At 70.4% G+C, this 57,671-nt stretch carries 46 protein-coding genes (2 of these 46 cut by a window edge); 17 read left to right on the top strand and 29 right to left on the bottom strand.

The annotated features are described in order from the left end of the window. Positions 1–114 carry the end of a SulP family inorganic anion transporter gene (locus tag J4H92_RS06765; protein ID WP_208097420.1) on the top strand. 1,539 nt of this gene lie to the left of the window's left edge, so the window shows 114 of its 1,653 coding nt (coding positions 1,540–1,653); its start codon lies off the left edge, out of view; its stop codon occupies positions 112–114. A gap of 60 nt (positions 115–174) precedes the next feature. On the opposite strand, the gene J4H92_RS06760 is transcribed toward J4H92_RS06765, so the two are convergent. After that, positions 175–423, bottom strand: a complete 249-nt coding sequence (locus tag J4H92_RS06760) for a hypothetical protein (RefSeq protein ID WP_208097419.1) — start codon at positions 421–423, stop codon at positions 175–177. 217 nt (positions 424–640) lie between these two features. Here J4H92_RS06760 and J4H92_RS06755 point away from each other — a divergent pair, with 217 nt between their 5' ends. Both J4H92_RS06755 and J4H92_RS06750 read left to right on the top strand, forming a co-directional pair. Then, the gene (locus J4H92_RS06755; protein ID WP_341783023.1) at positions 641–1,882 is read left to right on the top strand and encodes a MalY/PatB family protein; all 1,242 of its coding nucleotides are present in this window, start codon (positions 641–643) and stop codon (positions 1,880–1,882) included. Beyond that, positions 1,879–3,342: an O-acetylhomoserine aminocarboxypropyltransferase/cysteine synthase family protein gene (locus J4H92_RS06750; protein WP_208097418.1), complete on the top strand. Its 1,464-nt coding sequence runs from the start codon at positions 1,879–1,881 to the stop codon at positions 3,340–3,342. The genes J4H92_RS06755 and J4H92_RS06750 overlap by 4 nt, the downstream gene beginning before the upstream one ends. A 372-nt stretch (positions 3,343–3,714) precedes the next feature. On the opposite strand, the gene J4H92_RS06745 is transcribed toward J4H92_RS06750, so the two are convergent. The 7 genes from J4H92_RS06745 to J4H92_RS06715 all read right to left on the bottom strand — a co-directional run bounded on the left by J4H92_RS06745 (position 3,715) and on the right by J4H92_RS06715 (position 18,983). Further along, positions 3,715–5,868, bottom strand: a complete 2,154-nt coding sequence (locus J4H92_RS06745; RefSeq protein ID WP_208097417.1) for an Ig-like domain-containing protein — start codon at positions 5,866–5,868, stop codon at positions 3,715–3,717. 4 nt (positions 5,869–5,872) lie between these two features. Next, positions 5,873–9,049, bottom strand: coding sequence for an Ig-like domain repeat protein (locus J4H92_RS06740; RefSeq protein ID WP_208097416.1), 3,177 nt, complete (start codon positions 9,047–9,049; stop codon positions 5,873–5,875). 102 nt (positions 9,050–9,151) lie between these two features. Further along, positions 9,152–11,389, bottom strand: a complete 2,238-nt coding sequence (locus J4H92_RS06735) for a hypothetical protein (protein ID WP_208097415.1) — start codon at positions 11,387–11,389, stop codon at positions 9,152–9,154. Positions 11,390–11,617: 228 nt separating this feature from the next. Then, positions 11,618–12,454 carry a phosphosulfolactate synthase gene (locus J4H92_RS06730; protein ID WP_208097414.1) on the bottom strand — a complete coding sequence of 279 codons (837 nt, stop codon included), beginning with the start codon at positions 12,452–12,454 and terminating at the stop codon, positions 11,618–11,620. Positions 12,455–12,495: 41 nt separating this feature from the next. Next, on the bottom strand, positions 12,496–13,887 hold the full coding sequence (locus J4H92_RS06725; protein ID WP_208097413.1) for an MmgE/PrpD family protein: 1,392 nt from the start codon (positions 13,885–13,887) through the stop codon (positions 12,496–12,498). A 241-nt stretch (positions 13,888–14,128) separates the two neighbouring features. Further along, positions 14,129–15,628, bottom strand: a complete 1,500-nt coding sequence (locus J4H92_RS06720) for a DEAD/DEAH box helicase (protein WP_341783022.1) — start codon at positions 15,626–15,628, stop codon at positions 14,129–14,131. A gap of 4 nt (positions 15,629–15,632) precedes the next feature. After that, positions 15,633–18,983 (bottom strand): efflux RND transporter permease subunit, encoded by a 3,351-nt coding sequence (locus J4H92_RS06715; protein WP_208097412.1) that lies wholly within the window; start codon positions 18,981–18,983, stop codon positions 15,633–15,635. A gap of 55 nt (positions 18,984–19,038) precedes the next feature. Here J4H92_RS06715 and J4H92_RS06710 point away from each other — a divergent pair, with 55 nt between their 5' ends. Further along, positions 19,039–20,343: a DUF445 domain-containing protein gene (locus J4H92_RS06710; protein WP_208097411.1), complete on the top strand. Its 1,305-nt coding sequence runs from the start codon at positions 19,039–19,041 to the stop codon at positions 20,341–20,343. 15 nt (positions 20,344–20,358) lie between these two features. Here J4H92_RS06710 and J4H92_RS06705 read toward each other — a convergent pair whose 3' ends face one another. Continuing rightward, positions 20,359–21,012 (bottom strand): hypothetical protein, encoded by a 654-nt coding sequence (locus J4H92_RS06705; RefSeq protein WP_208097410.1) that lies wholly within the window; start codon positions 21,010–21,012, stop codon positions 20,359–20,361. Positions 21,013–21,152: 140 nt separating this feature from the next. Here J4H92_RS06705 and J4H92_RS06700 point away from each other — a divergent pair, with 140 nt between their 5' ends. After that, the gene (locus J4H92_RS06700) at positions 21,153–21,326 is read left to right on the top strand and encodes a DUF3073 domain-containing protein (RefSeq protein ID WP_208097409.1); all 174 of its coding nucleotides are present in this window, start codon (positions 21,153–21,155) and stop codon (positions 21,324–21,326) included. A 25-nt stretch (positions 21,327–21,351) separates the two neighbouring features. Here J4H92_RS06700 and purM read toward each other — a convergent pair whose 3' ends face one another. Continuing rightward, positions 21,352–22,464 carry a phosphoribosylformylglycinamidine cyclo-ligase gene (gene purM / locus J4H92_RS06695; RefSeq protein ID WP_208097408.1) on the bottom strand — a complete coding sequence of 371 codons (1,113 nt, stop codon included), beginning with the start codon at positions 22,462–22,464 and terminating at the stop codon, positions 21,352–21,354. Positions 22,465–22,547: 83 nt separating this feature from the next. Between purM and purF the strand changes: the two genes are divergently transcribed. Continuing rightward, positions 22,548–24,011 (top strand): amidophosphoribosyltransferase, encoded by a 1,464-nt coding sequence (purF, locus tag J4H92_RS06690; protein WP_208097407.1) that lies wholly within the window; start codon positions 22,548–22,550, stop codon positions 24,009–24,011. A gap of 160 nt (positions 24,012–24,171) precedes the next feature. On the opposite strand, the gene J4H92_RS06685 is transcribed toward purF, so the two are convergent. Genes J4H92_RS06685 through J4H92_RS06675 form a run of 3 tightly spaced genes read right to left on the bottom strand, consistent with a single transcriptional unit; the run spans position 24,172 to position 25,247 of the window. Further along, the gene (locus J4H92_RS06685) at positions 24,172–24,411 is read right to left on the bottom strand and encodes a twin-arginine translocase TatA/TatE family subunit (protein WP_208097406.1); all 240 of its coding nucleotides are present in this window, start codon (positions 24,409–24,411) and stop codon (positions 24,172–24,174) included. 25 nt (positions 24,412–24,436) lie between these two features. Next, the gene (locus tag J4H92_RS06680; protein WP_208097405.1) at positions 24,437–24,820 is read right to left on the bottom strand and encodes a hypothetical protein; all 384 of its coding nucleotides are present in this window, start codon (positions 24,818–24,820) and stop codon (positions 24,437–24,439) included. Between the two features lie 55 nt (positions 24,821–24,875). Then, the gene (locus J4H92_RS06675) at positions 24,876–25,247 is read right to left on the bottom strand and encodes a sterol carrier family protein (RefSeq protein ID WP_208097404.1); all 372 of its coding nucleotides are present in this window, start codon (positions 25,245–25,247) and stop codon (positions 24,876–24,878) included. A 212-nt stretch (positions 25,248–25,459) separates the two neighbouring features. On the opposite strand from J4H92_RS06675, the gene purD reads away from it, so the two are divergent. The 5 genes from purD to purQ all read left to right on the top strand — a co-directional run bounded on the left by purD (position 25,460) and on the right by purQ (position 29,804). Then, the gene (gene purD, locus J4H92_RS06670) at positions 25,460–26,758 is read left to right on the top strand and encodes a phosphoribosylamine--glycine ligase (protein ID WP_208097403.1); all 1,299 of its coding nucleotides are present in this window, start codon (positions 25,460–25,462) and stop codon (positions 26,756–26,758) included. Further along, positions 26,755–27,645: a phosphoribosylaminoimidazolesuccinocarboxamide synthase gene (locus J4H92_RS06665; RefSeq protein WP_208097402.1), complete on the top strand. Its 891-nt coding sequence runs from the start codon at positions 26,755–26,757 to the stop codon at positions 27,643–27,645. The genes purD and J4H92_RS06665 overlap by 4 nt, the downstream gene beginning before the upstream one ends. A 223-nt stretch (positions 27,646–27,868) precedes the next feature. After that, positions 27,869–28,705, top strand: a complete 837-nt coding sequence (locus J4H92_RS06660) for a VOC family protein (RefSeq protein WP_208097556.1) — start codon at positions 27,869–27,871, stop codon at positions 28,703–28,705. Between the two features lie 92 nt (positions 28,706–28,797). After that, positions 28,798–29,097, top strand: coding sequence for a phosphoribosylformylglycinamidine synthase subunit PurS (purS, locus tag J4H92_RS06655; protein WP_208097401.1), 300 nt, complete (start codon positions 28,798–28,800; stop codon positions 29,095–29,097). Further along, positions 29,097–29,804 (top strand): phosphoribosylformylglycinamidine synthase subunit PurQ, encoded by a 708-nt coding sequence (purQ, locus tag J4H92_RS06650; protein WP_208097400.1) that lies wholly within the window; start codon positions 29,097–29,099, stop codon positions 29,802–29,804. The genes purS and purQ overlap by 1 nt, the downstream gene beginning before the upstream one ends. A 114-nt stretch (positions 29,805–29,918) precedes the next feature. Here purQ and J4H92_RS06645 read toward each other — a convergent pair whose 3' ends face one another. Further along, positions 29,919–30,869, bottom strand: a complete 951-nt coding sequence (locus tag J4H92_RS06645) for a hypothetical protein (RefSeq protein WP_208097399.1) — start codon at positions 30,867–30,869, stop codon at positions 29,919–29,921. A 93-nt stretch (positions 30,870–30,962) separates the two neighbouring features. Here J4H92_RS06645 and purL point away from each other — a divergent pair, with 93 nt between their 5' ends. The 3 genes from purL (at position 30,963) to J4H92_RS06630 (ending at position 34,674) form a co-directional block, all read left to right on the top strand. Then, on the top strand, positions 30,963–33,278 hold the full coding sequence (purL, locus tag J4H92_RS06640; RefSeq protein WP_208097398.1) for a phosphoribosylformylglycinamidine synthase subunit PurL: 2,316 nt from the start codon (positions 30,963–30,965) through the stop codon (positions 33,276–33,278). Between the two features lie 126 nt (positions 33,279–33,404). After that, positions 33,405–33,734: a DMT family transporter gene (locus tag J4H92_RS06635; RefSeq protein WP_208097397.1), complete on the top strand. Its 330-nt coding sequence runs from the start codon at positions 33,405–33,407 to the stop codon at positions 33,732–33,734. A 127-nt stretch (positions 33,735–33,861) separates the two neighbouring features. Further along, positions 33,862–34,674 carry a hypothetical protein gene (locus J4H92_RS06630; RefSeq protein WP_208097396.1) on the top strand — a complete coding sequence of 271 codons (813 nt, stop codon included), beginning with the start codon at positions 33,862–33,864 and terminating at the stop codon, positions 34,672–34,674. Positions 34,675–34,819: 145 nt separating this feature from the next. Here J4H92_RS06630 and tmk read toward each other — a convergent pair whose 3' ends face one another. The 7 genes from tmk to J4H92_RS06595 all read right to left on the bottom strand — a co-directional run bounded on the left by tmk (position 34,820) and on the right by J4H92_RS06595 (position 42,089). Continuing rightward, positions 34,820–35,488 (bottom strand): dTMP kinase, encoded by a 669-nt coding sequence (gene tmk, locus J4H92_RS06625; protein WP_208097395.1) that lies wholly within the window; start codon positions 35,486–35,488, stop codon positions 34,820–34,822. A 6-nt stretch (positions 35,489–35,494) separates the two neighbouring features. Beyond that, positions 35,495–38,287, bottom strand: coding sequence for a type I DNA topoisomerase (gene topA / locus J4H92_RS06620; protein WP_208097394.1), 2,793 nt, complete (start codon positions 38,285–38,287; stop codon positions 35,495–35,497). A 120-nt stretch (positions 38,288–38,407) separates the two neighbouring features. Beyond that, the gene (locus J4H92_RS15710) at positions 38,408–39,187 is read right to left on the bottom strand and encodes a peptidoglycan DD-metalloendopeptidase family protein (protein WP_208097393.1); all 780 of its coding nucleotides are present in this window, start codon (positions 39,185–39,187) and stop codon (positions 38,408–38,410) included. A gap of 16 nt (positions 39,188–39,203) precedes the next feature. Further along, positions 39,204–39,521 carry a TadE family type IV pilus minor pilin gene (locus J4H92_RS06610; protein WP_341783021.1) on the bottom strand — a complete coding sequence of 106 codons (318 nt, stop codon included), beginning with the start codon at positions 39,519–39,521 and terminating at the stop codon, positions 39,204–39,206. 10 nt (positions 39,522–39,531) lie between these two features. Further along, positions 39,532–39,690 (bottom strand): DUF4244 domain-containing protein, encoded by a 159-nt coding sequence (locus tag J4H92_RS06605; protein WP_243752104.1) that lies wholly within the window; start codon positions 39,688–39,690, stop codon positions 39,532–39,534. Between the two features lie 426 nt (positions 39,691–40,116). Next, complete coding sequence (locus tag J4H92_RS06600) at positions 40,117–41,100, bottom strand: type II secretion system F family protein (protein WP_208097391.1); 984 nt, start codon at positions 41,098–41,100, stop codon at positions 40,117–40,119. Beyond that, a complete protein-coding gene (locus J4H92_RS06595) occupies positions 41,097–42,089 on the bottom strand; it encodes an ATPase, T2SS/T4P/T4SS family (protein WP_208097390.1) in 993 nt (330 codons plus the stop codon). Before J4H92_RS06595 ends, J4H92_RS06600 begins: the two co-directional genes overlap by 4 nt. Positions 42,090–42,313: 224 nt before the next feature. Here J4H92_RS06595 and acs point away from each other — a divergent pair, with 224 nt between their 5' ends. Continuing rightward, a complete protein-coding gene (gene acs, locus J4H92_RS06590) occupies positions 42,314–44,305 on the top strand; it encodes an acetate--CoA ligase (protein ID WP_208097389.1) in 1,992 nt (663 codons plus the stop codon). Positions 44,306–44,642: 337 nt separating this feature from the next. Here acs and J4H92_RS06585 read toward each other — a convergent pair whose 3' ends face one another. Together J4H92_RS06585 and sp36 are read right to left on the bottom strand one after the other, a co-directional pair. Next, a complete protein-coding gene (locus tag J4H92_RS06585) occupies positions 44,643–45,107 on the bottom strand; it encodes a RidA family protein (RefSeq protein WP_208097388.1) in 465 nt (154 codons plus the stop codon). 2 nt (positions 45,108–45,109) lie between these two features. After that, complete coding sequence (sp36, locus tag J4H92_RS06580; protein ID WP_208097387.1) at positions 45,110–45,283, bottom strand: Sp36 family protein; 174 nt, start codon at positions 45,281–45,283, stop codon at positions 45,110–45,112. A 125-nt stretch (positions 45,284–45,408) separates the two neighbouring features. Here sp36 and J4H92_RS06575 point away from each other — a divergent pair, with 125 nt between their 5' ends. Continuing rightward, positions 45,409–48,039, top strand: coding sequence for a transglycosylase domain-containing protein (locus tag J4H92_RS06575; protein ID WP_243752088.1), 2,631 nt, complete (start codon positions 45,409–45,411; stop codon positions 48,037–48,039). Then, entirely contained in the window at positions 48,036–48,947 is a 912-nt protein-coding gene (locus J4H92_RS06570) for a metallophosphoesterase (protein WP_208097386.1), read from the top strand. The genes J4H92_RS06575 and J4H92_RS06570 overlap by 4 nt, the downstream gene beginning before the upstream one ends. Before the next feature lie 251 nt (positions 48,948–49,198). Here J4H92_RS06570 and J4H92_RS06565 read toward each other — a convergent pair whose 3' ends face one another. The 6 genes from J4H92_RS06565 to pgm all read right to left on the bottom strand — a co-directional run. After that, positions 49,199–50,266, bottom strand: coding sequence for an aspartate-semialdehyde dehydrogenase (locus tag J4H92_RS06565; RefSeq protein WP_208097385.1), 1,068 nt, complete (start codon positions 50,264–50,266; stop codon positions 49,199–49,201). 106 nt (positions 50,267–50,372) lie between these two features. Then, the gene (locus tag J4H92_RS06560) at positions 50,373–51,650 is read right to left on the bottom strand and encodes an aspartate kinase (RefSeq protein ID WP_208097384.1); all 1,278 of its coding nucleotides are present in this window, start codon (positions 51,648–51,650) and stop codon (positions 50,373–50,375) included. Positions 51,651–51,718: 68 nt separating this feature from the next. Continuing rightward, positions 51,719–52,315, bottom strand: coding sequence for a recombination mediator RecR (gene recR, locus J4H92_RS06555; protein ID WP_208097383.1), 597 nt, complete (start codon positions 52,313–52,315; stop codon positions 51,719–51,721). 2 nt (positions 52,316–52,317) lie between these two features. Then, positions 52,318–54,708, bottom strand: a complete 2,391-nt coding sequence (locus J4H92_RS06550) for a DNA polymerase III subunit gamma and tau (protein WP_243752101.1) — start codon at positions 54,706–54,708, stop codon at positions 52,318–52,320. Positions 54,709–54,946: 238 nt separating this feature from the next. Beyond that, positions 54,947–55,900 (bottom strand): prephenate dehydratase, encoded by a 954-nt coding sequence (gene pheA / locus J4H92_RS06545; RefSeq protein WP_208097380.1) that lies wholly within the window; start codon positions 55,898–55,900, stop codon positions 54,947–54,949. A gap of 210 nt (positions 55,901–56,110) precedes the next feature. Continuing rightward, positions 56,111–57,671 carry the 3' portion of a phosphoglucomutase (alpha-D-glucose-1,6-bisphosphate-dependent) gene (gene pgm, locus J4H92_RS06540; protein WP_208097378.1) on the bottom strand. It continues 89 nt past the right edge of the window, so the window shows 1,561 of its 1,650 coding nt (coding positions 90–1,650); its start codon lies off the right edge, out of view — the gene reads right to left on this strand; the stop codon is at positions 56,111–56,113.

Here is a 57,671-nt window from a genome sequence, read left to right as displayed (position 1 = left end):
GATCAGCTCGGCGTGATCGGCGCGCTGCGCCACCCGAACCATCTCTTCGCGGAGCTCGAGCCGGCGGTCGCGCACGCCCGCAGCCACATTCGCCGGGCAACAGCATCGGCGTAGGAGGCCGCGAGGCCGTCCGCGAGCGGATCTCCGCAGGAAGACCCGCGCCCTACCGGTTCATCACCCCCCGAAACGGGTGACGGTCTCGATCGGAGTCCCGTTGGCCGTGCACTCCTCCTGCAATCCGCGCACGGCGGTCTCGAAGGCGCTGCCGTTCAAGGTGTCGCCCTCCGCAGCGAAACCCCCGAGCACGATGAAGAGGTCGCCCCACGGGTTTCCTTCGTACTCGCCGAGCTCTCTCCACTGTTCGGCTCGCTCCTGCTCACGGCGTTCGAATACCTCCTGGGAGATGTCACCGATCTCCACCATAGCGAAACGACCTCTGGTTCCTCCTCGAACGAGGCCGCGAGGATCCGACGCTCCGAGTGGGCGAGCCGCGAATGCGAGGGATCACCGGCATCCTGCGGCGAGCGATCGCGCCGCGTCGTCGACAGAAAGTTATCGCTCGCATTCGCAGAGCTGAGGCGATGTAATACCGCGTCACAGCGACGCCCCTTCCGGCGGGAAATGGGTGCAGAATGGTCCGGTGAGCGAAGACGACTGTTACCGGGCGGCGATCGGCACCGGCGCCGATCCCGCCGGCGTCCCCTGGGCGGAGCTGGACCCCGACATGCTCCGCACGCAGCGCAGCAGCCTCAAATGGACCCGGTTCCCGGCCGACGTCCTGCCCATGTTCGTCGCCGAGATGGACTTCGCCGTGGCGTCCGAGGTGCGCGACGCCCTCGTCGAGCGCGTGCGGCTGAGCGACACCGGCTACCTCGATGGCCCCGGGCCGCTGGCGCCCGCCTTCGCCGAGTTCGCCGCGGATCGCTGGGGCTGGGAGATCGACCACCGCTTCATCCACCTCGCCACCGACGTGGCGACCGGAGTGGTCGAGTCGCTGCGAGCCGCCCGCCCCGGCGGCGGGCGGCTCGCGATCCCGACCCCCACCTACCCCGGCTTCTTCGAGATGCTGCAGGAGCTCCCCTTCGAGACGGCGCAGATCCCGCTGCGCGCGGAGCCCGACGGCCTCGGAGCGCACGGCTTCGGCCTCGATCTCGACGCCATCGAGGCCGAGTTCGAGCGCGGGATCGACGCGTTCATCCTCTGCAACCCGCACAACCCGCACGGAGTGGCGTTCACCCGGGAGGAACTGACGCGACTGGCGCGACTGGCCGCCGCCCACGACGTGTTCGTGGTGTCGGACGAGATCCACGCCCCGCTGCTGCACCGGGGGGCCGAGTTCGTCCCCTTCGCCCCGATCGCCGCCGAGGCCGGGGCGATCGCGGCGATCGCGACCTCGGCGAGCAAGGGCTGGAACCTGGCCGGCGCGAAGTGCTCGGTGCTGGTCGCGGCCGACGAGCGGGCGAACCGCGTGCTCGCCGGTCTGCCGCCCGAGGCCGTGACGAGGACCAGCATCCTCGGCCTGCACGCCGGCGTCGCCGCCTTCCGGGACGGACGGGACTGGCTCGACCGGGCGGTCGCGCAGATCGAGGCGAATGTGGAGCTCTTCGGCTCGCTCGCCGCGGAGCGCCTGCCGGGCGTCACCCTGATCCGGCCGCGCGCCGGCTATCTGGCCTGGCTCGATCTGCGGGAGGCGGGCCTCGGGGAGCACCCGGCCCGCGAGCTCCGCGTGAAGGCCCGGCTGGCACTGAACAACGGCTCCTCGTTCGGCGCGGGGGGCGCGGGGCACGCACGGATCAATCTCGCCTGCGCACCGGACACCATCGTTCGCGCGGTGGACCGGATCGCCTCCCTGCAGAACGGCACCCGAGGAGGGAACGCATGAGCACCGAAGAACCGAACGCCGCAGCATCCGGCGCCGCGGAGATCGACGCCGGACGGAGCGGCTCGGCGGCGCGCACGGACGCGGCGCCGCCGCACCTCGACTGGGAGGGCTTCGGCTTCGACACCCGCCAGGTCCACGCCGGCGAGTACGCGGACCGCAACTCCGGTCTGCGCGTGCCGCCGATCGCGCTCTCGGCCGGCTACGTCTTCGACGACTTCGAGGACGGGGTCGCGCGCTTCGGCGGACGCTCGGACTGGCGGGGCGCGGCCAGCACCTCGCGGGGCGAGGTCGACGCGTTCACGGAGAGCGAGCCGGCCCCGGTCTACTCCCGGCAGGGCAACCCCACCAACAACGTGGCCGAGCAGCGCCTCGCCTCGCTCGAGGGCGGCACCGTGTCGGTGGCCGTGTCGAGCGGCCAGGCGGCGATCAGCGCCGCGCTCTTCGCACTGGCCGGCCAGGGCGACCACATCGTCTCGACGGCCTCGATCTACGGCGGCACCCGGATCCTCTTCGGCCGCAGCTTCAAGCGCTTCGGGATCGCCTTCGACTATGTGTGGGACGCGGCCGACGACGCCGAGTGGGAGCGCGCGATCCGGCCCGAGACGAAGGCGATCTACACCGAGACGATCCCGAACCCGCGCAACGACATCACCGACCTGCGGCGCATCGCCGCGGTGGCGGCGCGCTACAACCTGCCGCTCGTCGTCGACAACACCGTCGGCACCCCGGCGCTCATCCGCCCCGTCGAGCACGGCGCCAACATCGTCGTCCACTCGACCACCAAGTTCCTCACCGGGCACGGCGCGGCGGTCGGCGGAGCGGTGGTGGACGGCGGCAACTTCGACTGGGCCGCCGCTGAGCGGGCCGGCCGATCCTACCCGCTCATCACGGCCGCGCCCCGGCCCGGGCTCGCCTCGATGCTGGATCGCTTCGGCGACGGAGCCTACGCCCGCGCCGTGCGCGAAGCCGTGGTCAACGACATCGGGCCGACCCTCTCCCCGTTCCACGGCTTCCTGCTGCATCAGGGCATGGAGACGCTGTCGCTGCGCATGCGGCAGCACGTCGACTCCTCGCTCGAGATCGCGGCCTGGCTCGAACAGCAGCCCGAGGTGGAATCGGTGGACTACGCGGGACTGCCGTCGAGCCCGCTCCACGAACTGGCCGCGCGCGACTATGCGGGCCGCACCGGCTCGGTGTTCGGCGTGACGGTGCGCGGCGGCGTCGACGGCGCCCGCGCCTTCTTCGACGGCCTGCGCGTGTTCTCGCGCATGACCGGCATCGGCGACACGCGCTCGATGGTGCTGCACCCGCTCACCTCGACGCACTCGACCTTCCCCGACGAGCTCAACGCCCGGCTCGGGATCACCCCGGGCCTGCTGCGCCTCTCGGTGGGTCTCGAGACGCCGGAGGATCTGATCGCGGATCTGCGCGGCGGGCTCGCCGCGGTGGCTCGGCGCTGACCGCATCGCTTCGGCACGCTCGCGGTCGATTCCGCCGGCCGGCCCGAATCGGGGACGCGAATGCACGCTACATGCCTGGATGAGCATGCATATGCGTCCCCAACCCGCCGATGTCGCACCGACGGCCGACGGGTCAGGGCGCCGGGTTGATCACCCGGCCCCAGATGTTCTGCCGCAGTCACTCAGGGCTTCGCGGACGGGTGCGCCTCCCCTTCGTGGGGTGCGTCGATCGTGAACCCGGTGAACTCTCCGGTTTTGGGATCGTAGAGCGTGACCTCCCAGACCGGCTCACAGGCACTGGCACCGAGCACGAGTTCGACGAGCCGGGGAGTGCTGCAGCGCCAGCTTAACCTCTGCCCCGTCCCGCGCGAGCTACCTCCTGACCTTCAGCCGCACCGTCTTGGTCGACGCCCCGGCGACGTTCCTCGCGTCGCTCGACACGAAGACGACGCGCGCCGAGACCGTCCGGTCGAACTTCCTGCCGAGCGTGACCGTGACCGTGCCCTTGGCCGACGCGCGGAGGACGACGGTCTTGGTGTACGAACCGACTTTCACCCGAACACGACCCGTCGGGCTACTTCCGTTCGAGAGTGCCCCGACTTTGACGGTCACTCTTGGCTTGGTGCCCTTCTTGAACCGATGACCGCTCGCCTGGATCGCCGTGGGCTTGGCCCGCTGCACAGTCAGCGCGCGCGGGGCAGACGAGTCCCCCAAGACGCCGGTGCTCAGAACATGCCGCGCCTGGAGGGTGTAGCGGCCCGCCTCGAGTCGCGCAGGCAGGCTCCAGCTGACCTTGCCGTCTTTCACCGCGCCCGTGCCGAGATCCCGGGTGCCCGAGAGCAGTCGGATGCGGACTCCATCGGGAGCGGAGACCTCGACCGTGGCGGTCACGCGATCGGCGGAGCCATAGACCGCACGGACCCTCGAGAGCGAGAGTGAGCGGATATCGACCTCCGCCTCGGAGACGGTGAGCGTGCGTGTTCCGCTCTCGGAGGGCAGATGCGTCTCCGACCCGATATAGCGGGCCGTCAGCCCGTGCGCACCGACACCGATCCCGGCGAGTTCGAACCGGGCCTCGCCGTCGACGGCGAGCGAGCGAGCGACGATGACGCCATCGAGGTAGAGCTCCATCGCGCCGATCGCGCCGCCGAGCACCCGGGCGGTGACCTCCACCGACGCGCCGAAGGCCACCCGCTCGGAGGCGAGCTCGATCGAGGTGCTCGTGCTGCGTGGCGACACGCTGACCTCGATCGACGCCGAGCCAGAGGGCTCATGGCGCCGATCGCCCAGGTAGCGGGCCTCAACCCGCTCGGCTCCGACCGGGGGCACGATGCTGCGCTGCGCGACGCCGCCGATCACACGCGCGTGGCCGAGAATCCGCCCATCCGCGCTGAACTGCACCGATCCCGTGGCGTCGGCTGGAGTGACTCGCGCGCTCACCGTAACCTCGTCTCCCGCCGAGAGCTCGGTGCGCGCGATCTCGAACTCCGTCGAGGTGGGCTCCCGATCCACCTGCACCACGACCTCGGACGTGCGAGAGTCGATATAGGTGCCCTCCCCATCAGTGTACTCGGCCGAGATCTTCTGTCGGCCGACGTCGACGCCCTCGAGTTCGAGCACCGCTTCGCCGTCGACGATCTCCACGCTCCCGGCCGACTCGCCGGCGACGAAGAACTCGACGGACCCCTCGTTCACGACGCTGTTCACCGCGCTCACGCGCGCGGTGGCGCGCACCGGCTCGCTCGCACCGACCTGCTCGGCGTCGAGGAACAGTTCGGCGGTGGTCGGGGCGAGATCGACGTTGAATGCGCGTCCCGCATTACCCTCTAGGTAGTTGTCGTTACCGGAGTAGTAGCCGTACACCGTGTAGCGACCCGCCTTCAGCCGGATCGGATCCGGCAGATCGGCGACACCGGTCGTCAGATTGACCTCGGTCGATCCGACCGGAACTCCGTCGACCTCGAAGCGGACCGTTCCGGTGCGTAGGACGCCCAGGCTGTCGAGCCGCACATTGATCGGCCGATCAGCGCTGAACCGCGTATTCGTCGCGAAGGTCGTGGTGTGACTCCCGACCAGTCGCGGATAGGTCGGGTTCTTGTCGACCCGCAGTGAGAACGAGGCATCCGCAGGAGCGTGCCCCTGGTCACCGAGGTACCTGAGCGTCACCACATGCTCTCCCACGACGAGCGGTGCCGCAGGCACAGCGATCGCCGCCGTTCCGTTCGCACCCAGCTGCCCCGACGCGATCACCGTGCCGTCGAGCACCAGGTCGACCTGACCGCGTGCGGTCGTGGGGACGATTGCCGCAGTCACCACCCAGTCGGGTCGTAGCGCCGTGATCACGTGGTTCGGTCCGGACTGCACCGCTGCCGACCCCAGCTTGCTGGTCGCCGTCAGCGTCGTCTGCACCGGATCCGAGTCGTCCGCGTAGGCCGGCTGGATTCCGGCGAACGCCAGTGCCAGCACCAGGAGGCCAAGGATCGTGGCACGAATCCGCTTCTTCGTTTCGATCGTCGCCTGCTTCATGGGTCTACCTCGCCTTGATCGTCTTCTTCGCGCTGGTCTTCGCGACCGTCGCCGTGCTCTTCGGCGTGAACGTCGCCCGAACGCTCACCGAGGTCTTCCGCTTCGGAAGGATCACGGTGAGCCTTCCCCTATGGGCGGCCTTCAGCGCGACCCTCCTGGTGGCGCTCCCCGCCTTCACGACGACCGTTCCCGTCGGATAGGCGCCGCTCTCCAGACGCCCGAACGAGACCCTCACCTCCGGACGCTTCCCCTTCTTGAAGGTCGAACTCGCGATCCTGATCTTGGAGGCGTCCTTCCTCACGGTGAATGCGGTCTTCGCCGACTTCGCTGCCGCGTGGGTCGCGCTGCCCGCGAAACTCGCCCGGAGCGCGGTGCCGCCGACGCGGAGATCGGCGGGGAGCCGCCAGGACGCGCTCCCGTCGACGACGCGCGCGGATCCGATCAGCCGAGACCCCGCGTGCAGTTCGACCGTACCGGAGGAGAGCCCCCGAACCTCGGCGCGCACGATGACCGGCGATTTCGTGTGGTACGCCTGACTCGGCTTCGTCACCCGTGGAAGCGAAATGGCGACCTCGGCCGGATCCACCCGCACGGTCTCGCCCTCGGCCTTCGACGCCCCGAACCTGGCATCACCCGAGTAGCTCGCGGTGACCGCGTGCGTGCCGACCGACAGGTCGACGAGAGTGGCGGTGCCGCGGCCCGAGTTCAGCTCGACGCGGTCCACGGCCTCGCCGTCCACCAGAACGTCGACGGCCCCGGTCGCCCCGGCGCCGGTGGCAACACTCACGCGCACGGTGTCCCCATAGGAGACGGCGGTGCGCGACAGCGCCAGGCTCAGATCGGCGCGCTCCCGGACGTCGATCTCGGCGTCGGCACTCATCGAGGAGCGCAACACTCGCACCGTGTCGTCCTGGTCGTCGCCCCGCGGCTCCTCGAGACCGGTGTACACGGCTCGGACCACGATGTCCTCGGTCTCCTGCGGAACGAGACCGCACACCGCGGAACCGCTCTCGACGGGCACGTTCTGGCACTCGGGGATCGGCGACGTCGCGCCGTCGTGGACGGTGAAGAAATCGGCGCGACCGCCCTCCACCACCTTGTCGGAGGACACCGCCGATACTTCGGCTATCACGTCGATCGGCCGGTCCACCACTCCGTTCCCCGCCAACACCGAGATGCGTGTGTCGTCGGTCACGAATACCTCGAGCGGCGCGGATTCACTCGACCCGAAGCTCCCTTCGGCGCCGGCGTAAGCGATGCCCAGGCGGTGCCTACCGTACTCGACGACGGAGGCGCCGTCGCAGTAACCGTAGCCCGCGATGGTCAGTGCCCGGTCGGCCTGCGTCGTCGGGGTTCCGCACGACTCGAGCACCGATTCGTCGACGGTGAAGCGGATCGGCTGACTGATGCCGTCGAGCGTGCGCGCCCGAAGATTGCCGCGCAGTCGAAGCGTCTCGCTCGTCGCGTCGACCACGTTCTCGCGGCCGTTGAGGTTCACCGCGTTGACCCCGACGACGCGGGCGGCGCTGATCTCGGCGAAGGTCGGTATCTCCCCGCGCAACGCGACGTGGATCTGGCCAGGCGGGTAATAGGGGTAATTGCCCTCGTGGTAGCGCCCCTTCGCATTGATCGCGAAATCGGTCGCACCGTTGCCGTCGACATCGCCCACGTCGGCGACCGCGACGCCGAGTCGCACCGGCGCGTCCGAAAGATCGAAGGTCGGCCCCCAGTAGCCTTCGTCGCGGGGTTCGCCGTCGATACGGTACCCCTGCTGCTCGGTCAGCTCGGCCAAAGACAGCTTCCCGGTCGCGGGGATGCCGTGCAGCACGTATGCCGCCCCGCCGTTCACGAGGCCTTCGACCCCGCCGACGTCGTAGCCCGGCGCACCGACGATCAGGGCGTGCTTGCCCTGACCGCCGAAATCTTCGAGCACGTCGACCGAGTAGCCCAGCCCGTCGTCGACCTGTTCCGCACCGATCCAGAGCCCGCGCGAGCCCGAGGCGCCGACCGTGCCTGCGATGGGGTCGATGTCCACCCGCTCGGGTTTGATCGGACCGTTGAGCACCGCAACGCCGCCGCGACCGTCGATGCTCGGCGCGATCCCGATCACGAGGTCGGCATTGCCGTCGCCGGTGAGGTCCTTCGCCGCGACGATCGCCGAACCGAGCGGCGAACCGTCGGTGGATCGGGCGATCTCGACTCCGTCGGCGGCGTCGAGATCGGAGAGATCGATGTGGTGCGCGTCTTCGCCGGACGGCTTGCCGTAGACCGCCCAGATCGAGGACGAACTCGACGAGCCGACGAGCAGGTCGACCCTGCCGTCGCCGTTCACATCGGAGACGGCTCTGGCTACGTCGAGCTTCGCACCCGGAGGGCCGATGATGGTACCCCAGACCGATGCGCCCGGCAACTCCCCGGTGAGGTCTCGCGTGTAGGTACTCGCTGGGAGCGCGTCGAGGTTCTCTCCGCGAAGCACCCAGATCCTCCCGGCATCGTCGTGTCCGGCTGTGGAGTAGGCCCGCTCCGCCACCATGAACTCGTTCAGGCCGTCGCCGTCGAGGTCGCCAACGCCGTTCGCCGGAGTCTCGTTGTCGAGCGCGACCTCGGGCCCCCACTGATATCGCAGGGTGCTGGGCTTCAGGCCGACTACTCCGCGGGTGTTGACCGTACCGTTTCCTTGACGGAGCGCCGCCCGTTTATAGGTGAGATCCAGAGTGACCACGCCGTCGAGCCCGTCTCCATCGGTGTCGGCTATGCAGCGGGCGGTAAGGCCCCTCGTATCCCATGACCGCGTGAAAGAGCTGCCGTACCCGATCCACTTGCTGGATGTCGCGGGATCGAGGCCGCGGTTGACGTAACTCTGCTCCATGAGCGCATTGTCGCCGGCATAATAGTCGGTGATCGCGTTCGTCACGCCCTGATAGGCGCCGGCGGTGAATAGCCCCGGCCGCTCACCGCTCTCGAGTTGGCACACGCCGATGTCGCGATTCACGACGGCCGAGTTGTAGTGGCCGTTCTGGCTGGTGACCACGGTCGGACCCTGAGCGTTCCCTCCCGTCGATCCTTCGAGCTCCATCGCTTGCGCCGTCGCCGCGCCGACTGCTGTGAGCAGCCCGGCGGCGAGCGCCGCTGCCGTTCCCGCGGCGAGTAGGCGCAGCGTTTGTGTGCGGCTGTCTCTCATCGGGTGTTCCCTGTCTTTCTGTCTCTGATGCGTTGCGTCGAGCTGCGGAGCGCGTCGTCCTGGGAGTGGATTGCACGACCCGCTCGTTCCCGGCTCGCCGCACTAGTTCGGGGCGTGGATGCCGAGATCGTCGCCCTGCGCGTCGATCCCGTAGTTGAAGAAGAAGCGGTTGTTCGTCAGCGATCCGTCGAGGTGCCGGATCTTGCGGGGCGCAGTGGGCCCGCTCCGCTCGGCGCCTTCCCGCGTGTATCCGGCGAGTCCGCCTCGATTCGCCGTGACCGGGCGGGTCGTCGGCACGAGGGCGCTGTTGTCGCGTTCGGAGATATGGATCCTGATGGCGCCGGTGAAGGGAGTCGCCTGCGCGTTCCTCCCCCACGGATCGATGTAGAGCGTACTGTGCCCGCTCTCGTTCTTCACGAGCGCCTTCGCCAGCCAGGCGTCGCGTTGGGCGCCGTTGAAGTAGGCGCGCGGATCCTTGCGATCGATCGGCGCCGCAGGGCTGAGCGATCGCTGCTCCTTCCAGATACTGCTCGGGATGAGCTGATGGTTGCCGTCCGCCCAGGCCAGGTCGTTCAGGTAAGCGATCTGACCGGTGGTCTCGTCCCAGTAGCGGCTGGGATTCTGGATGCCGAACCAGGGTTCGTATTGGGCCAGCAGGGTGCCGTCCACGGCGCGGATCGTGTTGAACGACTGCCATTGCTCGTACCCGGCCCACCACCAGCCCGGGTCGACGGAGTCGGGCGAGGCCATGAAGTCGTTGCGGTCGTTGAAGAGCGGACCGTCCGGGTAGCGGGAGTCGACCCCCACGCTGCCGTTGAACATGTGCTGGGCCAGGCAGCCCGTGGTGGGGAGGTGACGCTCGCCCCCCTCTCCCTGGGGCAGGTCTGATCCCGAGGTCTCGAGATGCAGGGGAGCGCCGCTGAACGCGGCCAGGGAGTTCGAGAACTCCCTGCTGCACGACGTGGCGAGCTCGTTCGGGTCGCCGAAGTTGGTGAGCTTGTTGGTGACCAGTTCCGATCCGTCGTTGCACTTCATCGCATAGAACAGTTCATGCGTGTTGTTCCGCGTCGCATCGGGCGAATGGCTGCCCTGGTGGATCTTGATGAGGAAGTCACAACGCAGGTTCTTGCTCTGGCCGAACTCGTCGACGAACGAGGTCTGGTCCGCCGGATAGGGGCCGCGGAGCATCGCCTGGTTGTTCGAGATCACGACTTTGTGGCCGGGATCGTCCTCGTGCCGGTGCACTCCGCCGCCATTGGCCTCCGCGTATTCCATGAGCCGCTCGGAGGTGTATCCGAAGGGGATGCCGTCGACCTCAGGGTTCTCCTCACGCAGCTTCTGCAGCACCCAGGTGTAGATGGACGATCTCCTCGGATCGTCGCCGTGCTCGTGCCCGAAGGTGCAGGTGGTGCCGTCGGCGCGCTCGTGCACCGACGGATGCCAGCCCGGGTAGAGCTTGCCGTCGGGGCCGGTCACCGCGTAGCCGTCGTGCTCCTCCTGCGTGCAGGTGTCGTACTCGCTCGGCCTCCAGGAGTTCTGGTAGGCGTGCGAGTAGACCGGGTCCTCGCCGTGTTCGTGCCCGCCGCCGGGATCGGTCGGATCGATCGGGTCCGGGGGATCTACCGGGTCGGGGGGCGTCGGCGCCGATCGCACCGAGCCGCTTCCGACTACGGTCAGCTTGATCGGAGCGGAGAGCGCTACCGATACCCGCGCACCGAGTGCACCGCCCGCGGCCGCCGAGAGCGTGGCCCGCTGCTTCGCGTTCAGCACGGCGGTGTAGCTTCGCGACTTCTTCGCCGGCACGCTTACGGCGACGCGGCCTCCGGCAGTTCCGCCGAGGGTGAGCGAGGCGCTCCCCTTGCAGGCGCGCACCTCTACGCACGCGACGGTGAAGCCCACACGCCCGGCGCTCGAAACCCGAGTGTCCAGGGAGGTCACACGTAACGGCGCGATCATCCGCACCGACCGGGACTTCCGCACCGTCTTCTTCACTGGTTTCTTCGTCTGCACGCGCACCTCGACGGAGCGACGGCCGCCGGTGGCGTCATGGATGGACTGCAGTTGCTTCGCCGATAGCGCGATCCTGACGATCTTCGCTTTCCTGCCGCCGACAGAGAACCGGGCCTTGGAACTGTTCACTCCCGAGACGCGCACCGTCGCGGTGCCCGAGCAGGTCTTCTTGGAGGAGCAGTTGAGCTTCACGCCCAGTCGGCCCACGGGGTCGACGGACGAGGCGATCGACACGATCCCGACCGGCGGCGACGCCGCCGCCGCCGGTGTGGCGCCGTCGGTGAACACGAGCCCCCCGAGAGCGAGAGCCGCGGCCGCCACGACGGCCATGATCCTGCGCCTCCCCCCGAGTCGCCACGTTCGAACCCCTTCGCGAATCGGTGTCACGGCGCTCCCCATCGTTCAACGCAACAAGATACTGCCCCTCATCCATTCATCGGATGAAGGGCAGCTTCAGTTTATTAGCATATGACGAAGAAAGACAAATCACATCTACGGAGGCGTGACGCTCTTGGCGGGGAATGTCGCACGCCGCTCCCCGCCAAGAGCGCATCCGGGTCAGGGCGCCGGGTTGATCACCCGGCCCCAGGTGCTCTTGTTGCCCCAGATGTTCTGCCGCAGCCCCTCGAGCTGCAGGATCTGGCTGTGGTCGACGAAGAGGTTCACCTCGTTGCCATAGTTCTTGACGTACCACTCGAACACCGGTCCGTCGGCCGCCTCGAACATCACGTTCTCGAGGCCGAGTCCGTTGATGATGGAGGCCGCGGCCCCGGTGTCCCACTCGGTCACGTTCTCGGTGATGCCCTCGGACTCGATCATGATGATCGAGGCGCCGGCGTCGAGCGCTTTCTTGCCCCGGTCGACCAGGTCGCCGATGTCCTTCTTGCTCTCGGCGGCCAGCTCGGCCTCGCTCGAGTCGCCACCGGATCCGATCTGGAGGCCCAGCTCCGGCTTCGCCTTCAACCCGGCCTTCACGACCTTCTCCACCAGCCGCAGCAGGCCGGAGGTGTTCAGCATGATGAAGCCGGTGGAGATCTCGATCACATCGAAGCCGACCTCCTTGGCCTCCCTGAGGTAGTGGTCGACGGCCTCGTCCCCGTAGCGGAGCACGGTCTCGATCCACCCGCCCGAGGAGACGTACGATCCGTGCTCGTGCGCGATGTCGCTGAAGGCGCGCACCTGCTCGGTGGGCGCCAGGGCGAAGGATCCGCCCGCCCACTTGATGCCGTCGACCCACTGACCGGCGACGTCGAAGACGTCCTGCAGATGCCGGGTGCCGAAGGTGGCGTAGTAGGGGGCGCGGATCTCGGTGACGCCGAAGCCGCGCGGCTTGGCAGGCCGGTAGGCCCGGGGGACGAAGTTGAACGAGACGTCGTGGGGGACCGCATGGCTCATGATGAGTTCCTTTCTTCGCGGGTGGGGGTGGGTATCGCCGCTCAGCGGCGCGTGACGGGGACGCGGGCGAGCGCCGCGGTCAGTTCCGCCACGCTGCGGTGCTCGAGATCGTGGACGAGCTCGGCGATCTCGTCGCGGAGGGCCGGCCCGGCGAACGGGGTCACGAGCGCGTCGAACTTCTCGCGGGCGGCCGCCCAGTCGAGCGGATCGTCGTGGAAGCCGCGGTAACTGTCCTGCGACGAGCGGAAGACGGTGCCGTCGGCGAGGACGATCTCGAGGTCGGCCGGCATGTGCTCGGGGAAGCGATCGGAGAACTCCTGGCTGGGGATGATCTCGACCCGCGTCAGCAGGCTCTGCACGTCGTCGGCGACAATGCGCCCGGGCTCGTACTGCGCGGGAGTCAGCTCCCCGTCGAGCAGCACCACGGCGAGCATCCAGAGCAGCGAGTGGTCGGCCTCCTCCTTGGTGCGGATGAGGCGCTTGTCGCCCTCCTCGCCGCCGCCGATGATGGAGTGCGCCACGTCGAAGGTGGTCAGCCGCACCTTTTCGACCGCGCGCACGTTGAAGCCGTCCTGGGCGCGGATGTCGAGCGCGGTGTCGAGCGCGGACTGCGAGTGGATCTCGGCGTTGTGCTTCTTGATGATGGTGCGCCGCACGCTCTCGAGATCCTCGGCGCTCCAGTCGATGTCGAAGGGGCCGGCGATCGACTCCTTGAAGCCCTTGTTCCCCTCGAACACCGCCTCGGGTCCGGTGATCCCGCGCCTGGCGAGCAGCGCCGCGAAGACGCCCTCCTTCGCGACGTGCGGGTAGGCGAGCCCCTTCCAGTGGCTGAGATTGCCGGTGCGCGTGACGCGCAGGGCGGCGTTCGCGGTGCCCGCGATGGCCGTCGCGTGGGCGATCTGCTCGGCCGGGAGGCCCAGCGCCTTCGCGGCCGAGGCCGCCGCGGCGAAGGCGCCCTGGGTGGTGTGGTCGAAGCCCTTCGCCCGGACGGGCGCGACGTCGGAGAGCCGCGTGTGCACCTGGTAGGCGACGGCGAGCGCGGTGAGCAGCTCGGCCCCCGACGCGTCGACGCTCTCGGCGGCGGCGAGCACCGCGCCCAGGTTGTCCGAGGGGTGGTTGGTCTCGCCCTTCGCCAGGTAGGAGTCCATGAAGTCGAGATAGCGGCTGAGCGCACTGTTGGTGAAGGCGGCGAGCTGCGGGCTGGTCCGGCCGCCGCCGATGAGCGTCGAGGAGGGAGCGCCGCCGAGCTCCTCGACCAGCTGACGGATCGCGACGATCGGCTCGGCATCGAGCGCGCCGATGGCGACGCCGAGGGTGTCGAGCACGCGGATCTTCAGCTGCTCCAACGCCTCCGGGCTGATGTCGTCGAACTCTGCGCCCGCCGCGAACGCCGCGAGCCGCTGCACCTCTGTGGTTTCGAGCGATCCAGACACGCGATCCTCCTCAGATGATAATTAGGGTTGCCTGCCCTAACAGTAAACGCCGAAAATATCTTGACGTCAAGATACTTTTTCCCGATACGGAGCCGACTCCCAGACTCGTCGCCGAAACCTCTGCCGATCCGGCCCCTCCCGGAGCATCGTGGAGGACACCGCGGAGCGGGGCGGGCGCGCGAGGAGCGCGGGCACGCCGGAGCAGCAGGCCCTGGGGTGCAGGGGCGCGGCGGGGCGAGGATCAGGGCGCGAAGTCGGCGAACGACGCGGGCTCGATGCCGAGCTCGGCGAAGAGCTCGCGCGTGCGCTTCTGGCGGGTGCGCGGGATCACCGTGAGCACCGTGCCGCCGCGCACCTCCCCGTCGCCGCCGACGCGGCCCGTGCGGCCGGCACGGTGCAGGTAGGCCTTGGGATCGTCGGGGGGATCGGCCTGCAGCACCAGTTCGACGCCGTCGACGTGGATGCCCCGCGCGGCCACATCGGTCGCAACGAGCACCCGGGCTCGGCCCGCGGCGAAGCTCTCGAGGTTGCGCTCCCGCCGCGGCTGCGAGAGATCGCCGTGCAGCGCGACGGCGCGCAGACCCGCGCCCGCGAGCAGCTCGACCACGTGCTCGGCGTAGGCCCGGGTGCGGCAGAACACGATCGTGCGCACCGGACCCGCCCGTCGTCCGTCCCGGCCGGCGCCGTCGGCGACGCCTCCGTCCCCGACCAGCCGCACCAGCGCGTCGTCCTTGTGCTCGCGCAGCACGATCAGCACCCGGTGCTCGACGCCGCCCGCCGCATCGGATCGACCCTCCGGTCCGACCGTCCGGCTCCCCTCGACGACCTCGTGGATCGCGGGGCTCGGCAGGAACTCGCGCACGAGCTCGTCGACGCCGCGGTCGAGGGTGGCCGAGAAGAGCAGCCGCTGACCGCCGCGGCGCGTGCGACGCAGGATCCTCCGCACGGACTCGACGAAGCCCAGCTCGGCCATGTGATCCGCCTCGTCCAGCACCGTGACGGCGATCCGGCCGAGATCCAGGTGCCCGCGACCGGCGAGATCTTCGACCCGGCCCGGGGTGCCGATGGCGATGTCGACGCCGCGGCGCAGGGCGTGCAGCTGCGGTTCGAGGGGCTGGCCGCCCACGAACTGGCCGGTGTAGAGGCCGACCGACCGCGCGATCGGCTGCACCGTGCGGTCGATCTGCAGCGCGAGCTCGCGGGTCGGGGCGAGGATCAGCGCCCGGGGCGCGCGTCCGCCGCCCCGTTCGGACCGTTCCCGTCGTTCACCGCGGCGCGGCTTCTCTCGGGCGGATTCGTCGGGGAACGCGCCCTCCGCGCGGAGGCGCAGCAGTCGCTCCACCAGGGCCGCGCCGAACGCGATGGTCTTGCCCGAGCCGGTGCGCCCCCGCCCGAGGACGTGGTGCCCCGCGAGGGCGTCCGGGATCGTCGCCACCTGGATCGGGAGCGGTTTCGTCGCGCCCAGCTCGGCGAGCGCCCGCACGATGTTGCCCCCGACCCCCAGCTCGGCGAAGCTCGCACCGGCGACGTCCTCCGCCCGGGTCAGCACGGCGTCGAGGGGCGCAGGCGGGGTCCGCAGCGGAGGCTGCGCAGGAACAGGAGCCGGAGCCGGGCCGGCGGGACGGCTGCTGCCGCCCTCCGCCTCCCGCTGCTCCGACGCGCGGCCGCCGGGCCGCGCCCGCTTCGGGCCGCGCCTCGGATCGTAGTCGCCCGGCGGCCGGTAGCCGCGTCGCCGCGCCACCCGGTTACTCCGGCGCCGCAGCGGAGGCCGCGTCGGTCGCGGCGCGGCGGCCTGCCTTCTCCGAGCGCCGCGCTGCGCGACGACCGTCCTGTTCCGAGCGCCGCGCTGCGCGACGCTCGCGCGACCGCTCCCGGCGGCGCTCGACCGCGTAGTAGAGCGTGGGCAGCACCACCAGGGTGAGCACCGTCGACGAGAGCAGCCCGCCGATCACCACCACGGCGAGCGGCTGCGAGATGAAGCCGCCGCTGCCGGTGATGCCCAGGCCCATCGGCGTGAGCGCGAGGATCGTCGCCAGCGCGGTCATCACGATGGGCCGCAGACGCAGCAGCGATCCCTGCATCACCGCCTCGCGCAGGCTCTCGCCGCGCTCTCTCAGCTGGTTCACGAGATCGATCAGCACGATCGCGTTCGTGACCACGATGCCGATCAGCATGAGGAGGCCGATCAGCGAGGCGACGCCCAGGGGGATGCCCGTGGCGATGAGCAGCAGCAGCGCGCCGGTCGCCGCGAACGGCACCGAGACGAGCAGCAGCAGCGGCTGCAGCAGGCTCTTGAAGGTGGCCACCATCACCACGTAGACGATCAGGATCGCGATCAGCAGCGCCAGCCCGAGCTGCTCGAAGGCGTCGCTCTGCTGCGACATGACTCCCCCGATGCTCGCGGTGGCCCCGGCGGGCAGTTCGACCGCGGCGATCGCCGCATCGACGGCGATGCCGGCCGTTCCCAGGTCGTCCCCCTCCGGGAGCGCCGACACGGTCACGACGCGGTTGCCGTCCTGAGTGCCGATGCTCACGGGACCGTCGAGCACCTCGATCGTCGCGAGATCCTCGAGCCGCTCCTCGCCGTTCGCGGTGGGGATCTCGAGCGCCCCGATCTCCTCCTCGTCGACCGGGGCCTCTCCCTGCGAGAGGTAGATGCCCGTCCCGGTGTTCTCGAGCACGATCTGCCCGATCTGCGAGGGCTGCATCCGCGCCGAGAGGATCCCGGCGACCGCCGCCTCGCTGAGCCCGGCCTCGGCGGCCGCGACGCGGTCCACCGTGACGGAGAGGTAGGGGCGGGCGGCGGCGAGGTCGCTCTCGACCTGCACCAGGCCGTCCTGAGCGCGGAGCTCGGCCACGAGCGCGTCGCTCGCCTCGGCCAGCGTCTCCTGGTCGGGCGCCGAGACGATGACCTCGATGGCGCTCGACATGGTCACGCCGCCGTCCGAGACGCCGATCGAGAACTCGCCCGCATCGTCGAGCGCGTCGACCGCGGAGCGGATCTCGTCCTGCACCTCGCTCTGCTCGGCGTTCTCGTCGGTCGTGATCGAATAGCTGATCACCCCGTCGCCGCCGGCCCCGAACATGGCGCTCATGCCCTCGCCCCCGCCGATGCTCGCCTGCACCATCCGCACGTCCTCGACCCCGGCGAGTGCGTCCTCGACGCGTTCGGCCTGCTCGAGCTGGGCGTCGATGCTGGTCCCCGGGGCGAGGGTCTGGGTGAGGCCGACGGAGTTCTGCTCGTCGCTGCCCATGAAGTTGGTCTTCATGAGCGGAGTCGCGGCCAGCGTTCCCGCGAACACCAGCACGGAGGCGAGCAGGGTGACGGCCGGCCGCTTCAGCGTCCAGTCGATGATCGGCCGGTATCCCCGCTGGAACCCGTTCAACCGCGCGGGGGCGGCCGGCGCCGCGTGCTCTCCGGCGGCCGGCGGCGCGTGCTCCGCGGGCGCTCCGGCGGGTGCCGTCCGCCGGCCATCACGCAGGAACCAGAAGGCGAGCACCGGCACGATGGTCAGCGCCACCAGCAGCGAGGCGGCGAGCGCGAAGGTGGCCGTGAAGGCGAAGGGCCGGAACAGCTCGCCCACCATCCCGGACACGAAGGCCATCGGCAGGAAGACCGCGGCCGAGGTGACGGTCGACGCCGTGATCGCGCCGCCGACCTCGCGCACGGCGCCGACGATGGTCGCGGCCCGATCGGCGCCCGGCGGCGCCTCCGCGAGGTGCCGCTTGATGTTCTCGATCACCACGATGGAGTCGTCCACGACCCGGCCGATGGAGATGGTCAGCGCGCCGAGCGTCAGCATGTTGAGCGAGTAGTCCGCGAAGTTCAGCGCGACGAAGGTCAGCAGCACGGAGACCGGGATGGAGATCGCCGTGACGAGCGTGGCACGCACCGACAGCAGGAAGACGAGAATCACGAGCACCGCGAAGGCGAGGCCCAGCAGCCCCTCCGTGGTGAGCGTCTCGATCGACCGCTCCACATAGGGGGCCTGATCGAAGATGACCTCGAGCTGGGCGCCGCCGAGCGAGCGCTCCAGCTCGGGCAGGAGATCCTGGACCGCGTGGGAGACGTCCACCGTGTTCGCGGAGGAGAGCTTGGTGATGGCGATCGTGAGCGCCGGCGCGCCGTTCACCCGCGAGAGGCTCTGCTCGGGGTTGGGCTCGAGGGCCACCTCGGCCACCTCGCCGATGGTGATCACCGGCGGCGTCCCCGAGCTCTGCTGCTCGGAGCCCTCCTGCGTCGTCGGCTGCTCGGTCTGCGGGATCGCGGCGCCCCCCGCGGCGGCCTGCTCGGCGGACTGCTGGGCCGCGGCCGCTTCGGCCTCCGCCTGCGCCTGGAGCAGAGCCGGATCCCGGGTGAGCGGCAGATCTTCGATCTGCTCGACCGAGTCGAGCGCCTCGCCGGCCTGCACGGCGAGCGTGCGCCCGTCCTCGGTGATGCTGCCGGCAGCCATCAGCAGGCCGCTCTGCTGCAGCGCATCGGTGATCGATTGCGAGGTGAGCGACTCCTCCGCGAGCTCGTCCGCGTCGATCGTGATGGTGACGCGATCGCCGCGGGCGCCCAGCACCTGGGCCTCTCGCACGCCGTCGAGGTCGCTCAGCTCCGGGCGCGCGATCCGCTCGATCAGCCGCGCCGTCTCCTCGGCGTCGACGCCGTCCGGGGGCGTCACCGCGATCTGGATCACGGGGAAGTCGTCGAGCGATCCCGACATCACCGCCGGCTCCACGTCCTGCGGCAGCAGCGCCGAGATGCGGGAGATCGCGCGCTCGACCCGCTGCTCGGTGACGGTCAGGTCCACCCCGTACTCGAACTCGGCGAGCACCATCGCCGCCCCGGTCGACGAGGTCGACGTCGTCTGCTCCAGCCCGGGGACGCCGCGCAGCGCCGTCTCGATCGGATCCGTCACGTCGTTCAGCACCACCTCGGGCGAGGCCCCCGAGTAGGACGCGGTGACCACGACCGCGGGGAACTGCACCGAGGGCATGAGCTCCTGCTTGAGCGATCCGACGCCGAAGAACCCGAAGACGGAGGCGACGATGGTGACGAGTGCGATCAGGGCCCGGTTCTTCAGACTCAGCTCGGCAAGCACATGCATAGGCGGAATCATCCCATGCCCGCCTGGCAATCCCCCCGCGCGCGATAATGGGAGGATGCGCACCAGCCACCCCAGACGAACGGCCTCACGCTCCCTGGGAGCCGTCACCCCGGCCGATTTCGAGCGTCTCGCGCAGCTGCGCCGGATGCAGCGCCTCGCGCTCGCCCTGCTCGGGATCATGGCGCTCCTTTTCGTCGTCTCCTTCGCGCTGCAGGAGCGGTATCCCTGGCTGGCCTTCGTGCGCGCGGCGAGCGAGGGGGGCATGGTCGGCGCGCTCGCGGACTGGTTCGCCGTCACGGCGCTGTTCCGCCACCCGCTCGGCCTGCCCATCCCCCACACCAACCTGATCTCGAACAAGAAGGACGAGATCGGCGAGGGCCTCGGCTCGTTCATCGAGGAGAACTTCCTCGCCGACGAGGTGGTCCACGAGAAGCTGGCGGGCATCAGCGGCGCGCGCCTCGCGGGCGCCTGGCTGCAGACCCCAGGGAACGCGGCGCACGTGGGCGAGCTCGTCGCCAGCGCGGGGCTGGGCGCGCTGACGGTGCTCGACGACGCCGACGTGCAGGAGCTCATCGAGTCCCTCGCCCGCACGCACATCCTCGAGCCCGAGTGGGGGCCGCTGCTCGGCCGGGCCCTCGACTCGTTCGTCACCGGCGGGCACCAGGAGCCGCTGATGGACATCGCCGCCGAGCGGATGGAGGACTGGCTGATCACCCATCCCGAGGCCTTCGAGCGCATGGTGTCGTCGCAGCTGCCCACGTGGCTGCCGAGCTTCGCCCAGCGATTCGTCGACGGGCGGATGCACGCCGAGGCCGTGCGCTTCACCCGCGCGGTGCGGCAGGATCCGGACCACCCGCTGCGCGTCGCCGCCCGCGATTTCCTGCACGATTTCGCCCGCGACCTCGAGGCCAAGCCCGAGCTGCGGGCGCAGTTGGAGGCGTTCAAGCTCGAGGTGTTCGACAGCCCCCGCGTGCGCGCCCTGGCCGCGAGCACGTGGGAGACGGCCCGCACGGCGCTGGTCGGGATGCTCGAGGATCCGTCGAGCGAGCTGCGGGGCCGTCTCGTCGTCGCGCTGCAGGACTTCGGCGCGCAGCTGCTCGCCGACCGCACGCTCCAGTACAAGATCGACGTGTGGGTGATGCGGGTGGTGGAGCACCTCGTGCGCACCTACCGCCACAACATCGCCAGCGTGGTCGTCGAGACCGTCCAGCGCTGGGACGCCCGGGAGGCCGCAGAGAAGATCGAGCTGCAGATCGGCCGAGATCTGCAGTTCATCCGCATCAACGGCACCGTCGTGGGCGCCCTGGCCGGCCTGACGATCTACACCGCGGCGATCCTGCTCGTCCCGACGGCGGGCTGAGCGCCCAGCGCACGCTCACCGGTCGAACGAAACGGGGAGCTGCATGTCCTGCACCCGGTCGGCCGAGGCGGTGTGATCCGCCCGCGTCGTCACCGCGCAGGCGGACCTGGAGCAGTCGAGACCGTCCTGCGCGGACTCGGGGACCAGCAGTCGCGCGGTGAAGGATCCGGTCGCGGCATCGTCCCAGCCCTGGGTGGCGAAAGCCCGCCAGGCCCAGGCGTCGGTGATCCAGACGCTGCTCGACGGCTCGGCGTCGGCTCCGCCCGGCCCGTCCTCCTCCATCGCTCCCTCCGGCACGCCGCCGAGGCACGGCGAGGGCTTCTCGCCGGGAATCGAGGGGATGAGGCAGACGGCGACGTAGATGCCGATGTCGGCGTCGAAGCCGCTCCCGTGCACCACCAGAAGATCTCCGGGGCGGATCCGGGCGAGATCGGCCGGTCGACCGTCGGCGGTCTCCACCGACAGCTCGCGCGTGCGGCCGTCCGCCCCGAGCGCCTCCGTCTCCGACACGAACCCGTCCGGCACCTCCTGGCCCGAGCCGCCGGCGCTCTGGTGCGTGAGGATCGGCACGATCATCGCCACGGCCCCGGCGACCACGAGGACGGCGAGGATCAGCGCCACGATCAGCACGCGGCGCACGATCCGTCGTCTCGCGGGTTGGGCGGCCACCCGACGATCCTATCGCGGCGCCCGCCGTATCCGCCCGTGGAGCGACTCGCATGGTAGGCTTGCGCCCATACGTCTATTTGGAGCAGAGCTGCCTCGCGGAACGTGATTCCGCGAGGCCCGAATGTGTAAGGGGGTCACGCATGGGGCGCGGCCGTCAGAAAGCAAAACACACCAAAGTCGCTCGGGAGCTGAAGTATTTCAGCCCGAGCACGGACCTCTCGGAACTCGAGCGGGAACTCGCCTCCAAGCAGTCGGGCGAGGATCCGTGGGCCGAGTACGCCGACAAGTACAACGACGACGAGGACGAGGACTGAGGCCGGTCCGCGATCCCGGGCCGGCCTACGATCCCGCGTAGGATCCCACCAGCCTGACCGCTCCCCCGTCGACGCCCTTGGCGCCCTGCTCGAAGCCCTCGAGCTCGCGCGGCGCCGTGGAGATCGCACCGGCGGTCCAGGTGGCGACGCCCAGCGCGCTCAGCCGCGCAGCGACGGCGGCGGCGCGATCCGCCTCGACCACCGCGAACATGCCGATGCCCAGGTTCCAGGCGCTCTCCACCCCCTCGAGGGTGTGGCCGCCCAGCTGCGCCAGATGGCGGAAGACCGGCAGCGGCGACCAGGCGGAGCGATCCAGCTCGACCCAGGCGCCCGCGGGCAGCACGCGCGCCAGGTTCGCCGCGATGCCCCCGCCCGTGACATGGCTGAGGGAGTGGATCGCCCCGCTCAGCTCGGGATCGTCGAGCACCGCGAGCAGCGGAGCCGTGTAGAGCGCGGTCGGTTCGAGCAGCGCCTCGCCGTAGGCGGCGCCGAGCTCCTCCGAGTGATCGCCGTACCCGATGCCCCGATCCCGCAGGATCCGGCGCACCAGGGAGAAACCGTTCGAGTGCAGGCCGGAGGCGGCCATGGCGAGCACGACGTCGCCGTCGCCGACCCGCTCGGGGCCCAGCAGCGCGTCCGCCTCGACCACGCCCACGGCCGCGCCGGCCACATCGTATTCGTCGGCCCCGAGCAGCCCGGGATGCTCGGCGGTCTCGCCGCCGACGAGCGCGGTGCCGGTCGCCTCGCACGCCCGCGCGATCCCCGCGACGATCGCGGCGATCCGCTCCGGCACCAGCCGGCCGCAGGCGATGTAGTCGGTCATGAAGAGCGGCCTCGCGCCGACCACCACGATGTCGTCGACGACCATGGCGACCAGATCCTGCCCGATGGTGTCGTGCGTGTCGATCGCCTGGGCGATCGCGACCTTCGTGCCGACGCCGTCGGTGGAGCTCGCCAGCAGCGGGCGCCGGTAGCCGAGCAGCGCCGACGCGTCGAAGAGCCCGGCGAAGCCGCCGACGCCGCCCACCACCTCCGGTCCGTGGGTGCGCGCCACCGCGGCCCTCATCAGATCGACGGCCAGATCGCCGGCCGCCGTGTCCACGCCGGCACGGGCATATGCGTTGCTCTGTTCGCTCACGCCTTCCAGCCTACCCGCCGGGGGTAGACTTATCTGGTCGCGGAGCGCGGCACCCCTCTCACCCGCAGGAGCAGATCCCCAGCATGTGCGGCATCGTCGGCATCGTCTCGTCCGAACCCGTCAACCAGCAGATCTACGACAGCCTGTTGCTGCTCCAGCACCGCGGCCAGGACTCGACGGGCATCGCCACCTCCGAGGACAACCAGTTCCACATGGTGAAGGCGAAGGGGCAGGTGCGCGAGGCCTACCGCACCCGAGACATGCGCCAGCTGCTCGGCAACGTGGGCCTCGGGCACGTGCGGTACGCGACCCACGGCTCGGCCGGCAGCGAGGAGGAGGCCCAGCCGTTCTACGTGAACGCGCCCTACGGGATCATCCTCGTGCACAACGGCAACCTGACCAATACGCGCGAGCTCACCGCCGAGCTCTACAACGTGGATCGGCGGCACCTCAACACCCACTCCGACACGGAGCTCCTGCTCAACGTGCTCGCGAACGAGCTGCAGTCCGGGATCAGCGGGCTCTCCCTCGACGCGGATCAGGTCTTCGACGCGGTCGGCCGGCTGCACGAGCGGGTCGAGGGATCCTACGCCGCCATCGCGCTCATCGCCGGCCACGGGCTGCTCGCCTTCCGCGACCCGTTCGGGATCCGGCCGCTGGTGCTCGGGCGCCGGGAGCTTCCCGGCGGCTCGGGCGAGGAGTGGATCGTCGCCAGCGAGTCGCTCGTGCTCGAGTCGGGAGGCTACGAGGTCGTGCGCGACGTCGAGCCGGGCGAGGCGGTGCTCATCTCGCCCGACGGCTGGATGTACTCGCGGCAGTGCGCCGCCGAGCCGCGCCTCGTCCCCTGCGCCTTCGAGTACATCTATCTCGCCCGGCCCGACTCGGTGATGAACGGCATCTCCGTGTACGACGCGCGGCTGCGCCTCGGCAACGCGCTCGCCGAGCAGATCATCGCGGAGGCGCCGACCGGCGACATCGACGTGGTCATGCCGATCCCGGACTCGGCCAGGCCCAGCGCCATGCAGGTCGCGCAGAAGCTCGGCATCGAGTACCGGGAGGGCTTCTTCAAGAACCGGTACGTCGGCCGCACCTTCATCATGCCGGGGCAGGCCGTGCGCAAGAAGACCGTGCGGCAGAAGCTCAACGCCATGAGCACCGAGTTCCGCGGCAAGAACGTGCTCATCGTCGACGATTCCATCGTCCGGGGCACCACGTCGCGCGAGATCGTGGAGATGGCGCGGAGCGCCGGCGCCGCCTCCGTGACCTTCGCCTCGGCCGCGCCCCCCGTGCTCTACCCCCACGTCTACGGCATCAACATGCCGACCCGCCGGGAGCTGATCGCCCACGGGCGCAGCCTGGACGACGTCGCGGAGGAGATCGGCGCGGATCGCCTCGTCTATCAGACCGTCGAGGCGATGGATCGCGCCATCCTCGAGGGCCAGGACCGGGTGACCGAGCTGGAGAAGAGCTGCTTCACCGGCGAGTACATCGCGGGCCGCGTGGACGAGGAGTACCTGGCCTGGGTCGAGGCCACGCAGGAGAGTTGAAGCCGACCGGAGCAACGCTCATCTGAGCGCGAGGACGCGCTCAGCGCCGTGGCCGCGCAACGCGATGCGTTGCTCCAAGCGGCCGGCCGGGGTCGAGGCCGCGCAGGAGAGTTGAGGCCGACCGGGGCAGAGGCCGCGCAGGAGCACCGAGGCGCGCGCCTCAGTCGCCGGGCTTCTCCGACTTCGTGCTGTCTGCCGGCTTGGCGGTGTCGGTCTCGGGGGCCTCGGACTTCGCGGTCCCCTCCTCCGGCTTGTCGCCGTCGGACGTGACCTCCTTCTTCAGGATCCGCATCGACTGGCCGAGGCTCCGGGCGAGCGCCGGAAGCTTCGGGGCGCCGAACAGCAGCAGCACGATGAACACGATCACCACCAGCGTGGGGCCCGTCAGGTTTCCGGCCATGATGCTCCGATCAGTAGAGTTGGGACTATCGTACGTCAGTGAGCACTGCGAGCGCAGCACCCCGTCTCCGCCTGGCGATCAGGCCGAGCACCAGAGCGAGCACCGCTCCGAGCGCGAGACCGATGGCGCCGCCGACGACCACCATCAGGCCGACGACCTGCCCCAGCTCGTAGTCGGCCTCGGGACCGACCGGGAAGAACAGCGCCGCCGCCGCGCCGATCACGGCCCCGAGCACGATCGCCACGGTGATGATCCGCCCGTACCTGACCGAGCGCTCCAAGCCGACCTCCACCGGCTCGTGCTGGATCGCGGCCGGCGCGGATGCGCTCCCCGCGGCCGGATCGGCGGGTTCGCCCACTGCGGGATCGTCCGCCGCGCCCGCCGCGGGAGGCGTCTCTTCGTCGCTCATCCCACCATTCTCTCAGGCCGCGCTGGGTGCGGCGGACGGCAACGCTCAGGGGCCGTCAGCCCGAGCCGGGCAGCCGCAGCAGCGGCAGCAGCATCCCGAGGTCGGCGCGCACCCCCGAGGCGGCGACGCGCCCGTCTTCCAGCGCCTCGGCCCAGGACAGCCCGCCCGTGGCGAGGGCGATCCAGCTCGCCGGGTCGGTCTCGACGACCCCCGGCGGCGTGCCCCGCGTGTGACGGGGACCCGGCAGGCACTGGGTTGCGCCGTAGGGAGGCACCCGCACCTCGAGCGCGTTGCCGGGCGCCCGTTCCGCCAGTTCTTCGAGCAGGAAACGGGTCGCCGCCGCGACCGTCGCGCGCGACTCGTCCCCCTCCGCCGCCGCCCGCACCGCCGCAATGCCCGCCTCGGTGTCGATCCTCCGCCTCGCCATCACACCAGGCTAACGCCGGTCCCGCGGATCCTCAGCCCTCTCCGCGCGTCTGCCGCGCGTCTGCCGCATTTCTTCCGCGTCTCCTCCAGCACCCCTGATCCGTCGTTCGCGGGGCGTTCTCGGGCGGAACACGCCCCGCAGGCGAGGGATCGGCGAGGGAGGAGGGCGATGCGAAGGAGACCTGGGGCGGGCGGGGCAGTATTCTGGGTCGGGTGAAGATCCTCGTACTGGGGCCAGGCGCCCGCGAACACGCCATCGTCACCGCGCTCCTCGCCGAGCCCGCAGGGCACGAGGTGGTGTGCGCTCCGGGGAACGCCGGCATCGCGGCGGCGACGGCGACCGCCCCGCTCGACGCCGCCGACCCGGTGGCGGTGGCCAATTTCGTGGGCGAGCACGGCTTCGACCTCGTGGTCGTCGGCCCCGAGGCCCCGCTGGTCGCGGGCGTGGCCGATCCGCTGCGCGAGCGCGGCGTGCCGGTGTTCGGCCCGGGCCGCGCCGCAGCGCAGCTCGAGGGCTCGAAGGCCTTCGCGAAGCGGATCATGGCCGAAGCCGGGGTGCCCACCGGGCGCTCGGTACGGGTGGCCTCCTCGGATGAGGCCGCCGCGGTGCTCGACGAGTTCGGCGCCCCCTACGTGGTGAAGGCTGACGGGCTGGCCGCGGGCAAGGGCGTGCTGGTGACCGAGGACCGCGGCGCGGCGCTCGACCACGCCGCCGAGTGGGCTCCGCACGGCGGCGTGCTCGTCGAGGAGTTCCTCGACGGCCAGGAGGTGTCGCTCTTCTTCTTCGCCGACGGCCACGACGTCGTGCCGCTCAGCCCCGCCCAGGACTACAAGCGCATCTTCGACGGCGACGCCGGCCCGAACACCGGCGGGATGGGGGCCTACTCCCCCCTGCCGTGGCTCTCGAACGACTTCGTCGACGAGATCACGCAGACGGTCGCGCTGCCGACGGTGCGCCGCATGGAGGCCGAGGGCACCCCCTTCATCGGCCTGCTCTACTGCGGGCTGATCGTCACCGCGTCCGGCGTGCGAGTGATCGAGTTCAACGCCCGTTTCGGCGACCCCGAGACCCAGGTGGTGCTGCCGCGCCTCGCGTCCCCGCTGAGCACCTATCTGCTCGCGGCCGCCTCGGGCACGCTCTCCGCTCACCCGGCGCCCGAATTCAGCGATGAGGCCGCCGTGGTGGTCGTCGTCGCCAGCGAGGGCTACCCCGGCGACGCCGTGACCGGCCGCAGGATCACGGGCCTGGACGAGACGGGGCAGCTGGGCGCGGGCGGAGCCGGGGACGACGCCGACCGCATCCACGTGGTGCACGCCGCGACCTCCCGCGGGGACGGGGGCGAGTGGATCGCCAGCGGCGGGCGCGTGCTCGGGGTGGTCGGTCGCGGGCCGTCGATCGCCGACGCCCGCGGCCTCGCCTACGCCGGCGTCGCGCGGATCGGCCTGATCGGCGGTCAGCACCGCACCGACATCGCCGCTGGAGTCGCTGAGACGCCGGCGGTCGGCGGATGACCGCGACGGCGCTCCCCGGCTGGCGGCACCTCGCCTCGGGGAAGGTGCGCGATCTGTACGCGCCGGAGGAGGGCGAGGGGCCCTTCCTCCTCGTGGTCGCGAGCGACCGGATCAGCGCCTTCGACCACGTGCTCGAACCGCCGATCGCTGGCAAGGGCGCGGTGCTGACGGCGCTGTCGCACTGGTGGTTCGACCGGCTCGGGGTGGCCGACCACCTCGCGGGCGACGACCCCTCGGCGCCGGCGGCGCCCGACGAGGTGGCCGATCGCGCGATGGTGGTCCGCAGGCTCGAGATGCATCCCGTGGAGTGCGTGGTGCGCGGTGCGCTCACCGGCTCCGGATACGCCGAGTATCGGCGCACGGGCGCCGTGTGCGGCATCGAGCTGCCCGCGGGGCTCCAGGACGGCGATCTGCTCGACGAGCCGATCTACACGCCGGCGTACAAGGCGCCGCTCGGCGAGCACGACGAGAACATCACCTTCGAGCGCAGCGCCGAGCTGGTGGGCGCCGGCACCGCGTCCGCCCTGCGCGACGCCTCGCTCGGGATCTTCGCGCGCGCGCGGGAGATCGCCGCGGCGCGGGGGGTGATCCTGGCCGATACGAAGTTCGAGTTCGGGGCGGATCCGGCGACGGGCGAGCTGACCCTCGCGGACGAGGTGCTCACGAGCGACTCCAGCCGCTACTGGGACGCGGAGACCTACGGTGCGGGAGGACCGGGAAGGCTCGCGAGCTTCGACAAGCAGATCGTGCGCGACTGGCTCTCGGCCAACTGGGACCGCCGCGGCGAACCGCCGCGCCTGCCGCGAGAGATCGTCGACCGCACCCTCGCGCGCTATGCGGAGCTCTACGCGAGGATCACCGGAGAGGCGCCCTCGCGTCCCGAGTGACGCGTTCGCACCCCGGGGAGCACCGTCGCCCTCCGGTGAGCGCCGTCGCACCCCGGATCCTCGCCCGGCCCCCTCCCTGGCTCCCTTCCCGGACGCCGGGTGATGCCTATGCCACCGCTTCGCGGAATAACTTGAAGTTTCAAGTGTTATGGTGAGCGAAGCGAGAGGAGCCACCTTGACCACGACGCAGCTCACCCGGGACCTGCTCCCGGACGCGACGAACATGGGCGCCGTCACCCTCGCGGTCGAGAACCTCGACCGCATGATCGCCTACTACCGCGACGGCATCGGACTCGCGCTGCTCGCGCAGGAGAAGGGCACCGCCCTGCTCGGCCGCGGCGGCGTCCCGGTGCTCGCGCTCGACCAGGACGGATCGCTGGGCCACGCCTCCCCGCGAGCCGCCGGGCTCTACCACACGGCCTTCCTCTTCTCGGCGCCCGGCGACCTCGCCTCCTCCGTGGCCTCGGTGGCGCGCAAGCATCCCGGGCGCTTCCAGGGCTCCAGCGATCACCTGGTCAGCGAGGCCTTCTACTTCGCCGACCCCGAGGGCAACGGCGTCGAACTCTACGTCGATCGCCCCCGCGAGACCTGGCGCACGGGACCGCGGGGCGAGATCCGAATGGATACGATCGCGCTCGACCCGAACGACTACCTGCGGCGCCACCTCACCGAAGCGGGCACGCTCGACGTGGCCGACACCCCGGCCAGCGTCGGCCACGTCCACCTCAAGGTGGGCGACATCGCGACCGCGCGCGACTTCTACGTGGACGCGCTCGGCTTCGCCCCGACGCTGACCTACGGCTCCCAGGCGCTCTTCGTGAGCGCGGGCGGCTATCACCACCACCTCGGCATGAACACCTGGGAATCGCGCGGGGCCGGCGAACGCACCCCGGCGCTCGGCCTGGGCGAGGTCTCCATCGTGCTGCCCGACGGCGACGCCGACGCGCTGGGAGCGCTCGACGAGCGCCTCGCGACGCGCGGCATCGCCCGCGAGTTCGACGGGCGCGAGCTGACGGTCTACGACCCGTGGCGCAACCGGGTGCGCATCAGCGGCTCCTGAATGCGGACGCCCCGGCGCCTTCGCACCGGCGGCTCGGGTGCGGACGGGTAGACTGTTCGGGAACCGTAGTGCTCGCGACCGGGAGGCGTTCAGTGCCCACGATTGTTGTTGAAGTGATGCCCAAGGCCGAGTTGCTCGACCCGCAGGGCAAGGCCACGACGGGCGCGCTCGAGCGCCTCGGGCACGGGAGGTTCCGCGATGTGCGCATCGGCAAGCGCTTCGAGCTGAGCGTCGACGGCCCGGTGACGGAGGAGATCCTCGCCGAGGCCCGAACGCTCGCCGACGAGATCCTCTCCAACTCGGTGATCGAGGACGTGGTCGCGATCAGCGTCGATGGAGAAGGCGATGCGCATGCTCCCGCCGACGGCGCCGACGCGGGGGCGACCGCGTAATGGCGACCCGGATCGGTGTGGTCACCTTTCCCGGATCGCTCGACGAACGCGACGCGCAGCGGGCGATCCGCGTGGCCGGCGCGGAGCCGGTGCCGCTCTGGCACGGCGACCACGACCTCCGGGGGGTCGACGGCATAGTCCTGCCCGGCGGCTTCAGCTATGGCGACTACCTGCGGCCCGGCGCTATCGCCGCGGTGTCGCCCATCATGACCGAGATCGTCGAGGCCGCGAACCGCGGGATGCCGCTGCTGGGCATCTGCAACGGCTTCCAGATGCTCGTCGAGGCCCGCCTGCTGCCCGGCGGGCTCATCCGCAACGCCCACCAGCAGTTCATCCGCCGCGACCAGCGGCTGGTGGTGGAGAACGCGGAGACCGTGTGGACCAATCGGTTCGAGACGGGCGAGGAGATCGTCATCCCGCTGAAGAACGCCGACGGCGGCTACATCGCCGATGCCGAGACGCTCGACCGGCTGGAGGGCGAGGGACTCGTCGCGTTCCGCTACGCCGGCGTCAACCCCAACGGATCGCAGCGCGACATCGCCGGCCTCACCAACGAGCGCGGCAACGTGGTCGGGCTCATGCCGCACCCCGAGCACGCGGTCGAGCCGGGCTTCGGCCCCGATACGCCGGAGGCGATGCGCTCCGGGACCGACGGCGTGCGCTTCTTCACGAGCGCGCTGCACGCGCTCGCGGACGCCGCCGCGTAACACCCTACAGCACCCCGCTCCTCCCCCTCTCCTCCGCAAATCGGGGACGCAAATGCTGGCTATTCGAGCGCCGAAACCGTCATTCACGTCCCCGAGTCGGTAAGGGGGCACTGACTACCGCGGCGGCAGCGGGGCCCCCGGCACGCCGAAATCGGGCTGCCCGTCGGGCCCGGCCGGGAGCGGCCGACCGTCGGGGTAGCGCGGCCAGGGCAGGAGCCCGTGCGCATCCGCGCCCGGTTGCTGGGTCGGCTGCCGTTCCGCCGACGGCGACGGCGACGGCGACGGCGACGGCCAAGTCTGCGGTGCGGGCTGCGCGCCGGCGCCTCCGGGCTGCACCGGGGCGGGGGCCTGCGATGCCGCGGCCTGCCGCTCCAGCCTGCTCGCCTCACGATCCGCCGAACCGTAGTACCAGCGCAGCAGCAGCGTGATGGCGAGACCGAGCGCGGTCAGCAGCAGCGACGCCACGGCGATCCGCCAGTAGAGCTCGGGGACGGTGATGTCGAAGGTCTCGATCGCCACCGGCGCGGTGAACAGGATGCCGGAGACCACGGCCAGCACGCTCGTGACGAACGCGAACCGGCCGAGCAGCTCCGGGCGCCCCTCGCCCGTCGCCAGCAGCAGCTGGCAGCAGAGGATCACCGCTCGGACCACGAGGATGACGAAGACGCACTTCCAGAAGATGTGCCAGCTGAGGAAGTAGTCGTAGGCCGTCATCCAGGTCACCACGAGGGAGAGGGTGAGGATGTAGGAGTTCGCGATCAGCGCCACCGGGGCGTACCAGCTGCTGCGCAGGTCGCGCCGGGTGTCGAACGCGGTGAGCAGGACGAACACCGCGAACACCACGAAGGTCGCGAAGACCCGCTCGAACTTGCCCTCGAAATCGCCGATGAACAGCAGCGAGATCGAAGCGATGGAGAGCGCCGACAGCAGGATGATGCTGATCTTGAGAAACGGGGAGAGCTTCTGCGCGGGCTGCTGATCGGGCTGCTGCGGGGCCGGAGCGGCAGTAGGAGCCTGCGTCTGCGGGGCCTGGGGCGCGGGGGGAGGCGGGGCTGCTTCACTCATGCCTCTAGTGTTCCGTGTCTTCCTGGGAGTCGGCAACCCCCATGGCCGCCGACCCCGATCGGAAACCGCGCCCGCGACGGTAGGCTGGTACCCGTGACCGACAGCACCGCCACTCGCCCCGATACCGTCGCCGACGCACTGGCCACGCCCGAGAAGCACCAGCCCTTCGAGGCGCTCGGACTGAAGCCCGACGAGTACGAGAGGATCCGCGAGATCCTGGGCCGTCGTCCCACCTCGGGCGAGCTCGCCATGTACTCGGTGATGTGGTCGGAGCACTGCTCGTACAAGTCGTCGAAGATCTACCTGCGCCAGTTCGGCCGCAAGGTGAACGACAAGATGCGGGAGCGCCTGCTCGTCGGGATCGGCGAGAACGCCGGCGTGGTGGACATCGGCGAGGGCTGGGCGGTCACCTTCAAGGTCGAGAGCCACAACCACCCCTCCTACATCGAGCCGTTCCAGGGCGCCGCGACCGGCGTCGGCGGCATCATCCGCGACATCATCTCGATGGGCGCTCGCCCGGTCGCGGTCATGGATCAGCTGCGCTTCGGCGACATCGACGACCCCGACACCGCGCGCGTGGTGCACGGCGTCGTCTCCGGCATCTCCTCCTACGCGAACAGTCTCGGGCTCCCGAACATCGGCGGCGAGACTGTCTTCGACCGCGTCTACCAGGCCAATCCGCTCGTGAACGCGCTCGGCGTGGGCGTGCTGCGGCACGAGGATCTGCACACCGCGAACGCCTCGGGCGCCGGCAACAAGGTGGTCCTCTTCGGCGCGCGCACCGGCGGAGACGGCATCGGCGGCGCCTCGATCCTCGCCTCGGACACCTTCGCCGAGGGGGGCCCGACGAAGCGCCCGGCGGTGCAGGTGGGCGATCCGTTCGCGGAGAAAGTGCTGATCGAGTGCTGCCTCGAGCTCTTCGCGGGAGAGCTGGTCGAGGGCATTCAGGATCTGGGCGCGGCCGGCATCAGTTGTGCGACCTCGGAGCTGGCCGCGAACGGCGACGGCGGCATGTTCATCGAGCTCGACAGCGTGCTGCTGCGCGATCCCTCGCTCACCGCGGAGGAGATCCTGATGTCGGAGAGCCAGGAGCGCATGATGGCGATCGTGGCCCCGGAGAAGCTCGACGCGTTTCTCGCCGTCACCGGGAAGTGGGACGTCGAGACCAGCGTGCTCGGCGAGGTGACCGACACGGACCGTCTCGTCATCAACTGGCGCGGCGAGGAGATCGTGAACGTCGATCCGCGCACCGTCGCCGTCGACGGGCCGGTCTACGAGCGCCCGGTGACGGTGCCCTCCTGGCTCGAGACGCTGCAGGCGGACTCGGCCGCGCGGCTGCCCCGCGCCGCCGCCGGCGACGAGCTGCGCGCGCAGCTGCTCGCGGTCGCCTCGTCGCCGAATCAGGCCGATCCGTCGTGGATCACGAACCAGTACGACTTCTACGTCGGCGGGAACACCGCGCTCGCGTTCCCGGAGGGCGCGGGCATGATCCGCGTCGACGAGGAGAGCGGGCTCGGTGTGGCGATCGCCACCGACGCGAACGGGCGCTACTGCCAGCTCGATCCCTATGCGGGTGCGCAGCTCGCGCTCGCGGAGGCCTACCGCAACGTCGCCACGTCGGGGGCCGTGCCCACGGCCGTCACCGACTGCCTGAACTTCGGCAGCCCCGAGAACCCCGAGGTGATGTGGCAGTTCTCCCGTGCGGTCGAGGGCCTGTCCGACGCGTGCCTCGAGCTCGAGGTGCCCGTGACGGGCGGCAACGTCTCGCTCTACAACCAGACCGGTGACACGCCGATCCATCCGACGCCGGTCGTCGGAGTGCTCGGCATCATCGACGACGTCGCCCGGCGCGTGCCGAGCGGCTGGCAGGATCAGGGGGACCATCTCTACCTGCTGGGCGTCACGCGCGACGAACTCGACGGATCCGCCTGGGCCGAGGCCGTGCACCGGCATCTCGGCGGCCTGCCGCCCCGGGTCGACCTCGCCGCGGAGCGATCGCTCGCCGAGCTGCTGCACGCCGCTTCGCAGGGCGGCCTGCTCTCCGCGGCCGCCGATCTCTCGGAGGGCGGCCTCGCCCAGACGCTGGCCGAGGGCGCCCTGCGCTTCGGCGTCGGCGCCCGGGTCTGGATCGAGGAGATCATCGAGCGCGACGGCGTGGATGCGACCGCGGCGCTGTTCTCCGAGTCGCAGGCGCGCGCCCTCGTCGCGGTGCCGCACGAGGAGGACGTGAAGTTCCGCGGGCTCTGCGAGGGTCGGGGAGTGCCGGTGCTGCGCATCGGCGTGACCGACGGCACGGGGGACGAGGCGGCGGTCGAGGTGCAGGATCGCTTCGTGCTGCCGCTCGGGGAGCTGGGCGGCGCCCGGCGCTCCACGCTTCCGGAGCGGTTCGGGGCGCTGGTCTCGGAGTAGCGCCGGCCGGGTGTGCACAGGGTCCGTTCAGACCGAACTGGCACAGTGATCTTCGAGCCCTTCCTGCGGCTCCGGGACGATGGTCAAGTACCCCGCGTGCGACAAGACTTGCCGTAGGAGGTTGTCATGCTCGCATGGATCGTTCTCATCGTCTCGGGGGTCTTCGAAGCGGTGTGGGCCACGGCGCTCGGCAGGTCCGAGGGCTTCACGAAGCTCTGGCCGTCGGTCGTCTTCGCAGGAGCGCTCGTCGTCAGCATGGGCGGACTCGCCTGGGCGATGCGGGAGATCCCCACCGGAACCGCCTATGCGGTCTGGGTCGGTATCGGCGCGGCGCTCACGGTGATCTACGCGATGTTCACCGGCACCGAGCCGGTCAGCCTGCTCAAGATCCTCCTGCTGCTCGGCCTCGTCGCCTGCGTGATCGGGCTGAAGTTCGTGAGCGACGCCGGTCACTGAGCGGTCCGGGGCGCTGCGACCCGCTTTACCATGTGACGTCGGATGATTCAATGACTTTGGCGGACCGGAGCGGCTCGCCTACAATCAAGACTGCCCTATTCACTGCTACTCAGGAGGAAACTCTCGAATGCTCAAGACATCCACCAAGGCGATCGGCCTCACCGCCGCCGCCGTCCTCGCGCTCACCCTGGGGGCGGTCACTCCCGCGACAGCCGCCGTGAAGCCCACTTTCGGTAATGTCTCCGCCTCGAATCCGGGTAGCGTCACGGTTCCGAGCGGATCGGCGAAGACGAAGAGGATCACCGTGAAGTTCGACGGGCCCGCGGCTCCTTCCTCCAACCCGAGCCAGATCACCTACGGGATCTACGGAGCGGACTTCTACGGCCCGAAGATCAAGCTGGTGAAGAAGAACAAGGGCGTCAAGTCCCGCTACGTGTACACGCCGAGCGTGAGCGCCGACACCACCTCCCCCACCCCGGCTGCCGGGGGCACCGTGAGCACCCGCATCTGGAGCCACCACACCCCCGGCCGGTACAAGGTGACCATTCCGGTGACCCAGCACGACCGACGGGTCTCCCCGACGAAGAACACCACGCGGTCGACGACCAAGTACCTCACGATCAAGGCGAACACGAAGGTCTCCCGGAAGAGCACCTCGATCTCGGGAAGCGGCAGGACCGGTAAGACCTGGCGCGTCACCGTGAACGCCCCGAACTACCAGGCCGGGGCGAAGGTCACGCTCTACGCGAAGAAGAAGGGCGCGAAGAAGTACAAGAGGGTCGCCTCCGGGAAGCTGAAGAGCACCAGCTCCAGCTACTCGAAGACCTCCAAGCTCAAGCTGCCCGGCAAGTACACGAAGAAGGGCTCGCGAGCCTACGTGAAGGTCGGCTCGGTGACCTACGCCGCCGGTTACAAGAGCAGCCCGCAGAAGGTCAGGTGATGCGAGCCCCGGCTCGTCTCTGACCCCGACCGAGGAGGGCGCCGTCGTCGTCGACGACGGCGCCCTCCTCGCGTTGTTCCAGCGCATCGACTCCGGGGGTGGCCGTCCCGCGGACGTCGGTCGTCGCGCCGACCGCCCGACGGGGTCAGACCGCGAGGAGCGATTCCACGCGTGCGAGGATCGCCGCGTGCAGTTCGTCCGCGGACCGGGCCGCGTCAAGCACGAGGAACCGCTCCGGCTCGGCGGCGGCCAGCTCCAGGAAACCGGACCGCACCCGCCGGTGGAACTCCTCGGCCTCGCGCTCCAGCCGGTCCGCCCGCTGCCCCGACCGGGCGCGGCGCTCCGCTGCCAGTTCGGGACTGACATCGAGCAGCACCGTCAGCCGCGGCCAGAGGCCGTCGGTCGCCCACTCGCTGAGGCGGCGGATCTCGGCGGGGTCGAGCGGACGGCCGGCCCCCTGGTAGGCGAGCGAGGAATCGATGTAGCGGTCCTGCACCACCGCCGCCCCGCGTGCGAGCGCGGGGCGTACGACCTCGGCGACGTGCTGGGCGCGATCCGCCGCATAGAGCAGCGCCTCGGCGCGCGCATCGATACCGGGCAGGGCCGCATCCTCCCCGTCGATGCCGGCGCGCGGCGATGCGTCCGGCCCGTGCAGCAGCAGATCGCGCAGCGCGGCGCCGAGCGCAGTGCCGCCCGGTTCGCGCGTGCGCACCACTTCCAGGCCGCGCTCGGCAAGCCGCTCGGCCAGCAGCTCGACCTGCGTCGTCTTGCCCGCGCCGTCTCCGCCCTCGAAGGTGATGAACAGTCCCGACATGCGCCCCTACTCGCCGGCCGCGGCGGCGGCCGCTTTCGCGGCGCGGGTCGCGGCGGCCTTCTTCGCGGCGGCCGAACGCTTCGGATCGACGGCCTTCTTGGTCGCCGTCTTCTTCGTGCCCGCCTTCTGGGCCGGTGCCTTCTTGCGCGCCGGGGCCTTGCGCTTGGCGGGACCCTTGGCCCGCTTGATCTCGAGCAGCTCGACGGCCCGCTCGAACGTGAGATCCTCGACGCTGTCCCCGCGCGGAACGGTCGCGTTCGTCTCCCCGTCGGTGACGTAGGGGCCGAAGCGGCCGTCCTTGACCTTGATCGGCTTGCCGCTCACCGGATCGGCGTCGAACTCCTTCAGCGCGGCGCTGGCCTTGCGCGCACCGTACTTCGACTGCGCGAACAGCTCCTGGGCGCCGGCGAGATCGATCTCGAAGATCGCCTGCTCCCCCGACAGCGACCGGGTGTCGGAGCCCTTCTTCAGGTACGGGCCGTAGCGACCGTTCTGCGCCGTGATCTGGTCGCCCGACTCGGGATCGACGCCGACGACCCGCGGCAGCCCGAGCAGGGCGACGGCGGTGTCCAGATCGACCGTCGCGGGATCCATGTCCTTGAACAGCGACGCCGTGCGAGGCTTCTCGCCCTTCGGCAACGTCTCGTCCTCGTCCGGCAGCTCCGTCACGTAGGGGCCGAATCGCCCGTTCTTGGCGGCGATGCGCTTGCCGGTCTCCGGGTGCACGCCGACGATCCGGTCCTCGAGCGGCTCGGCCGCAGCCAGCTCGCGCGCCCGTTCGGGGGTCAGCTCATCGGGGGCGAGCCCGTCCGGGATGTTGACGCTGCGCGGTTTCAGCGCTCCGTCCTCCCCGACCTCGCACTTGTCGTCGAACACCTCGAGGTAGGGGCCGTACTTGCCGTTCCGCAGCGAGATGGCGTCGTCGATGCGGATCGTGTTGATCGCTCGCGCATCGATCTCTCCGAGGTTGTCCACCACGCCGCGCAGGCCCGGATGGCTGTCGCTGCCGAAGTAGAAGTCGCGCAACCACGCCGAGCGATCCTCGTCGCCCGCGGCGATGCGATCGAGATCGCCCTCCATCTCAGCGGTGAAGTCGTAGTCGACGAGCTCGGTGAAATGCTCCTCGAGCAGCCTCACCACCGAGAACGCCACCCAGCTCGGCACGAGCGCCTGACCCTTCTTGGTGACGTAGCCGCGATCGCTGATGGTGCTGATGATGGCGGCGTAGGTCGACGGGCGGCCGATCCCCAGCTCCTCGAGCCGCTTGGTGAGGCTCGCCTCGGTGTACCGGGGCGGGGGACTCGTCTCGTGCAGCTTGGCCTCCGGCTCCGAGACGCCGAGCGCCTGCCCCTCGGCGAGCTGCGGGAGCGCGACGTTCTGCTCCGCCTCGCGGCGGCGTTCGTCCTTGCCCTCCTCGTAGGCCAGCAGGAACCCCGGGAACGTGACGACGGTTCCACTGGCGGTGAACTCCGCGACCGTGGGCGCTGACCCGGACTCGGCGGGCTCGACCACGTCGACCGCGAGGGTCACGGTGTCGGTGGACCCCTTGGCGTCGGCCATCTGGCTGGCGACGGTGCGCTTCCAGATCAGCTCGTAGAGCGCGAACTCGCGCTGGTTGAGCTTGCCCTGCAGCTCGATGGGGCGGGCGAACACGTCTCCCGCGGGTCGGATCGCCTCGTGAGCCTCCTGCGCGCCCTTCGACTTCCCGGCGTACACCCGAGGAGCGGCGGGCACCGTCTCAGCGCCGTAGAGCCCGGCCGCCTGGCTGCGAGCCGCCTGCACCGCCTGCTTCGAGAGCGTCGGCGAGTCGGTTCGCATGTAGGTGATGTACCCGTTCTCGTAGAGCGACTGCGCCAGCGACATGGTCTGCCGAGAGGTGTAGCGCAGTTTGCGCGAGGCCTCCTGCTGCAGCGTCGAGGTGGTGAACGGGGGCGCGGGGCGCCGGGTGTGGGGTTTGGTCTCGACGGCGAGCACACGCGCCTCGGCGCCCGTCGACAGCAGGGCGGCCAACCCCTCCGCCCGGTCCTTGCCCAGCCGGATCGCGCCCGCAGACTTCGGCTTCAGCTCTCCCCGATCGGTGAAGTCGCTTCCCGTGGCGAGGCGCTCGCCGTCCAAGCGGATCAGACGGGCGGAGAACGGCGAGCGATCGGCGGCTTCCGAGTCGGGCGAGAACGTCGCCGTCAGATCCCAGTACTCGCTGGTGACGTAGGCGAGACGCTCTCGCTCGCGATCGACCACCAGACGCGTCGCGGCGGACTGCACGCGGCCCGCCGAGAGCTTCGGCCCCACCTTCCGCCACAGCACGGGAGAGACGTCGTAGCCGTAGAGGCGGTCGAGGATGCGACGGGTCTCCTGCGCGTCGACGAGGGCGGTGTCGATCTCGCGCGTATTGGCCTGCGCCTCCGCGATGGCTTCCTGGGTGATCTCGTGGAACACCATCCGCCGCACCGGCACCTTGGGCTTCAGCACCTCGAGCAGATGCCAGGCGATCGCTTCCCCTTCGCGGTCCTCATCCGTGGCGAGCCACAGCTCGTCCGCATCTTTGAGGGCCCGCTTGAGCAGGGTGACGGTCTTCTTCTTATCGTCGTTCACGATGTAATAGGGCTCGAAGCCGTTCTCCACGTCGACCGCGAATCTGCCGAAGGGACCCTTCTTGATCTCGACGGGAAGCTCCGAGGGCTCGGCGAGGTCGCGGATGTGACCGACCGAGGCGATGACTTCGTAGTCGTCGCCGAGGTAACCGCCGATGGTCCTCGCCTTGGTCGGCGACTCGACGATCACGAGTTTCTTGGTGGGCACGAGTCTCCTTCAATCACCTGCAACCCTGAACGCCCGGTGCGGACGCGATGTGCCGGCTCGCCAATGGCTACACCTTGCACCGACACGATACACAGCTTTGCGGTGTTTTCCCTCATCGGGTCATTCCGCTGCCCTCCCCGGCAGGTAGTCGTACGGATTGATATCGGGATTCACGATTCGCTGGGTCGTGGCCATCGTGAAGTGGGAGTGCGGACCCGAGGTGCAGCCGCTCATACCCGACGTGGCGACCTGCTGCCCGGCGACCACCCGGACCCCGGGTTCGACGGCCGATCCGGGTGCGATGTGGTTGTGAGAGCTGAATATGACGCGGCCCGCGAACTCGTGCCTCATGACGACGGAGTGATTCGGCCCGCGCCACCAACCGGGATTGGCCACGCAGGCCTCCGGCACTCCATCGCCCACGATGCCGGACGCCACCACGACACCGTCGTAGGGCGCATAGAGCGCCCCGTCCGCGGCCACCGCCAGGTCGATCGCGTAGCCGTCGTGAAAACCCTGCGTGACCGCGCGCACTCCCGACGGCCAGGCCCAGCCGTTCTCTCCGACGACTCCCCCGGGCGCGGCTTCGGGGCCCGCGTGTGCTCTCGCAACGACCGTGCCGAACGGGGTGCGCGTGCTGACGCTGAGGCGCGCCCGACCCGTGGAGTCCTCGACGTCGCAGGATTCGAGTTCGACCTCGCCCGCCGCGGCGACGAGCCCGGCGAGTTCGCAGGGCTCCCCGCTCGCCCACCCCGAGGCCGCGTCGGCGGCGGCGAGCGCGGCCGCATCCGCGGCACCCGCCGCGCGGTGCCGCGCCTCCAGCGCAGAACCCGCCGCGGCGACGGGGAGCGCGAGCGCGAGACCGGCCACCGCGCAGAGGACGAGGGCGGGCGCGCTCACGAGGACCCGTCGGCGCTCATGGCCCGCCTCCGTCGCTCACAGCGGCGCAGCCCTTGGCCGAGACGGCCACCGCCTCGAGGAGTCCCGCCGCCGGCCGGGATCGCAGGCTGACGCAGTGGAGCACGCCCTCTCTGCTGCGCTGGGACTCGACCGCCGGCCCGAGGCGGCCCTCCCGCGCCTCCGCGGCGGCGGTGTCTCCTCGCGCCTCGAGACGAGCGAGCTCGGCCGCGGCAGAGGTCAGCGCGACGCGCTGGGTGGCGAGCAGGATCGCGGCGACGCCGAGCAGCAGCACCGCCAGCACCGCCGGCAGGACGATGGCGAACTCCGCGGTCACCGCACCCCGGTCAGCCCGCTGCTCCGAGCGCATTCTGCACCAGCTCGACGAGCAGCTGACGGATCTCCCCCGATCGCATGATCGCGACGAGCAGACCGGCGAACGCCACGGCGGCCATGATCACGATGGCGTACTCCGCCGTCACCGCTCCGCGCTCGTCCTCGTTCAGGGTCGTCTCCGCGGGATTCTGCTCGCCTCCTGTCCGCCGGTCGGCTCCGGGCGCTCGGGACGACCCGGGCAGCGCTCTGCGCTGCGCCCGCGGGCGGGGCCGCCAGAATCGGTGCACCCAGGCGGCGTCGAGATCGGGCGTCGCGACGTGCGCGGACCGCGGTTGCCGGTCCGGTGCCGAGTTGTCCGCCACGAGGGTCAGATGAGAGGTCATGAGCATGCTCCTTTCGCCTGGCGCGGCCCCGGCGGCCGCCGGTCCTCCCATCCTCGCGCGGGCCGGCGCCGGTCGCGGGCCCGGGGTCGCCGGACGGGGAAATCTGTGGATAGCTCGTGAAATCGGCGCCCTGTGAGCGGCTTCTCGTGCGCCGGTCCACCGTGGCGATGGCGGAAGCGGGCCCTCCATCAGCGCTCTCGCGGGCCGGGATGCTCACGGCGCGAGCACACCGCCGCTGACGACCGCCAGGAGCACCGGCACCACACCGATCAGGATGAACGCGGGAAGCACGCAGAGCCCGAGCGGGACGAGCACGCGAACGCCCAGCCGCTCGGCCGAGCGCTCGAGCCCGGACCGGGTGAGCGCCCGCATGCTCTCGGCCTCGGCGAGCAGGAGCGGGGCGAGCGGCACCCCCAGCGATTCGGCCCGCTCGACGGAGCGGCGCATCGCGCCCGTCCGCCCGAACGCCTCGAGCGACACCCATTCCGCTCCCGCTCCGTCCGCGGAGTCGACGGAGCGCAGCAGGGCGCGCTGCACGGGAAGGCCGCCGCGGACGGCGATGGCTGCGAGTTCGTACTCCCACCCGGAGACCCAGTCGGCCTCCTCGATCCGGCGGGCGAGCCCCCGGGACCATCTCGTCCCGATGAGGAGCAGCGCCGAGCCGAGCGCCAGCGCCGAGGATCCCGCCGGTGTGACGAGAGCGCTCATCGGATCGAACCCCAGCAGTGCTCCGAGCAGCAGCGCGACGGGCGGCAGCGCGATCACCAGCCGGATGGTGGATCGCGGCCCGGCCAGCAGCACCTTCCGGCGCTCGGCGGTCTCGACGAGCCCACCCAGGGCGCGGTCGAAGCGCTCCAGCGTCGAGGCGAACGGAGCGCCGCTGCTCCGGGCGAGCCCCCAGACCGCCGCGAGCATGCGCCATTCGGGTCCTCCCGCTCGGGAGATCGCCCGGACCTCATCGACTCCGGAGGCCAGATCGGCGGCGAGCCTGCGCAGTTCCGGCGTGTCCGGCTCATCGGAGGCGATCGCTCGCCAGACGCCGACGGCCGGGGTCCCCGCGCGGAGCAGCACGGCCGCGCGCCGTGCCGCGACGGCGGCCGCCGCGAAAGGCGGAGCGCTCTCGGCTCCCCCGCGGCGGACGGCCCGGAGCGCAGCCGTCAGCCTCCCGGAGACGGATCTCTGCGCGTCCGTCGTCACACCGGCTCCAGTGCCAGCACTTCTCCGCGCAGCCGAAACCGGCCGAGGCCGCCGACCCTCCGGGATCCGCTCGCGTCCCGCTCCAGGTGCACCGCGAAATGGAGCGCCGAGGCGGCTTGCCTGGCGAGAGCCGCGGCATCCAGGCCGGCGAGCGCGCCCAGCGCCTCGAGGCGGGCGGGCACCCCCTCCAGCCGACTGGCGTGCAGAGTGGTCGCAGCGCCGTCGTGTCCGGTGTTGAGCGCCGAGAGCATCGTCACGAGCTCGGCCCCGCGGCACTCCCCCAGCACGATGCGGTCGGGTCGCATCCTCAGCGCCTCGCGCAGCAGGCGGTCGACTCCGATCTCGCCCGCGCCCTCGGCATTGGCCTGACGCGCCTCCAGCGACACGCGGTTCGGGTGGGACAGGCGGAGCTCGGCGACGTCCTCGATCGTGATGATCCGGGCGCGCGCCGGCGCGAGATCGAGCAGAGCCGCCAGGAGGGTGGTCTTGCCGGTGCCCGTTCCGCCGCTGATGAGCAGATTCCTCCGCGCGCCGATGAGCGCGGCGAGGCGTCCGGCGGTCGCGGGATCGCAGAGCCCGCCCGCGACGAGATCCTCGAAGCGCGGGGGCGCGGCTCTCGGCAGGCGCACGGAGATCGCGGTGCCCGAGACGGCAACCGGGGGGAGCACCGCGTGCGCCCGGATCCCGCCGCCCAGATGCACGTCCGCGCACGGGTGCAGTTCGTCGAGGTGTCGTCCGCCCGCCGCGATGAGCCCGATCGCCAGCTCCCGCACCGCCCCGACCGGGGCCTCCCAGCCGGCGACCCGTTCCGGCGCCTCGCCTCGATCGAGCCACAGGCCGCCCACGCCGCCGGAGACCTGGATCAGCAGATCCTGGAGCTCCGGGTCGTCGATCAGCGGCAGCAGGCCGCCGAAGGCGCGTCGGGCCTCGAAGCTGAGCGCTGCGGATCGCGGCGGCGCCGCGACGTCGGAGAGGCGGGAGAGCAGCATGACCACAGACAAGCAGACTCGGCCCGCGCTCCGGTGCGGTTCACGGGCATCTGTGGACAGCACGCCGGTCCTTCAGCGCGACCGGAGGGTGTGAGGGGCGATCCGCGGTCCGCGCCGGTGCGGGGGCCAGTCGCGGAGCACTTGCCCCGGGCGACAATATATTCTACGCTTGCACACACACGCACAGAGCCGTGCGTCGGAAGACAGACGGGATGACGGGGTCCATGACCGAGACGACAGATCACGGAACCATCGAGAGCCACTCGCTCGAGGTCGAAAGCTATCCGCCGAGCGCAGCCTTCAAGGAACAGGCCAATCTGGCCGATCCGGCGATCTACTGGCAGGCGGCCGAGGACCCCGAGTCCTACTGGTCGGATCAGGCGCGCAAGCTGCGCTGGTCGAAGCCGTTCACCGAGGCGCTGGACTGGTCGAACCCCCCGTTCGCGAAGTGGTTCGCGGACGGCGAGCTCAACGTCGCCGAGAACTGCCTCGATCGGCATGTCGCCGCGGGCCTCGGCGATCGGGTGGCGATCCACTTCGAGGGCGAGCCCGGCGACACGCGCACCATCACCTACGGCGAACTCGCCCACGAGGTCAAGCGCGCGGCCAACATGCTCACGGCGCTGGGCGTCGAAGCCGGCGACCGGGTCGCCATCTACATGCCGATGATCCCGGAGACCGTGATCGCCATGCTCGCGGTGGTCCGCCTGGGGGCCGCGCACTCGGTGGTCTTCGGGGGCTTCAGCTCGGAGAGCCTCCGCGCCCGCATCGACGACGCCAAGGCCGAACTGGTGATCACCGCCGACGGCGGCTTCCGCAAGGGACGCGTCTCCGCGCTCAAGCCGACCGTCGACGACGCGCTCCGGCTGGACGACGCCGACGGCACCCCCTCCACGGTGCAGAAGGTGCTGGTGGTGCAGCGCGGAGGCAACGAGATCGAGATGCAGCCCGGCCGTGACCTGTGGTGGCACGAGGAGATCACCGCCTACGAGGGCGATCACACTCCGCAGGGCTTCCCCGCCGAGAACCCGCTCTTCATCCTCTACACCTCGGGAACGACCGGGAAGCCCAAGGGGATCCTGCACACCTCGGGCGGGTATCTCACCCAGGTGACCACCACGCATCGCGACGTCTTCGATCTCAAGCCGGAGAGCGATGTCTACTGGTGCACCGCCGACGTGGGCTGGATCACCGGGCACAGCTACGTCGTCTACGGGCCGCTCGCGAACGGCGCGACCCAGGTGATCTACGAGGGCACCCCCGAAACGCCCGACTGGGGGCGCTGGTGGAGCATCATCCAGAAGTACGGCGTGTCGATCTTCTACACCGCGCCCACCGCCATCAGGGCGTGCATGAAGGTCGGAAGGCAGGTTCCTGAGCAGTACGATCTCTCCAGCATCCGGGTGCTGGGATCCGTGGGCGAGCCGATCAACCCCGAGGCCTGGCGCTGGTACCACGAGGTGATCGGCGGGGGCCGCGCGCCCATCGTCGATACCTGGTGGCAGACCGAGACGGGCGCGATCATGATCGCACCGCTGCCGGGTCTCACCGCGCTCAAGCCGGGCAGCGCGCAGGTGCCGCAGCCGGGCATCTCGATCGACGTGGTCGACGACGACGGCAACCGGGTGGATCGCGGCCAGGGCGGCCTGCTCTCGGTCGCACGACCGTGGCCCAGCATGGTGCGAGGGATCTGGGGCGATCCGGAGCGCTTCGTGGAGACCTACTGGTCGAAGTTCGGGGATCGCTACTTCGCCGGAGACGGCGCCCGCGTGGACGAGGACGGCGACATCTGGCTGCTCGGCCGGGTGGACGACGTCATGAACGTGTCCGGGCACCGGCTCTCCACCGCGGAGATCGAGAGCGCGCTGGTGGAGCACCATGCCGTGGCGGAGGCCGCGGTCGTCGGAGCCGATGACGAGACCACCGGGCAGGCGGTCGTCGCGTTCGTGATCCTGAAATCGCAGCAGCAGCTCGTCTCCGAGGCCGAGGCCGAGGCCGAGCTGAAGAAGCACGTCTCCGGGGTCATCGGCGCGATCGCGCGACCCAAACAGGTCTTCGTGGTGACCGAGCTGCCGAAGACGCGGTCCGGCAAGATCATGCGCCGCCTGCTGAAGGAGGCCGCCGAGGGCCGCGACGTCGGGGACACGACGACCCTCGCGGACACCGCCGTGATGCAGACGATCTCGCAGCGGGTTCGGACGGAACGCTCGAAGTGAGACGCATCGCGTTTCGCCGCGTTCCGTCTCGACGCCACCGCGTCGGAACGCTCGGGGTGAGATGCGAATCGCTTCACCGCGTTCCGTCCTGAGTCCGCCGCGTCGGGACGGTCCGGCCGGCGACCCCGTGCAGCGGGTCCGTGCTGACGTGTGGCCCCGAAGTGCCCTTTCGGGCTGAGGGAAGGGGCACTTCGGGGCCACACGTCCCGGGATCGGTCAGCCGTCGACCTCGAACACGAACTCGATCTCCACGGGCGCGGCTCGTTCGAAGCGGAGGCCATTTCTGGCCTCCGCACGAGCCGACGCCGGAGCCGTCTCGGCTCCGGTCACGAAGCGGTCAGCCGTCGACCTCGAACACGAACTCGATCTCCACGGGAGCATCGAGCGGCAGCACGGCGACCCCGACCGCCGAGCGGACGTGGATCCCGGCGTCGCCGAACACCTTGCCGAGGAACACCGAGGCGCCGTTCGCGACGGCGGGCTGCCCGGTGAAGGAGGGGTCGGAGGCGACGAACGCGGTGACCTTGACCACCCGGGTGATCTTGTCGAGCGAGCCGAGCAGGCCGCGCGCCGCGGCGAGTCCGTTGAGCGCGCACTGGCGGGCGAGGTCCTCGGCCTGTTCGGGCGTCACCTCCGCACCGACCTTGCCGGTGGCGAGCAGCGCGCCGCCTGCGAAGGGAAGCTGCCCCGAGGTGTAGACCACGTCGCCTCTTCGGAGCGCGGGGACGTAGGCGGCGACGGGCGCCGCGACCTCGGGCACCTCGTAGCCGAGCTCTCGCAGACGGGTCTCGATCACGGTCATGTTCAGTTCTTCTCTCTCTTCAGGTATGCGACGTTCCCGCCTGCGGGACCCTCGATGATCTGCACGAGTTCCCAGCCCTGGGCGCCCCAGTTGTTGAGAATCTGCGCCTCGTTGTGGAGCAGCAGCGGAGTGACGAAGTACTCCCACGTCGGCTGGGGGTCGGGTGAATCGCTCACGGGAACTCCTTGCGATGTCGATGGCGGACCGCGGCACGTCTCCCCCGCGGTGCCCGCAGGAGGGCAGATCGGCGCGGACGCAGCGCAGCGGGGAATTGTCAGTTGTGTCGCTTACGATTGATTCTATGACCCCACAGTCGCCCAAGTCCTCGAAGGGCCGCACGACCGGCGTGCGCACCGCCCGGCCCCGCACGGCCGGCGGTGCGCTCGGCGGCTTCATCGGCGCCGTGGTGATGAGCGTCGTCGCAGGCATCCTGATCACCGCCGCCGTCACCCCGGTCGTCGCGCTCAGCGGCATGGCCGCGAACTCGGCGATCAGCATCTTCAACGAGCTGCCCGACCACCTCAATCCCGGCCAGCTCGCACAGCCGTCGACCATCTATGCGAAGAAGGGAGATAAGAAGGTCGAGGTGGCCACCTTCTACTCCCAGGATCGCAAGATGGTGGAGTGGAACGATATCTCGCAGTACGTGAAGGACGCGGCCGTCGCGGTGGAGGATCCCCGCTTCTACACCCACGGCGGCGTCGATCTGCGCGGCGTGGGCCGAGCGGCGCTCGGCCAGGTCAGCGGGATGGACACCGGAGGCGCCTCGACCATCACGATGCAGTACGTGAGGAACGTGCTCGTCGAGGAGTCGCGCTGGATCCTCGACGAGAAGGAGAGCGAGGCGGCCTTCAAGGACGCCACGCGCGAGGACGTCGACCGCAAGCTGAAGGAGATGCGCTACGCCATCAGCGTCGAGAAGGAGTACTCGAAGGACGAGATCCTGCTCGGCTATCTGAACATCGCGCTGTTCGGCCGCCAGGTCTACGGCATCGAGGCGGCGGCCAACTACTACTACAACACGACGGCGAAGGATCTCACGCTGAGCCAGGCCGCGAGCCTCATCGCGATCGTCAACTGGCCGTCGGAGCTGCAGATCGACATCGAGGAGAACATCGAGAAGAACCAGCTCCGTCGAGACGACATCCTCGGACGCATGCTCGATCAGAAGCGGATCACCCAGGCCGAGTACGACAAGGCGGTCTCGACCGAGATCAAACCCGACATCACGCCCCACGAGACCGGCTGCGCCGTGGCGGAATCGAAACGCGGTCTCGGGCACTTCTGCAACTACGTGCAGCTCTACATCATGCAGGATCCGAGCTTCGGCAACACCCCCGAGGAGCGCTACTTCAACTTCCTGCGCGGCGGCTACGACATCACGACCACCGTCGACCTCGACATCCAGAAGGCGGGACTCGAGGCGGTCAAGTCGGTGGTGCCGCCGAGAATGGACGGCCTCAACGTCGGCGCGGCGAGCGTGAGCGTCAAGGTGGGCCGCGATGGCGCCGGTGAAGTGCTCGCCATGGTCCAGAACCGGCCGTTCAACGAGGATCCCGAGTTCTTGAAGAAGAACAAGGACTACACGAGCATCAACTACAACACCGACTACGAGTACGGCGGCTCCGGAGGCTTCCAGGTCGGGTCGACCTTCAAGCCGGTGACGCTCGCGGAATGGCTGAGGCAGGGCAAGTCCGTGCGCGACATCGTGAACGTGAACTCCCGCACGGTGGAGGAGTCCTCCATCCGCGCGTCGTGCCTGCCCGGAGGCGTGTACGGCTACGGCAGCTTCACATTCACGAACGACAACGAGGGCACGCGCGGCAATCAGTCGGTGCTCACCGCGATCGCCCGATCGGTGAACGGCGGCCTGGTCTCGATGCAGCAGGGCATGGACCTCTGCGACACCTTCGAGACGGCGGAGAAGCTCGGCATCCATCGCGCGTCGGATCTCCCGGCGTCCGAGAGCGACCCCGATGTGCCGTTCGTCCCGACGCTCAACGGTGATTTCCGCGACCTCTCCATGGTGCCCTCGAACGTCTACGGCGGTATCGACGAGATCGCCCCGATCACGATGGCCGCGGCCTACGGCGCGTTCGCGAGCGACGGCACCGTGTGCACGCCCGTGCCCATCAAGAGCATCACCGGACCCGACGGCGAGGACGTGCCCTTCACCAAGAGCAAGTGCAGCAGCGCGCTCTCGCCGGACGTGGCCGCGGGCGTCGCCTACGCGCTGCAGTACACCGTGGAGAACGGCCTGGCCACCCATGCCCGCTCCGCGGCCGGGATCCCGCACCTCGCCAAGACGGGGACGACGGACGACGTCGTCGACAACTGGACGGTCGGCGCGAGCACCGAGGTCGCCACGGCGACCTGGGTGGGCAACGTCAAGGGCAAAGTCTCGACGCAGGGCTTCGGGAACCTCATGTACGCGGACCAGACCATCTGGCCCGCCATGATGAACGTCGCCGACCAGAAGTACGGCGGGGAGGCATTCCCCGAGCCCGCGTCGAGTGCGCTCCAGCAGACGATGGCGAACGTGCCGGACGTGCGCGGGCGATCCTACGAAGAGGCCGAACGGCTGCTCGTCTCGGCCGGGTTCACCGTCAGCAACGGCGGCACGCAGGACTCATCGGTCGCCGAGGGGCAGGTAGCGGGCACCAACCCCGAGGGGGGCAGTTCGGTCGCGGCCGGCTCCGGCATCACGGTCTACATCAGCAACGCCAGCATGACGGCGCTCCCCGATGTCGCCGGCCAGACATTGCGCGATGCAGCGGCCACGATGCGCAGCGCGGGCTTCACCTCGTTCACCTTCGCCTGCTCGGGTGAGGGCACGCCGAGAAGCATCCACGAGGTGGTGAGCACGAACCCGAGCGGAGGGTCCGACGCGAAACGCAGCAACCGGGTGACCCTCACCGTCGACTGCTCATGACGCGGACCGGCAGACTTCTGGGCGCGACCGCCCTGGGAGTGCTCGCGTGGGCGACGCTGGTCGAGCCGCGCCTGTTCACGATCCGCAGGGGGGCGCTTCCGGTGCTGCCGGAGGGCGCCGCGCCCCTGCGCGTGCTGCAGCTCAGCGATCTCCATCTGGCGCCCTGGCAGCACCGGAAGATCGAGTGGATCCGCAGCCTCGCCGAACTGCGGCCGGATCTCCTCGTGCTGACCGGCGACCTCCTCGGCCACTCCCGGGCGCTCGGCCCGCTGCTGCACGCGCTGGAACCCTTCCGCGGCGTCCCAGGAGTGTTCGTCCACGGCTCGAACGACTACTACGGGCCGATCGTCAAGAATCCGTTCAGGTATCTGAGCGCGCCCAGCCGCCTCTCCACCCGGGAGCAGGATCTCGACAACGCCGCGCTCACCCGGGGCCTGGTCGAGCTGGGCCTCATCGACCTGAACAACGCAGCCGCACGGCTCGAGTTCGGCGGTTCGACACTGGAGATCTTCGGCCTGGGCGATCCCCACATCCGCTACGACGACCCCGCCGAGATGCAGGAGTCCCTCCGTGCGCTGCCCCGCCGCAGGAAGAAGGTCGGGCCCCTCCGGCTCGGCGTGGTGCACGCGCCGTACCAGTCGGCGTTGAACGCGCTGCTCGACGAGGACCCCGCACTGATCCTCGCGGGTCACACGCACGGCGGACAGGTGCGCGTACCCGGGATCGGGGCGTTGACCGCCAACTGCGACCTGCCCGTGCGCCAAGCCCGAGGGCTCAGCGTCTGGTACGACGCCGAACGCGCCAGCTACCTCAACGTCAGCGCGGGCCTGGGAGGGTCGATCTACGCACCCGTTCGATTCGCCTGCCGTCCCGAGGCGAGCCTGCTCACCCTCGAACCAGCCGACTAACCGGGCCCGCGACGGGCCCGGCACTGGCGTCGCAGCGAGAGCCAGAAATGGCTCTCGCCCCAAGCTCCAGCGTGCCCGTTCGATTCGCCTGCCGTCCCGAGGCGAGCCTGCTCACCCTCGCACCAACCGACTAACCGGGCCCGCGACAGCTCAGGCCGCCAGGCGCGCGGCGACGATCTCGGCGATCTGCACGCACAAGGCCGCTCGAAGCGGAGACCATTTCTGGTCTCCGCGCGGCCTCGGGGAACGGCTCAGACGAGTAAACCCGCAGCCACGATCTCGGCGATCTGCACGGCGTTCAGCGCGGCGCCCTTGCGCAGGTTGTCGTTCGACACGAACAGCACCAGTCCTCGTCCCTCCGGCGCGGACTGGTCGGCGCGGATCCGGCCGACGAGACTGGGATCACGGCCGGCCGCCTCCAGCGGCGTCGGCACGTCGCTCAGCTCGACGCCCGGTGCAGTCGCGAGCACCTCGGTCGCGCGTTCCGGCGAGATCGGGCGCGCGAACTCCGCATTGATCGAGAGGGAGTGGCCGGTGAACACCGGGACGCGCACGCACGTGCCCGCGACCCGCAGCTCGGGGAGCTCGAGGATCTTCCGGCTCTCGTTCCGCAGCTTCTTCTCCTCGTCCGTCTCGCCCTGGCCGTCGTCGACGATGCTGCCGGCCAGCGGCAGCACGTCGAAGGCGATCGTCTTGGCGTAGATCGTGGGCTCCGGGAAGTCGACCGCACGGCCGTCGTGGACGAGCTCCTCGATGCCGCCCGCCTCGACCGCGGCGGCGACCTGGCCCGACAGCTCCCGCGCACCCGCGAGGCCCGACCCGGAGACCGCCTGGAACGTCGTCACGACCAGCCGTTCGAGCCCGGCCTCCGTGTCGAGCGCTTTCAGCACCGGCATCGCCGCCATCGTGGTGCAGTTCGGGTTCGCGATGATGCCGTGTCCGGCCTCGACCACCCGATCCAGCGCGTGCGGATTGACCTCGCTGACGACCAGGGGGACCTCCGGGTCGAGCCGCCAGGCGCTCGAATTGTCGATGACGACGGCGCCCGCGTCCGCGAAGCGCGGCGCGTAGATCCTCGAGGCGGCGCCGCCCGCGGAGAACAGCGCGATGTCGATGCCGCTCACGTCCGCGGTGTCGACATCCTCGACGACGATCGGTTCGCCGCGGAACTCGATCGTGCTGCCGGCCGAGCGCGCGCTCGAGAACAGGCGCAGCGACCCGAGCGGGAACTCCCGCTCGTCGAGGAGCTTCCTGATGACGGCGCCGACCTGACCGGTGGCTCCCACGACGGCGACGCTCAAACCCTGCTGTGCTGACATATCCACGATCCTACTCCGAGATTGCTCCGCCACCCGCTCAGCGGAGCGGCGCGATTGGGGGTGCGAGATCCCGACGGAGCCCGTCGTGCGCGCTCTCGCGCTGTCCTCAGCGACCGGTTCCCGCGTAGACCACGGCCTCGGAATCGGCATCGAGCCCGAAGGCGGTGTGCAGCGCACGGACGGCCTTCTCCATCAGGTCGGCCCGCGTGACCACCGAGATGCGGATCTCGCTCGTCGAGATCATCTCGATGTTGATGCCCGCCTCGTACAGCGCCCGGAACAACTGCGCCGACACGCCGGACGCGTTGCGCATGCCCGCGCCGACCACGGCGACCTTGGCGATCTGGTCGTCGTACTGCAGACTCTCGTAGGCGAGCAGCTCGCGCTCCGCCTCGAGCGCGCCCACCACGCGATGCCCGTCGCCGAGCGGCACCGTGAACGAGATGTCGGTGCGGTTCGTATCGGCCCCCGAGACGTTCTGCACGATCATGTCGATGTTGGCGTTGGTCTTGGCGACGATCTCGAAGATCTGCGCGGCTTTGCCCGGCACGTCCGGCACGCCGGCGACCGTGACCTTCGCCTCGCTCTTCTCGAAGGCGACGCCCGTGATGATCGGCTCTTCCATGTGCTCCCCCTTCGGGTGGCCCTTCTCGGGATCGTATACGATGGTGCCCGGCTCGTCGGTGAACGACGAGCGGACGTGCAGTTCGACGCCGTGCCGGCGCGCGTACTCGACCGCGCGCAGATGCAGCACCTTGGCACCGGACGCGGCCAGCTCGAGCATCTCCTCGGAGGTGATGTGATCGATCTTCCGCGCCACCGACACCACGCGCGGATCGGTGGTGAACACGCCGTCGACGTCCGTGTAGATCTCGCAGACATCCGCGGCGAGCGCCGCGGCGAGCGCGACGGCCGTGGTGTCGGATCCGCCTCGGCCGAGCGTGGTGATGTCGCGCGAGTCGCGGCTGAAGCCTTGGAAGCCCGCGACGATCGCGATCGCACCGCGGTCGAGGGCCTCCCGCACGCGGCCGGGAGTCACGTCGACGATCTTGGCGGAGCCGTGCTCCGGGGTGGTGATCATGCCGGCCTGACTGCCGGTGAACGAGAACGCCTCGACGCCCATGCCCTTGATCGACATGGCGAGCAGCGCCATCGAGATGCGCTCGCCCGCGGAGAGCAGCATGTCGAGCTCGCGCGGCGCGGGGATGGGCGTGACCTCGGCGGAGAGATCGAGCAGCTCGTCGGTGGTGTCGCCCATGGCGCTCACCGCGACGACGACGTCGTTCCCGGCGCGACGGGTCTCCACGATGCGCTTCGCGACCCGTTTGATGCTCTCCGCATCCGCGACCGAGGACCCGCCGAACTTCTGCACGATCAATGCCATGCGCGCCTCCTGGGGTGGTTCGGGAATATGCCGAGGGACAGTCTATCGCCGCACGCGCGTCGCGGCCGTCATCCGATCTTGGTGCGCCCCTCGAAGGCGCGGCCCAGGGTGACCTCGTCCGCGAACTCGAGGTCGCCGCCGACGGGCAGCCCCGAGGCGAGCCTCGACACCGGGACCTCGATGCTGGTGAGCAGCCGGGAGAGGTAGGCGGCCGTGGCCTCGCCCTCGAGGTTCGGATCGGTGGCGAGGATCACCTCGCGGACCTCCGCCTCTCCGAGCCTGCGCATCAGCTGCGGGATGCTGAGGTCGTCCGGTCCGACGCCGTCGATCGGGCTGATCGCCCCGCCGAGCACGTGGTAGAGTCCCCGGAACTGCCGGGTGCGTTCGATGGCCACGACATCCTTCGGCTCCTCGACCACGCAGATGAGGCCCTGGTCGCGGCGCGGATCGCGGCAGATGGCGCAGCGCTCCTCCTCCGTGATATTGCCGCACACCTCGCAGAAGCGCACCTTCTCGCGCACGACGACGAGGAGTTCCGCGAGTCGGGAGACGTCGAAGTTCTGCGTCTGCAGGATGTGGAAGGCGATCCGCTGCGCAGACTTGGGGCCGATGCCGGGGAGTCTGCCGAACTCATCGATCAGATCCTGGACGATACCGTCGTACACGCCTATCCCTCTCCCTCGTGCTGCGGCAGCGGCAGCTCCTCGATGAACCGGGCGCCCAGCACCTCGCGCACCACGGCCTCGCCATAGCGCTGACGCGCACCGCCGAGGGGCGCGGAACGCGACGCCGCCGACCCGGACTCCGGTGCCGGATCAGATACCGGCTCGGACTCCGACGCCGGATCTGGTGCCGCTGCAGGTGCCGGGATGGGCTCGGGATCCCGCTCCGGCGCCGGGACCGGTGAGGGCTCGGGAGTCGGCTCGGCGCTCACCGGAGCCGGAGTCGACTCGGCGCTCGCCGGTGATATCGGATCCGACGATATCGGACCCGGCGGCCTCGGATCCGGCGACCCCGGATCGGGCGCCCCCGGATCGGATGATCCCGGACCGGGAGACGATGAATACGGCGGCCCCGCATCGGGCGACGGTGAATCGGACGGCGGGTCCGACCAGGGCGGAGCGGTTTCGCCCCCGTGCATCCCATCCGACGTCTCGCGGGCTCGAGCCACGACGCTATCCGCCTCTGGAGAGGGCTCCTCGTCGGGCTCGGGCAGCCCGTCGGTGTCCGCCGAACCGTACGAACCGGACGAGCCGCCGGGCGGCTGCGGCTCGGTCGGCATACGCCGCGGCACGTACTTCACGTTGAGGCCGAGAGCGCCGATGATCACCTCGCGCAGCGGATCGGCACCGGCGGCCTTGAAACTCTCGAGATCGGACTGCGAGGCGAGACCGATGGTGAGCACCTCGCCCTCGAGGGCGAGCGGCCTGACCGCGCGCACGGCGTTCCACGCCTCTCGATCCCCCTCGAGGAGCTCGTCGAGGAGCTGCGGCCAGATCTCGCGCAGCTCTTCGACGCCGACCGGATCGACCGCGGATCCGGGTTCGCCTCCGTCTGCACCGTCGACTCCTGCCTCACCGTGCCCGGTTTCCGGCAGCGTCGCGGGGGGAGCGGGAACGGCCGCCTGCTCCTCCGCAGGCCTCTCCGCGACCGGTTCCGCCGGGCGCTGCTCGCCCGCCGACCCGGTCGAACCGGTCGCTCCGGTGTCGTCGTTCCGCAGGAAGTCGCGCGCCGAACGCAGCGTGCCCACGATGTCGACGGCGGCCGGAGTCGGCGGCGGCGGAGAAGATGCGGACGGCACGGACGGAGAAGGCCCGGACGCGGGTTCGACCGGCGCAGTCGCAGGAGCAGGAGGCGCCGGATCCGGCGGCGAGGCCGGTGAGGACGAAGCCGGTGAGGACGAGGCCGGCGAAGACGAGGCCGGCGAAGCGGAAGACGATGACGTCGGAGCGGAGGCCCGGCTCGGCCCGGGGGACGGTTGCCCGGGACGGTCGGAGCCGGGCGCAGCCTCCACGAGCGCTCGGGCGACCATCAGCTCGAGGTGGAGACGCGGCGCGGTGGCACCGGCCATGCGATCCAGGGCGGCGCTGACCGTATCGGCGATGCGCGACAGCGTGGCCGGGGCGAACAGCTGAGACTGCTCGAACATCCGCTGCAGCTGATCGTCGGGCACCCCGCGGAACACGGCCGACGCGCCCTGCACGGTGGTGGCGCCGATGACGATGAGATCGCGCAGGCGCTCGAGCAGATCCTCCACGAAGCGACGCGGATCCTGCCCCGTCTGCACCACGCGGTCGGTCGCCGCGAAGGCGGCGGAGGAGTCCGCGGATCCCAGCGCGACCACCACCTCGTCGATGAGCTCCGCGCTCGTGAAGCCGAGCAGCCCGGTCGCGCGCGACCGGGAGAGGCTGCCGTCCTCGCTGCCGGCGATGAGCTGGTCGAGGATGCTCAGGGTGTCGCGGACCGATCCGCCGCCCGCCCGCACCACGAGCGGGAAGACGCCCGGCTCCGCCCGGACCCCCTCGCTCTCCGTCAGCTGCTGCACGTAGTCGATGAGGGTGCCCGGGGCGATCAGCCGGAAGGGATAGTGGTGCGTGCGCGACCGGATGGTGCCGATCACCTTGTCCGGCTCGGTGGTGGCGAAGACGAACTTGACGTGGGGCGGCGGCTCCTCGACGATCTTGAGGAGCGCGTTGAACCCGCCGGAGGTGACCATGTGCGCCTCGTCGATGATGAAGATCTTGAAGCGGTCCCGAGCGGGCGCGAATACGGCCCGCTCCCGCAGATCGCGCGCGTCGTCGACGCCGCCGTGGCTCGCGGCGTCGATCTCGACCACGTCGAGCGAGCCGCCGCCCTCGCGGCTGAGCTCGACGCAGCTCGGGCAGGTGCCGCAGGGCGTGTCTGTGGGGCCCTCGGCGCAGTTGAGGCAGCGGGCGAGGATGCGTGCCGACGTGGTCTTGCCGCAGCCGCGCGGGCCGCTGAAGAGGTAGGCGTGCCCGATGCGCCCCGTGCGCAGCGCCGTCATCAACGGCTCGGTCACCTGATCCTGCCCGATCATCTCGGAGAAGGTCTCGGGCCGGTATCGGCGGTAGAGTGCGGTAGCCACGCACCCATGCTACCCGCGGCCACAGACAAACCCGCCGCCGCTCGGCCGGATCACGCGCGCGAGCGAGGCTCCGCACCGCGAATGCGGATCCTTTTCACGAGTACGGATCGGATCCGCCGTCCAGCCCATCCGCACTCGTCAATGCGATCCGCACTCGCAGGGCCGGGATCGGGGCGCCGCGAAGCAGCCGTCAGGCGTCGTCCGACACGCCGCTGATGATCCCCCGCAACCAGTCCCTGGCCTCCCGGAACCGATCGTCGTCGTGCACGTCGTAGGTGGTCGCGGCCACGCGATCCGCCCGCGGGTACGAGCCGAGGAACACCACCTTCGGGCTGAAGCGCTTCACGCCGAGCAGCGCGTCGGCCACCCGCTCGTCGAGCACGTGGCCCTCGGCGTCGATCACGAAGCGATAGCGGCCCATGCGGTCGCCGATGGGGCGGGAGGCGAGCAGCGTGAGGTTCACCCCGCGGGTGGCGAACTGCTCGAGCAGCTCGAGCAGGGTGCCCGCACGGTCCTCGGGCAGCTCGACGATGAGGCTCGTCTTGTCGGCGCCCGACGGTTGCCCGACGGGCCCGGTGCGGCTCACGAGGACGAAGCGCGTCACCGCGTCCGGATTCTCGGCGATGCCCTCCGCGAGGACCCGCACGTCGTAGTGCTGCTCGATGCCGGGCGGCGCGATCGCCGCGTCCACCCCCGCATCGCCGAAGAGATCCGCGGCGGCCTGCACGTTCGAGGTGGTCGGCAGATGCCGGTGGCGGGGCAGTTGATCGTCGAGCCAGGCACGGCACTGGCCGTAGGCGACGGGATGCGCGGCGATCACGGAGATGTCCTCCAGGCGCGTGCCCGGTCTGGCCACGAGCACGAAGCGCACCGGAACCAGGTACTCGCCGACGATGCGCAGATCCGGGATCGTCGCGAGCGCGTCCTGCGCCACCGCGACGCCGCCGTCGATGGAGTTCTCGATCGCGATCATCGCCGCGTCGCTGAAGCCCGTCACGACGTCGTTCAGCGCCTCGCCGATGTTGGCCACCGGCTGCCACTCCTGGCCGGCCGCCTCCGGGACCTGGCGCAGCGCGGCCTCGGTGAACGTGCCGGCCGGGCCGAGATAGCTGTAGCGGCGGGTCGCGGCGGTCGTTTCGGGCATGCGTCAAGCGTACCCTCGGCTGGGCGGGGTCTCTCGCTTTCATCCCTTCGGAGGGTCTTCGCGGTGTGGCCACGAAGCGGGCCACACCGCTCAGCCCCACAGGTGACAAAAGCGAGAGACCCCGCCCCGCCTCTCGATGCAAGCCAGAAGCGAGGCGCCCCGCCCCGGCTGCTCCCCTACGGGACAGCGCCGGCGCCAAGAGGGAGGTCGTCAGGCGGTCGCGCGGGCGACGAGGGCGCGCGCCGCGGCCTGCACCTCGGCGAGGTGGTCCTCGCCCCGGAACGACTCGGCGTAGATCTTCAGCACGTCCTCGGTGCCGCTCGGGCGGGCGGCGAACCAGGCGTTCTTCGTCTGGACCTTCAGCCCCCCGATCGGCGCGCCGTTGCCCGGGGCCTCGGTGAGGATCGCGGTGACCCGCTCCCCCGCCACCTCGGTGTCGGTGACCGCCTCCGGGGTCAGCGCGGCGAGCGCCGCCTTCTGGTCGGGGGTCGCCGGAGCATCGGTGCGGGCGTAGGCCGGCGCGCCGAAGCGCTTCGTCAGCACGCGGTAGCGCTCGGAGGGAGACTGGCCGGTCACCGCCTGGATCTCGGCCGCCAGCAGGCCCAGCAGGATGCCGTCCTTATCGGTGCTCCAGGCGCTGCCGTCGAGGCGCTGGAACGAGGCGCCCGCGCTCTCCTCGCCGCCGAAGACGACGCCGCCGTCGCTGAGCCCGGGCACGAACCATTTGAAGCCGACCGGCACTTCGAGCAGCGAGCGACGATGCCAGGCCACGACCCGGTCGATGATCGCCGACGACACCAGGGTCTTGCCGACCCTTGCCTCCGCCGGCCAGTCGGGCCGGTGGGAGAGCAGATAGTCGACGGCGACCGCCAGGAAGTGGTTGGGGTTCATGAGACCGGCGTCGCGGGTGACGATCCCGTGCCGATCGGCGTCGGCATCGTTGCCGATCACGAGGTCGAAGTCGTCGCGGTAGGCGGCGACGGTCTGCATCACCTGCCGGGAACTCGGGTCCATGCGGATCCTGCCGTCCCAGTCGAGGTGCATGAAGGCCCAGCGGGGATCGACGCCCGGCCCGAGCACCGTGAGGTCGAGCTCATGACGATCGCGGATGGCCGCCCAGTAGGCGACGCTGGACCCGCCCAGGGGGTGCGCGCCGATCCGCACGCCCGCCTCCCGGATCGCCGCGAGGTCGATCGCCTCGCCGAGCGCTTCGACGTAGTTGCCGAGGAAGTCGTAGCGGCCCACCGGCTCGCCGCCGATGCCGTCCTCCGAGGCTCGCGGCACCTCCCGGACGCCGGAGGCGAGCAGCTCGTTGGCGCGGGCCGCGATCCATCCCGTCGCGTCGGTGTCGGCCGGGCCGCCGTGCGGGGGGTTGTACTTGAAGCCGCCGTCTCCCGGCGGGTTGTGGCTCGGCGTGACGACGATGCCATCGGCCCGATCGGGATCGTCCGGAGCGCGGTTGCGGTTGTGCGCGAGGATCGCGTGGCTGACCGCCGGGGTGGGCACGAACACCTCGTCGCCGCTCCCCGCCTTCGCGAGCACCCTCACGCCCGCCGCCGACAGCACCTCGCGCGCGGTGTGCTCGGCGGGGGCGGACAGCGCATGGGTGTCGGCGCCGATGAACAGCGGCCCCGCGATGCCCCGACTCGCGCGGTACTCGGCGATGGCCCGGCTGATCGCGACGATGTGCGCCTCGTTGAACGAGCCGTTCACCGACGTGCCGCGGTGCCCGGAGGTGCCGAACGACACGCGTTGCCCCGCATCCGACGGG

This window comes from Leucobacter weissii, assembly GCF_017565745.1.
In the GTDB taxonomy this organism is placed as follows: Bacteria; Actinomycetota; Actinomycetes; order Actinomycetales; family Microbacteriaceae; genus Leucobacter; species Leucobacter weissii.
The sequence above is the reverse complement of the archived record's forward strand: the minus strand, read 5'-3'. Positions and strand labels throughout refer to the sequence as shown.

Coding starts and splice junctions, on each gene's coding strand:
- J4H92_RS06760 (WP_208097419.1), bottom strand. CDS start 423: ATGGTGGAGATCGGTGACATCTCCCAGGAGGTATTCGAACGCCGTGAG.
- J4H92_RS06750 (WP_208097418.1), top strand. CDS start 1,879: ATGAGCACCGAAGAACCGAACGCCGCAGCATCCGGCGCCGCGGAGATC.
- J4H92_RS06745 (WP_208097417.1), bottom strand. CDS start 5,868: ATGAAGCAGGCGACGATCGAAACGAAGAAGCGGATTCGTGCCACGATC.
- J4H92_RS06740 (WP_208097416.1), bottom strand. CDS start 9,049: ATGAGAGACAGCCGCACACAAACGCTGCGCCTACTCGCCGCGGGAACG.
- J4H92_RS06735 (WP_208097415.1), bottom strand. CDS start 11,389: ATGGCCGTCGTGGCGGCCGCGGCTCTCGCTCTCGGGGGGCTCGTGTTC.
- J4H92_RS06730 (WP_208097414.1), bottom strand. CDS start 12,454: ATGAGCCATGCGGTCCCCCACGACGTCTCGTTCAACTTCGTCCCCCGG.
- J4H92_RS06715 (WP_208097412.1), bottom strand. CDS start 18,983: ATGCATGTGCTTGCCGAGCTGAGTCTGAAGAACCGGGCCCTGATCGCA.
- J4H92_RS06710 (WP_208097411.1), top strand. CDS start 19,039: ATGCGCACCAGCCACCCCAGACGAACGGCCTCACGCTCCCTGGGAGCC.
- J4H92_RS06700 (WP_208097409.1), top strand. CDS start 21,153: ATGGGGCGCGGCCGTCAGAAAGCAAAACACACCAAAGTCGCTCGGGAG.
- purF (WP_208097407.1), top strand. CDS start 22,548: ATGTGCGGCATCGTCGGCATCGTCTCGTCCGAACCCGTCAACCAGCAG.
- J4H92_RS06685 (WP_208097406.1), bottom strand. CDS start 24,411: ATGGCCGGAAACCTGACGGGCCCCACGCTGGTGGTGATCGTGTTCATC.
- J4H92_RS06680 (WP_208097405.1), bottom strand. CDS start 24,820: ATGAGCGACGAAGAGACGCCTCCCGCGGCGGGCGCGGCGGACGATCCC.
- J4H92_RS06675 (WP_208097404.1), bottom strand. CDS start 25,247: ATGGCGAGGCGGAGGATCGACACCGAGGCGGGCATTGCGGCGGTGCGG.
- J4H92_RS06665 (WP_208097402.1), top strand. CDS start 26,755: ATGACCGCGACGGCGCTCCCCGGCTGGCGGCACCTCGCCTCGGGGAAG.
- J4H92_RS06660 (WP_208097556.1), top strand. CDS start 27,869: ATGGGCGCCGTCACCCTCGCGGTCGAGAACCTCGACCGCATGATCGCC.
- purQ (WP_208097400.1), top strand. CDS start 29,097: ATGGCGACCCGGATCGGTGTGGTCACCTTTCCCGGATCGCTCGACGAA.
- J4H92_RS06645 (WP_208097399.1), bottom strand. CDS start 30,869: ATGAGTGAAGCAGCCCCGCCTCCCCCCGCGCCCCAGGCCCCGCAGACG.
- J4H92_RS06635 (WP_208097397.1), top strand. CDS start 33,405: ATGCTCGCATGGATCGTTCTCATCGTCTCGGGGGTCTTCGAAGCGGTG.
- J4H92_RS06630 (WP_208097396.1), top strand. CDS start 33,862: ATGCTCAAGACATCCACCAAGGCGATCGGCCTCACCGCCGCCGCCGTC.
- tmk (WP_208097395.1), bottom strand. CDS start 35,488: ATGTCGGGACTGTTCATCACCTTCGAGGGCGGAGACGGCGCGGGCAAG.
- J4H92_RS06595 (WP_208097390.1), bottom strand. CDS start 42,089: ATGCTGCTCTCCCGCCTCTCCGACGTCGCGGCGCCGCCGCGATCCGCA.
- acs (WP_208097389.1), top strand. CDS start 42,314: ATGACCGAGACGACAGATCACGGAACCATCGAGAGCCACTCGCTCGAG.
- J4H92_RS06585 (WP_208097388.1), bottom strand. CDS start 45,107: ATGACCGTGATCGAGACCCGTCTGCGAGAGCTCGGCTACGAGGTGCCC.
- J4H92_RS06575 (WP_243752088.1), top strand. CDS start 45,409: ATGACCCCACAGTCGCCCAAGTCCTCGAAGGGCCGCACGACCGGCGTG.
- J4H92_RS06570 (WP_208097386.1), top strand. CDS start 48,036: ATGACGCGGACCGGCAGACTTCTGGGCGCGACCGCCCTGGGAGTGCTC.
- J4H92_RS06565 (WP_208097385.1), bottom strand. CDS start 50,266: ATGTCAGCACAGCAGGGTTTGAGCGTCGCCGTCGTGGGAGCCACCGGT.
- J4H92_RS06560 (WP_208097384.1), bottom strand. CDS start 51,650: ATGGCATTGATCGTGCAGAAGTTCGGCGGGTCCTCGGTCGCGGATGCG.
- J4H92_RS06550 (WP_243752101.1), bottom strand. CDS start 54,708: ATGATCGGGCAGGATCAGGTGACCGAGCCGTTGATGACGGCGCTGCGC.
- pheA (WP_208097380.1), bottom strand. CDS start 55,900: ATGCCCGAAACGACCGCCGCGACCCGCCGCTACAGCTATCTCGGCCCG.